The organism is Colwellia sp. C1TZA3 (assembly GCF_007954265.1).
Classification (GTDB): Bacteria; Pseudomonadota; Gammaproteobacteria; order Enterobacterales; family Alteromonadaceae; genus Cognaticolwellia.
The window spans coordinates 1-57,671 of record NZ_VOLS01000024.1 but is presented as its reverse complement, the minus strand read 5'-3'; the positions used below and the strand labels follow the sequence as shown (position 1 = coordinate 57,671).

Sequence of the window (57,671 nt, the reverse complement as noted above, 5' to 3'; positions counted from 1 at the left end):
TTCACCGGCAAAGTCAGTGATGACTTTAGCATCACGTCAAGTACCGATGGTGAAATTTTGCAGCCACAGCCTGCGCCGTGTGAGTATTGAGTTAAGCGAATTTTTGTCATGATGTCTTCGTATAAAAGAGTAAGCAGGTGGCTAATTTACAGCAATAACGTCCCTGTTACACCTGGCGATTAATATTAATCTCCCGCTTTAATTGCTGGCATACTTTGTTTCACTAATAGTGCCGCGATTTCATGTTGCGCATAAACAAACGAGTTAATGTTAATACCTGCCAATGCACTTTTTTCTTCTAGGGTGTTAACTTTCACTATTAAGTTGGCATTAGCATAGTAATCAAGTACAGCTTCACAAATAATTTGTTTATTTTTTAAAGTATTAACCGTAATAATAACACTACTGCTTTGTTCAACTTTTAATGACTCTAATACCGGTTGTTTGTCTAAGTGACCAAAATAAGCGTTATAACCGCGTTTTCTTGCCAGTAATACGTGTTGTAAGTTATCGGAAATAATTAAAAAATTAACGCCTTTATGGCTCAGTTCTTTCGCAACAATTCGGCCTAAAATAGCAAAGCCACAAACAATAGTATGGTTGCTAACGTCTACTCTTGTTATTTTATCAGCTTCAAAAAATTCAACGACAAAAATGGCGGCTAACTTATAAATATTACTGACCATAAAAGGCGTTAATATCATCGATAATACGGTGATCAGTATCAGGAAGCTGCCTAGGTTTGCTGTGAGAATATTTTGACTTATCGCCAGGGCAAAAATCGCAAAAGAAAACTCTCCCACTTGACACAAGGCAATAGCCGATTTTATCGATTCACTTTTATTTGCTTTTGCTCTCATTAGAAAATAAACGATAATGGCTTTTATTATCATCACTAACGCCAATATACCCAGCACCCAATGTAAGTTACTAATAAAAAATAAAACATCGATTTTTGTACCGATAGAAAAGAAAAACGCCCCTAGTAATAAGTCTTTATATGAGGATATATCTGACTCTACTTTTATGTGGAATTTAGTTTCTGCAATGATCATACCCGCAATAAATGCGCCTAAAGAATAGGTAAAACCCATTTCATGAGCAATAAGTGAGGTGCCCAAAACGATGGTAAATACCGAACTTAAAAACAGCTCTTCCATGCGCGCATTTGCTGAAAAATGTAGTAACCAAGTAATGATTTTTTTGCCAATAGTAAACATGAAAATAATAATCACGCTGGCATACAACAATGTTTTTAATAAAATATCAGCCAGCGATAATTCATTATTGGATAAGAAGCCCATTAATAATAAAATAGGGATCACCGCCAAGTCTTGAAAAACTAGAATAGCAACTGACTTTTTACCGTAAGGGGTAACAATATCTTTTGATTTTTTCAGATAAGGTAATACGATGGCTGTTGAGGATAAGCTAAATGAAAGTGCAATAATTAATGACGATATAGGTTCAACATTAAAGCCATAAAATGCCACGATAAAAATAACCACAGAGCTGAAAGCAACCTGGATAAAACCATTAAAAAATATCAGTTCTTTCATTTTACCCAGCTTAGAAAAAGACATTTCCAAACCGATAGTAAACATGAGAAAAACAATACCAAATTCTCCAATCAGCTCGAGAGAATGCGGCGTAGTGCTGCCATTAAAATCAAAAAAATTACTCACGATAGTGCCAGTAATAATATAACCAATAATATGCGAAATAGAGAATTTGGTTAATACAATATTTATAACACTGGCAAGCGCTAACGATACAGCAATAATAACAAGTATAGAGTCCATTTAAGCCCTTAAATCAATCTGAATATTTATATCAGCAATTAAAAATTCATCTGATAAATTATATGCACATTACAGACCACTAAAGAAATAAAAGCAATACACTGAGTGATGTACTAAGCGATACAAATAATTAATTTAATTCAATAAGTTAAAAGTAAAATAACAATAAGTCTATTCATTAAGCTTTTACTTGATGCTTACTCTTAATGCACACGCACCATTGTAGTGCAACAATGGATTGAATAAGTAATAAATCTACTGGCTATTTTTACTTAGTTTACTGGTTAAATCACTGGTTAAGTTTGTCTTCAGTCATAATCATAAATAATACCAATTTGATTAATTAAGTGATCACCTTTTTCATGAGGAAAAAGGGATAAATACAAGGCATAAAATTTAGTCAGTAGTTATTCTACTTATAAATTTTATAACGCTGTAGTTATTCATTTTAACCATTAAAAATGAGCAGGTAATTAATCAACTTGGTATCACTATACTCTTAGTGTGTTTTGATAAAAAATCGGGGGATAGTGTGTTTTGACAAAAAATTAGGGACTTAATGACTAACAGTTAGGAGGACAGAAGCTATAAGGATATAAAATAAAAAACCGTATGGCCAAATACTGACCTGAGTATTCATCGCTGACCAGATCTAGAAATAGCTTTTTTTATGGCACATTTTTTAAGATATAAACGAAGAGGCCTATAGCGATTAAACACTAATATTATGAGCAGTTAATCAAGAGTTACTAAAATAACATTACTCACAGCTTGATTATCTAAATCTAAGCTTGATTTTTGAAGCAATTAAGTGCTAAAAACTTTGCTCACATTCCATTGCAAAAATAAGGCGCTACTAGCACGTGACCATGGTTTTACACTACATATTATACCAATCCCATTAAGTTATTGCTCACTTGTACTCGTTAAAATAGCTCAATGCTGTGTTGCTCTCACTCCCAATAGCCAGCTATTGCTCAATCGAGCGCCTTACCTTGAGTTATTTTTCCTGCGCACAACAAGATCACAAACTTAATGGAACTGGTATTACTAACACTTTAAAAGCTATTTTAATCGCATGCCATACCAGAACATAAGCTTATTTATTGCTAAGGCTCCTATTAGCGGGGCTAAAAATAGCTATTGAGATTAATATAAAGCTTGCAATCATTTGGGTATTGCGGCTGATATGCAGAGAAAACAATAATCAACCCTCAGCAAAAAAAAGTACTTACCAACGATAGGTTCAGTAAGTAACTTCCCCCCTATGACCAGCCATTAGTACTTAACAAACACCGCACTTGATAATGGCGGTACTGTAAAGCCTTTTACATCCACTTTACTGTGCTTTATCGCGTTATCCGCACTATTTTTTTGGATGGGATGAAGTTGATAATCGTTAGCTTGAGGGTAAGCGAATGTTTGTGCTTTAGTACTGGTATTAAACATCACCAGTAAACTTTTAACATTTTCATCAACGCTTTGACCAAGCGTGTCATCTATTTTCATCACCAACAAACCCAACGGTTGATTAGCCACCGAATGCTGACTTAAGTTAAGAAAACTCACCTTGGTTATAATGTCATCAGCGGTTGTTAATCTAAATAATGGCGAGCTCATGCGCAAAGCGATCATCTCTTTAAATATCTCAGCACTAAACTCAATGTCTTGAGCACTAACATGATCTCGCCCTTGATGACCTTTACGTACTTCGTTAATTAACGGCCAGTTCTCTTGGTCTTTATCACTGGGCGGCAAACCAACATCGTAGTAATTTTTACGCTTAGAAAAATCAACACGATTAAACCAATCGCCATAGTCATAACTGTCTCTTAGAAAAGATTTTGAGCGCATAAATTCACTGCCCATATGCAAAAATGGAATGCCTTGAGAATAGAGAACAAACGACAAGCTTTGTAAATGCATTCTAACGCGATCAGCGGTTGAAACATCAAAAGGCAAACGGTATTGGCTGTTATCCCACAATGTTTGATTGTCGTGCTTTGACACATAATTAATAGTATCAGCCGGGTCTAAGGCGTAACCTGTTGGCTGATCGCCATAAGGAATATCTTCGCCTAGTATCGGTTTACCCTTAACAAGATAAAGTGGAAAACTTGATAAATTACCGGTTAAACCAATACGTAACTGATCCATACGCAGATGGTATGCTTGAAAATTATTTTTTTGTGATGATAGGCTTTGTCCCTGACGTTCGTTCGGCTGCATTAGTAAACCATTACCTAGCCCTTGTGAATCACGGGTATTATTGCCTCCACCACGCACTGCATCACGTAATCTGTCGCTATAAGTACCAATTTCACTACCACCTAGTTCTAGTTGACTCGCTTGAATGAAGCGACTGTTATTCGCGACCTCACCAAAGTTCCAACCTTCGCCATAAAAATAAGTATCTGCGTCCACTGCTCGCACCGCTTCGCGCGCTGCAAGCATGGCACTTTTGGTTTGATGGCCCATTAAGTCAAAACGAAAACCATCTATTTTATAATCACGCGCCCAAGTCACCAATGAATCTGACATTAACTTTGCCATCATCACCCGCTCGGTCGCAGTATTTCCACAGGTGTAACACGTTGACTGCTCGACTTCACCGGTGATGATATTAAGCCGGTGATAATAATTGGGCACAATTTTATCAAGCACCGATTTTTCTTTTAAGCCAAATTGGTAAGTATGATTATAAACAACATCCATAATGACGCGAAAACCTAAGCGGTGAATACTTTGCACCATTTCACGAAACTCAACTAAACGGTTTTTCCCCTTTGGACTAAGCGCATAACTCCCCTCGGGTACCGTGTAATGAAAAGGGTCATAACCCCAGTTAAAATTATCAAATTGTCGTAGTTCACTAACGATTTTTTGCGCTTGAGCACTGCTAACATCAACATTAGCGAGTAGTGATTTCAAGCTTTGCTCTGCACTGAAATCACTTAAATGAGTCAAGTCAGAAAAATCAGTCGTACAAATATGGCTAGTTGGCGCCATATCACATACTTTTGCCTTTACTTGAGCAACCGTATCATTGATATCTACCGACTGACGGTCGTCTTCATTAATAGTGGCCAAATCGTAAGTAGGCAGTAAGTGAATATTGTTCAACCCCGCTCTTTTCAGTGCCTTTAAATGGGTTATCCCACTAGAGCTTTGCTCACTAAACGCTTTGTATTTCCCTCGAAATTTATTGTTAGACAGCGCATTATCATCAGCACTAAAGTCTCTAATGTGAGTTTCGTAAAATATATTATCTTCAACATTTTCAACCCTAGGCACCGTCTGGCTTTGCCAGTTAAGCGGTTGCGTAGTAGCATCATTTAAATCAACTACCTGTGAATATTGACTATTAACAGACAAGCTTAGTGAATATGGGTCCGTGGTGATAAGTGTTTCTATTTTCTTTGATTGAGGATGATAAACGCGCACTTGGTATTGATAGTAAGCACCGTTGAGTGAGCTATCGCCAACAACAGACCAAATACCAGATTTTGTATCTTCAACCATTGTTAGGCTAGCGGTTGATGAAGAAGATAAATCGTCATTAAAAAGTAATAATTTTACCTTTTGCGCTGTCGGCGCCCATAACTTAAAGCTCACGCCATTTTCAGTGATCGTTGCCCCTAAATTATTTTCTTCATTCGCATCATTTTCACCTTGTGTATAAAGTGCATCTAGCACCGCGCCCGTTTGTACAAAGTGCACATCTTGGGTTTGCTTACTTTGATCCAGCCCAATAATCACTAAGGGCTGCTTTAACCATGCTTTAACTTGCGAGGGTAGCAAAGCTACTTTATAGGCCTTAAAATCAGCAAGGTGTGGAAATTTATTCGCTAAATAATCAGGTAAATTGACGGCTAATAAATCAAGGCCAGCAACATCTGCTTTTGCCGTATTAAATAACTGATAAAGCACCTGCTTGTTAGATTTAGGCATAACCAATAAATTTGGTGTTAACCAGTGAACTGAACTATCACTCGCTTGGGCAACTAACTTATGGATAATAATAGCATTTTTTTCAGCTACTACTGAAGACGAGTATTGCTTTTTCGACTGTTCACTGCAAGCAGTTAACAACATCGCAGCAAACCATGATACGTAGATAAAAAGTGCTCTGTGGTGCTTTTTCATTGTGACCAATCTAGTAAATTTTCCTTGCTATTAACTTACTTGTTAAGCGCATATAAAAAAACTAATTTTACCATTTTGCATACGTATTCAGTTTAATATTACCCTGTAGTATTTCTACTTATACCAGTTCCATTAAGTTTGTGATCTTGTTGTGCGCAGGAAAAACAACTCAAGGTAAGGCGCTCGATTGAGCAATAGCTGGCTATTGGGAGTGAGAGCAACACAGCCTTGAGCTATTTTAACTAGTACAAGTGAGCAATAACTTAATGGGATTGGTATTAGAGTTGTGTTAATTAAATCAGGGGATTCCCTGTTGCTTTGACGCCACAATAAAATGGTTTGTCTTGAGCACGTATTTGATCGAATTAAAGTAATCTATACATCGTTATTTATTTTCTCATCAACATAGGCACTGACTTATTTTTAATAACTGTGAATGCATACGTATTCAATCAATTTTTTGGCTGAATACATCGTGTGAATACGTATGCATACGCTATTCATCTGCCAGTGTCCCCTTTATATTAAAGTTGTTCACAATTCATCGTCCTTTTAACTTTATTTAACAAGATGGCGTGACAAGACTAATAAAACATATAATTATTAAGCTAGTAGGAAAATGGCTTATAAAAATTAATTAAGCATCAGCCAGGGGAACCTTTAAATGTTAAATTTTAGACCAAGTAAAATGACGTTAGCGTTAATTTCAAGTGGCCTTATCGCCTTAAGTACACCAACGTTTGCAGCTGAAGAACAAGTCTCTGCAAAAGAAGTTGCAGCAGCAAAAAAAAATGCCGAACAAGAAATTGAAGTCATTCAAGTTAGTGGCTTTCGTAAAAGTATTGTTGAATCTATCAATCTTAAGCGTTATTCATCAAACGTCGTTGAAGCCATTTCAGCAGAAGATATAGGTAAATTGCCCGATTCTTCAATTGCTGAATCAATTGCTCGTTTACCCGGCCTAGCTGCGCAACGTATTGATGGCCGTGCCAGTAAAGTAAGTATTCGTGGTTTTGGCGAAAATGAAAGTGGTACAACCTTAAATGGTCGTGAGCAAGTATCTATTGGTGATAATCGTGGCGTTGAATTTGACCTGTACCCCTCTGAAATTATGAGCGGCGTTACAGTTTATAAAACACCCAATGCTAGCCTTGAAGGTGAAGGTATTGCCGGTGTAATCGATTTACAAACCATTAAACCGTTAGACCAAGACGGCCGTGTTATTCAATTTAATGGTACTTATGAGAAAACAAGTTTTGATAAATTAAACCCTGATGGTGATGATGACGGTTTAAAAGGCACGTTCTTTTACATGGATCAATTTGCCGATGATACCTTAGGTGTCGCTTTTGCCTACACCACCATGACATCACCAAACCAGGAAAAGCGTTGGGAGTCTTGGGGTTACCCAACATTTACTGATGAAAATGGCTCTGAAGGCTCAATTTTAGGTGGTGCTAAACCATTTGTTCGTTCTTCTACCTTAGAGCGAGACTCAGCTATGTTAGTGATTGAAGCTACGCCAACTGATGACATAAAAATGACCTTTGATGCACTTTATGTTGACTTTTTAGATACCAAAATTTTACGTGGTATTGAAGTCCCTTTCGCATGGGGTCAAGGTTCTATCTCTCCTGATACAGCCGTCATTGACTCTGCAACAGGTTTTGTTACCAGTGCCATCACCCAAGATCAACGCGTTGTAGTACGTAATGACTATGAAGAACGTGATGCAGAGTTAATGTCGTTGGGTTTTAATACTAACTGGATAGCTAGTGATAACTGGACTTTAGATTTTGATGTTAGCTATTCAAAAGTTGAACGTGATGTTTACAGTGTTGAAAGTTATTCTGGTACCGGCCGTGGTGATAGTCGAGGTGCTGGTGATGACTTAGGTTACACTTTTAACTCAGGCAATACCGGTGCTACCTTCTCTCACAACTTAGATTATAGCGATTACAACCTAATTCAACTGGGCGGTCCATTAAGTTGGGGTTGGAGTGGCGCATTAAATGACCAGTATGGCGTTACCGGTACTGAGTACGAAAACCAATTACAAGATGGCTTTATCAATACCCCAAGCATTGATGATGAGCTAATGTCATTAAAATTTGCCGCTAGCCAAGAGATAGATTCAAACTTCATCACTGAAATCACTTACGGCGTTGCTTATCGCGAACGTGAAAAAACCAAGCAGTCTGAAGGTTATTTTATGACGTTAAGTGATTTTTCTCTTGATAATCCAGGCATGAAAGTTGTACCAGAAGAATACCGTGAAGGTACCGCTAATTTAGACTTTATTGGTATGGGCAATATGATCGCTTATGACACCATGGGCTTAATCAACGATGGTTATTATAACCTCATGCAAGAAAGCTTAACTAACGCCACCCACGCAACTAAGTCTTGGACGGTCAATGAAAAAGTGATGTCTGCTTTCGTACAAGCTGAAATTTCTGCTGAAATTGCTGGCATGCCACTAACGGGTAACGTTGGTGTTCGTTATGTTTATACCGACCAATCTTCACAAGGTAATGCGTTTAATATGGTTGATGGTTTAGTGGTTACTCAACCTACTGACGTGAGCCATGATTATAACCATTTCTTACCTAGTATTAACTTGTCAATGCAAATTGATGATACTCAAACGTTACGCTTTGGTGCTGCAAAAACTATTTCTCGTGCTCGTTTAGATGAAATGAATGCCTCATTTAACGCCTCATATAATCAACAACCCGATGCCGAAGGTAACTACTGGAGTGTATCAGGTGGTAACCCTTCACTTGAGCCAAAAGAAGCCATTGGACTTGATTTATCTTATGAAAATTACTTCAGTGCTGAGGGTTACTTTTCCGTAGCACTTTTCCATAAAGACTTACAAAACTGGATCTTTGATGGTAGTTACGCCGTGGATATGACTGGAGTAGCAAACCCAGCGACAGGCGAGTTACCCGCAACAACATCAGGTACTGGTAATGGTAAAGTCAATGGTGGTGAAGGCACGCTTTGGGGTTATGAGTTATCGGCAACCTTACCCCTTAACATGCTAACAGAACACCTTGATGGTTTCGGACTTATTGCTAGTTATACTGGCATTAAATCTGATATGAAAGATCAAAATGATAATGACTACGAGTTACCTGGTTTATCTGAAAGTATTACCAGTACAACCTTTTATTATGACAAAAATGGTTTCTCTGCCCGTGCCAGTATGCGCAAACGTGACGCCTTTAAGGGTGATGTTTACGGCCTAGGTTTCAATACAGTACAAGTTGATATTATGGGTGAAACCATCTTTGATGCACAAATTGGTTATGACTTTGCCGAAGGTGGTTTTGAAAGCTTAGAAGGTTTATCTATCTTTTTACAAGGTTATAACTTAACCGAAGAGCCATTCACCTCATTACAAGGTGACAATGCACTACAAGTACGTGATTACCAAGACTACGGTAGCTCTTATTTATTAGGCTTTAGCTACAAAATGTAATTTTAGTCTAATCCAATAAAATAAAGCCTTTGTGATAATCTCTTGCAAGGGCTTTTTTATTTAACCTAAACTGCTATCACACTTGAGAAATATTATGCCTAAAAGTAAGATAAAAAATGTTGTTATTGTTGGCGGTGGTACTGCTGGCTGGATGACAGCTTCACTACTAGCAAAAGTGCTAGGTAAAACGCTCAATATTACTTTAGTTGAATCAGATGACATTGGCATTGTTGGTGTTGGTGAAGCAACCATTCCTCCAATAGTTAACTTCAACCGCGCTATTGGTATTGATGAAAAAGAGTTTATTAACGTCACTAAAGGCACAATAAAACTGGGTATAGAATTTAATCACTGGCATAAAGACGGTGAACGCTATATGCATGCTTTTGGCAGCATAGGAAAAAAGTTTCCTTTTTGTGATTTTCATCACTTCTGGCAAAAACATCAACAATTACAAAACGGTAGTGACCATATTGATGGTAGCAGTTTCTGGGATTATTCCTTAAATTACCAAGCAGCTAAGCAAGGTAAGTTTGTGCCAATTAGCCACATTCCAAAGACTAACTTACCTGGGTTAGCCTACGCTTATCACTTTGATGCCGGCTTATACGCTAAATTTTTACGTAAACACGCAGAGAGCTTAGGGGTAAAGCGTATTGAAGGAACTATTACAGACATAGCGCAAGATCATCAATCAGGCGATATCAAAAACTTAACACTTGAAGATGGTACAACCATTACTGGAGATTTATTTATCGACTGTACCGGGCTAGCGGCTATCTTAATAGAGAAAACACTCAGTACTGGTTATGACGACTATTCTCATTGGTTGCCCTGTAATCGTGCCATAGCAGTACCTTGTGAAAAAACTGATACTATTGAACCTTACACACGTTCAACTGCCCATAAAGTTGGCTGGCAATGGCGTATTCCATTACAACATAGAACGGGAAATGGTTTAGTTTATTCCAGTAAACACATGAGTGATGAAGAGGCTAAAACGTTATTATTAAAAAATATTGACGGTAAACCGCTAGCAGATCCAAAAATCATTTCATTTCAAACCGGTCGCCGCCGTAAACAATGGAATAAAAATGTTATTGCCATTGGTTTATCTAGTGGCTTCTTTGAGCCCTTAGAAGCAACGAATATTCACTTAATTCAAACAGCGGCTACACGCTTAGTTAAATTTTTTCCTCACCACGGTATTAACCTTGAAGAAGTTAACGAATTCAATCGTCAATCAAAAACGGAGTCTGAAGGTATTCGCGATTTCATTATTTTACATTACAAACTCAATAACCGTGGCGATAGTGAATTTTGGCGGGCTTGTCAGCGCATGGATGTACCTAAATCATTAATAAATAAAATTCAATTATTCAAAAAAACAGGCAAAGTATTTTGTCATCCTAACGATTTATTTACTGAAATAGCGTGGCAACAAGTCATGATAGGTCAAGGCAATGTGCCAGAAGATCATCACCCATTAGTTGATACATTATCAAAAGCACAGTTGGATGATTTAATGAAAGACTTAAAAACTTTAATTAACCGCACAGTAGAAAAAATGCCTAGTCATAATGAGTTTTTACACTCACTATAAATCTGCTTAATGAAAATGAAGTGAGTGATAAAGGCTTATCGCAAACAGCTTAAGCCTGTCCTCATCTTTGTTAACTATTTTATTATATACCCGTTCCACTTCAAGATGCAGTTTCAGCATTAAGCTAGGAAATCAGATCAAGGCGCGATACGAAGATAATGGTTATTCTCGGTAACTGCTCCTGCGTTACCCTAATGTCCTACATCCATGTAGGAACCTTATCAAGTAGTGCACAGGTTTTTTGTTCCAGACAAAACCTAAGTACATACATCCATGTATGCACGCTGGACTGGTTTTCTAGCTTAGCTCCCTAAGGGCAAGTCGATAAAGGGTCATCTGTGGCGTTATGGATTTCGACAACAGAATAACTATTCTCTTCAATTCATGCCTGGTACCTAACCCTTTCTCGACTTGCACAAACCTGCACCTTGAAGTGGAGCGGGTATAATATTGACTTACTTCAGGTTATAAATAACAAAGCTCAATGGCTCGATGATGCTGTTGTCATCAACATTACTGTCAATATTACTGTCAACATTGTCAACAGCTGTTGACAATGTTGATTTATAAAGTAACTTTATCGCGCTCTTGTCAGTAATCATATCAAGATTTTTTGCTTGCTTAGCGGTATTAAATACTATGACTAATTTTTGTGTTTTCCCTTGCCAGCTGTAAACTCTTTGAATAGCAAAAACACCTGGCTTGTCTTGTGAGTAAAGCGTTGTTTGTTGGCCAAATCTCAATGCTGGATATTGTTGGTAAAGCTGTGCGTACTTTGCAAAAGTTTGATAAAAAACATGACTCATATCGAAATTATCCACTGCCGTGCTTTTATCTGTGGCCAATAAATCATCATCATTATAACTAACTACTTTAGATGGCATCATGTCTTGGCGTGAAGCTTGATCACCACCATCGCCAACAAAGCCTTGCTCATCACCATAATAAATAACCGGCACACCTCGACTAAAATACAATAGTGCGTGAGCTAATAAATTTCGTTGAATTTGCTCTGATTCGCTGTAGTTATGTTGGCTTTCTTTTAAGGCATAAGCAAAGCGCCCCATGTCGTGATTACCCGTAAAGTTAACCAGTTGGTTGGCATTAGTATTTTCAATATCGTGATGCGACGTTTGGTATAAATAATCTTGAGCAAATAACTTAGCGAGCACATCAGTACCTTTTTGCTCAACCAAGGTTTGTTGAAGCGCCCCTTGTAGCGCAAAATCTAAAACGGATTGTAGCTTTCCCTCTACAGTAAAAGGGCTTAGAAGCTTAGGCTCAAAGCTATAGACTTCGCCATACATAAAGAAGTTATCAATACCCTGTGTTTTAGCATGCGCTATCAACGCAGGTGAAAAGCTTTGCCAAAACGCCATATTAACGTGTTTTACCGTATCAATACGAAAGCCGTCAGGTTTAAACTCATCAATAATGGCTTTGTAAATATCAATCATGCCTTTAACCACTTGCTCACTATTGGTATCAACATCATCAAGACCAGCAAAGTCACCGCGAATTGCGCTTTCACCTACCCAATTAGAGTCACCTTGGTTATGATAAACATCAACACTATTTAACCATGCCGGTGTTTTAAGGTTTTCACTACCTTTGGGAATAAACGGTATATAGGTATCGCCTTGTGCAAGTTGTGCTAGTGACTTAAACGGGCAGTTTTTACCTTCAAGCAACCAAGTTAAGCCATCACTGCTATGACATTCTTTATATTTAATAACATCAGCTGTGTGGTTGGTAATAATATCGAAAAATACTTTAATATTGCGCTTGTGGGCTTTATCAATAAGGTTTTTTAATGCCGCATTCGTCCCTAAATGTGGGTCAATCTCACTAAAGTCTACAATCCAATAGCCGTGATAACCTGAGCTACCATTTTGCACCGCCTGGTTACGTAATACCGGCGTTAACCAAATAGCGGTTATGCCCATATTATCAAGGTAAGGTAATTTTTCTGTAAGCCCGGCTAAATCACCACCGTGATACATACCTTTATTGGTTTTATCAAAGCCACCGCGTGATAAAGCACGCTTTGTATCGTTTGCTGCTGCGCCTAAATCATTACTTTTATCGCCATTGTAAAATCGGTCAGGTAAGACAAAGTAAAAAATTTCATCCTGAAAGTCTCGTTGCTGGTAAGGCGACAATTTAACCGCTTTTGCCGTAAAAACGTCACTTACTTCGCTAGCATATACTTCTACATTTACCACCAAGGTTAGGGCTAATAAACGGCAAAGACTTAACAATATTCTCATTATATATTCTCTATATCAGGTTATAACGAAGCATAAAAACAGCCAAAAGCGGGTAAGTTTATCTTTTTATCAATAGCTTTGATGTTAACAGTTTTACCGTCAACAGTTTTGTCATTAATAACCTTAGCCGTTGTTAAATTATGATCGGTTAACACTAAGTGCTCATCGCTGAATAAATCAAGTGAGAACTCTTGGGGTTGATGACTAAAATTAAAACACACCAAGAGTTTTTCAACGCTATCTTGTCGGATAAAAGCAAGTATTGGCTCTGGCGAATCAACAAAAACAATATCACCATAAAGCAATGCACTGTGTTGTTTGCGCCACTGGGTAAAGTGACGATAACTATTTAGCACTGAGTCCGCTGCACCGTCTTGTAAATTCACCGATTTTTCTTGATGTTCAACCGCCACAGGTAACCAAGGCTTTGCTTGACTGAAACCGGCATTAATTTCATCATGTTGCCATGGATGCGGCGTACGACAACCATCGCGGCCCTTAAATTGCGGCCAAAAAGTAATGCCGTAAGGGTCTTGAATATCTTCAAAAGCAATGTCAGCTTCAGTTAAGCCAAGCTCTTCCCCTTGAAAACTACACACACTACCGCGTAAAGAGGAAATCATGGCGAATAGCATTTTAGCTAAATCAGTATTTTGCGCTGCATTTTGGCTCTTTCCCCAACGACTGATCACCCGTTGCACGTCGTGATTTGAAATGGCCCAACAAGGCCAACCATCAGACACGCGTTCTTCAAGCGTTTGTACAACTTGCTTAATGTAAGTAGCAGAAAATTCATCGGTGAGTAAGTCAAAACTGTAGCCCATATGTAATCTATGATCACCTTGGGTGTATTCTGCCATGGTTTTTAGCGAATCTTCTGAGGATATTTCACCTAAGGTGACGGTGCCAGGGTATTGATCTAATAACGTTCGAATAGATTCGATAAAAACTAAGTTTTCATCTTGGGTGTTATTAAAATAATGATACTGATAAGCATAAGGATTTTTTTCATCAAAGCCGATACTTTGTCTTAGTGCTTTTGGTTTGGCCGGGTTGTCACGCAGTTGAGCATCATGAAAACAGAAATTTATCGCATCTAATCTAAAACCATCAACGCCGCGCTTTAACCAAAATTCAACATTATCAAGTACCGCTTTTCGCACTTTTGGGTGATGAAAATTAAGATCCGGTTGGCTAGATAAAAAGTTATGCAAATAATATTGCTGACGACGGGGCTCCCATGTCCAACCAGTACCACCAAAAATAGATAACCAATTATTAGGCGCGGTACCGTCTTCTTTAGCATCAGCCCAAACATACCAGTCAGATTTATCATTGCTTTGATCTTCACGGCTATCAATAAACCATTGATGCTGATCAGATGTATGGCTCAACACTTGATCTATCATGATCTTAATATTGCGCTCATGTGCTTTAGCAATTAATTCGTCAAAATCAGCTAAAGTACCAAAAATAGCATCAACATCACGATAATCACTAATATCATAGCCAAAGTCTTTCATGGGTGATTTAAAAAATGGCGAGATCCAAATAGCATCAACGCCTAAACTAGCAATATAATCTAACTTATTGATTATGCCAGGTAAATCACCGATACCATCTTGATTACTATCATAGAAGCTTCGCGGATAAATTTGATAAATTACTGCACCACGCCACCACATTTGTTCACTCATTATAAAACTCCACGCTGTATTTTGAATTCATTTAAGGCACTAACACTACGGTTATTACTTTCTCTTGAATTCTCTCTTCATCATCACAGCTTAAGAATACGCAATTCATTTGGTGGGGAATAGCCCTTGCATACGTATGCATGGGTTTTCCTTAATTTTGCATACGTATGTAGTAGCACGCAGGAGAAGTATTTACCCATAACTTATACCCGACCCGCTCGACATAGTGTTATCGGCTAATACTTACCAGCTAGAACTTACCAGCTGAAAATATAAGCCCGGCATAAAACCATGTGCTGCCTATTAGCCTCATTCTTATCTATTGGCCTCGTTTTTGCTGATAACATAATGTAGCTAAACACAACCTTGCATACGTATTCAAAGTGCTGTGTTAGCTTGAGTCAGGTTATTATCTTTGTTATTACATAAAAGATTCAATAAAGGGCTTTATCTTGCGTTCACTCTTACTGATAAAAAGTACTTGTCTGTTTGTACTGTTATTTGCGGTTCAAACCATTGCAAGCGAAAAAAATAGCTACCTAAGCCATCAACTAAAAGATCAAAGCTTAGTGATCACCACAACACTAGGACCATTGACCTTAAGTGCCTATAGCGACTATGCGATTGAAGCACATTATCAATATAAAAATAAACGCAATAATGCCGCATTTTTACCTTCGTTTGCCATTAAAGAACAGGCCTTAAAGCAAAAATTTTCGGTCAGCGAAAATCCACAGCAACTTATTCTGTCTGCTGGAAAACTTAACGCGGTAATTAATAAATCCCCTTTTAGCATTAGCTATTATCAAGGCGAAAAATTGTTAGTGTCAGAAGAAGCCGGATTTTTTCTAAGTACGGCAGCAGAAAATGACCAGCAGTATAATGTACAAGGCTTTCGTTTTAAGTTAAGTGAAAACGAAAAGCTCTTGGGTGGTGGGGAACGAGTATTAGGTATGGACAGGCGTGGTCATCGTATGCCGCTATATAATCGTGCACATTACGGTTATCAAACCCAATCAAACCAAATGAATTTCAGTTTACCTGCGGTATTCTCGAGTAATAAATACATTTTGCTATTTGATAACTCAGCAAAAGGTTGGATGGATTTAGGAAAATCAGAGCAAAACATTATGCAATTTGAAGCGGTATCAGGTCGCATGTCTTATCTGGTTTTTGCTGGTAACACTTACCCTGAACTTATCAATAACTATGTTGATGTTACCGGTAAGCAACCGATGCCACCACGCTGGGCGTTAGGTAACTACGCTTCTCGTTTTGGTTATCGTTCTGAGCAAGAAGTACGAGATACAGTTAATAAATTTATCGACTTAGACTTTCCACTTGATGCCTTAATACTTGATTTATACTGGTTTGGTAAAGACATTAAAGGCCACATGGGTAACTTAGCGTGGGATAAAACAGCCTTTCCCACCCCAACAAAAATGATCAGTGACATTAAAGCGCAAGGAGTGAACACCGTATTAATCACCGAGCCGTTTGTCCTGACAAGTTCGAAAAAATGGGCTGATGCCGAACAAAATCAAGCTTTAGCAAAAAACGCAGACGGTAAAGCCAAACGTTTTGACTTTTACTTTGGCAATACCGGCTTAGTGGATGTGTTCAGCGATAAAGGAAAAAACTGGTTCAATGGCATATATAAAACCCTATATCAGCAAGGCGTAACGGGATGGTGGGGTGATTTAGGCGAGCCAGAGGTTCACCCTAGTGATACTTTACATACCTTAAGCGACGGTAGCGTGGTAAATGGCAATGCTATTCATAATGTTTATGGTCATCAGTGGGCTAAAATGGTTTTTGAAAATCAGCTAAACTTAGCACCCAACGAACGGCCATTTATTTTGATGCGCTCAGGTTTTGCCGGTTCACAACGCTATGGCATGATCCCCTGGACTGGTGATGTCAGTCGTTCTTGGGGTGGATTAAAACCCCAAGTAGAGCTTAGCTTACAAATGGGTGTGTTAGGCATGGGCTATACCCATTCAGATTTGGGCGGTTTTGCCGGTGGTGAAACCTTTAATAAAGAACTCTATATCCGCTGGTTACAATACGGTGTATTTCAACCTATTTACCGTCCTCACGCGCAAGATAATATTGCCCCTGAAGTAGTGTTTCATGATAAAGAAACCCAAGATATCTTACGAAAATTTATCAAACTTAGATATAATTTACTGCCTTACAATTACACTTTAGCATATAAAAATAGTACTACAGGCATGCCGTTAATGCGTCCGCTTTTCTTTGGTAATGAACTTGATCAAACCACTGTATATGCGCTTGATAATGAGCTTAGTAATGAGCCTAAGAAAAAGCTTAAAGGTAATACCGACCTAAGTCTTAACGTAATGGAAAACGCAACAAGTTATTTTTGGGGCGATGCTTTTTTAGTCACGCCAGTAGTAACTGCGGGCGTAAAGTCAGTATCAATACCCTTACCCAAAGGCGTGTGGTTTGATTACTTCACAGATAAAAAGTATCAAGGCGAGCAAACTATTACTTTAGCCACTAACCTAGACACACTGCCTGTATTGGTTCGCGCAGGTGCATTTATTCCGATGATTGACGATATTCAATCAACCCAAGATTACGATAGCAGCCAGCTAACGCTACATTATTACGCCGATGATTCAGTTAAGCGTAGTGCTGGAAAAATGTATGAAGATGATGGTAAAAGCTTCCAAGCATTATTAAAAAAACAATATGAAATATTACACTTTAGCGCCGAGAGAGATAACCTAAACCAGTATGACTCAGGAGAAAAAAACCTAGTATTTTCCTTTAATCAAACCGGTGAAGGTTACCCCAGTATGCCAGAAAATAGGCAAATTTCATTAGTGATTCATCACTGGCATGATATCCCCAAAAACATCACGCTTGCAGGTAAAGCGATGCCAATAGGCCCTAATACTTCGGAGTCTAAGATTTATTGGAATAAAATAGAAAAAACACTAACAGTGAAGTTTAATTGGCAACACCAAGCATTAACGCTCAGCATAGAGAATTAAGTAAAATATACCTAAATTGTAAAGTTAAGACAAAAAGTAGGTCTTCATTCTACGGCTGAATACGTATGTAAGAGATAGCTGTTCAACGTTATTATGAGTATATTTAGATGAGTAAACTAGCTAAAATCATTAATTATAAGAGTCCGCTACATGACCACAACTGATGCCGATACTAATAAAAGTATCAATGAAAGTATAAATAAAAACACCACTACAGCTCATCAAAAACCCCGCCTTAATTTTTGGCAAATATGGAACGTAAGTTTTGGTTTTTTAGGCGTGCAGTTTGGCTTTGCTTTACAAAATGCCAATGCCAGCCGCATACTTTCAGACTTAGGGGCTGATTTACACTCATTGTCGTTATTTTGGTTAGTCGCTCCCATTATGGGCTTGCTTATTCAACCCATCGTTGGCTCAGCATCAGATAAAACCTGGAATCGTTTAGGTCGACGTAACCCCTACATTTTAGCCGGCGGATTTGCTGCTGCTATTGGCATGCTATTAATGCCGAATTCAGCAACCTTAGCAAGCTTTATTACCCCCTTATTTTTTGGCGCCATGATGCTAGCCTTAATGGACGCGTCTTTCAATTTAGCCTTTCAACCGTTCCGCGCTTTAGTCTCTGACATGGTGCCCGCTGAGCAGCGTAATGTTGGCTATTCAATCCAATCTTTTTTAATTAATATTGGTGCAGTTTTTGGCTCTATACTTCCTTTCGTACTGACCAATGTTATTGGCCTAGAAAACACCGCTAGCGCAGGATCAGTTGCCCCTTCCGTTATCTGGGCTTTTTATATTGGTGCCTCAGTGATGCTAGGCTCGGTATTGTGGACAGTATTTAGAACCAAAGAATATGCCCCAGGCACCAATGGTTTAGCACCACTGGAACAAAACGATATAGAGCAAACTATTAGCGATAAATTAGCTGAATTTTTTGGCTTAATGAAAACCATGCCAAGTACAATGAAGCAATTAGCCCTAGTACAGTTTTTCTCTTGGTTTGCATTATTTATTATGTGGGTTTATACCATGCCAGCTATTGCTCAGCATATTTGGGGGATTGATGCTAAATGGTTTGACCCTCATTATTTAGAGTCTATTGGTACCATACCTGCACATATTGCTAAAGCAAAAGGCAGTGCAGGAGATTGGGTTGGCATCATTTTCGCTGCTTATTCTTTTTTTGCCGCAATAGCCTCGTTATGTATGGCTAAGGTGGCCAGTAAAGTGGGTCGAAAGCTAACTTACTCTGTTTCGTTGCTTGCCGGTGGTATCGGTTATTTAAGTATTATACTGATGCAAAACCCTGAGTTAATCATGGTCAACTTGGGTATTACTCAAATTGAAGTGCCGCAAGGCGCAGTAGATTTATTCTTACCTATGGTCGGTATTGGTATTGCTTGGGCGGCAATCTTAGCAATGCCATACGCTATTTTAGCCGGCTCATTACCGGTAAAACAAACCGGCGTTTATATGGGAATATTTAACTTCACCATTGCTGCACCTCAAATTGTTTCAGGTATTTTTGCTGGTTGGATATTAACCGCTGTTTTTAATAATCAAGCGGTCTACATTATTATGATGGCAGGTGTCTCAATGATATTGGCGGCTCTGTCTGTGTACTTTGTCAAAGATGGTACAGAGGATAAAATAACAACCTGTAATGATAACTAACAGTTTAAGCGCAAATTAAGTCCAGCGTTGTGGCTATTAACTGGTGAGCTTTATAACTAATAGTTAATAGCCACACGATTTCCTAATCACTAATTCTGGCGTTATTAAAGTGGTTGCAATTTCTTTACCATGAATGGATTCAAGTAAGGTATTCACTAATAACTCGCCGGCCAATTGCGTGTCTTGCTTAACGGTTGTTAAAGGCGGAAAAGTAAGGCTAGCAATAGCAATGTCATCAAAGCCCACCACAACAACTTGCTCTGGAATTGCAAGTTTATACTCTTGTAATGCTCGCATAGCACCAATGGCGATTAAATCACATGCCGCGCAAATAGCATCGAATTCCTCACCACTGTTTATCAATTCACAAGCCGCTTTATAACCCGCTTCTTCAGTGTAAAAGGCATTAAACTGCATTTTACTATTCACCACTAAGTTATTATCTTTTAGGGCTTGGCAATGACCTTTATAGCGATCAAAAAATTCAGGCGCATGGCCAGAAGCACTACCTAAAAAAGCAAAGTGTTTTCGCCCTTGCTTAATCACGTGCTCAGTAATTTCTTTGCCGCCCAGAAAGTTATCACAACCTATAGATACGACAGGTAAATTTTTTACTTCTGCACCCCAGCGTACAAAATGTGTTCCTTGTTCGCTCAACTTAATTAACTTTTCTTCATAATCAACATAATCGCCATAGCCTAATAATATTAGGCCATCAGCTTTATTACTGTCTTCAAAATCTGCGTGCCAATCATTACTCGCTTGTTGAAAAGAAACTAAAAGATCATAACCTTTGTGTGCACAAGCTCTAGTTATGCTACCTAACATAGAAAGAAAAAAGGGATTGATCGCTGAATTATCATTGGTGGGGTCTTCAAATAATAACAACGCAATAGTGTCACAATGCTGTGAGCGTAAGTTGCTGGCATTTTTATCTACTTTGTAATTTAATGCTTTAGCAATAGCCTGAATTTTTTGTCGAGTTTCTGCATTAACTAAAGGACTATTGCGTAGTGCTCTAGAAACTGTTGACTGAGAAACACCGGCTTGGTGGGCGATATCAAAAGAAGTAGCTTTTTCTTTCACTTGGATAATCTCTAAAAAATATGTTTAAAAAACAATGTCTTTAAAGCTGTATTTAAAAACGAAGATAACAAGAATATACCTGAGCAAGCAAGAGAAGTATATAGTGCTAGAGTCGCGGTAAGATCATTATACATTGCCACTTTCCAAAAGGTAATAATCTCTTGAAAGTATCCCATAACTTGGCTACTCAATGATGAGTGCTACTTTTTTGATACCTTTGATATTGGATGACTAGCGCACGTATTTAACAGTAATTTAGATATGAACACTTATTCAACTGGGTAATAGACTAGCAGTTAATACTACTTTATAAGTAGAAGGGGCATTGTTAAATAATACGCGCCCTGTTTGTGCTGGTCTATAAACCCCTTACACATTTTATTAATTAACGAGCTATGAACTACCTTAAGCTATAAGAATCACCTTGTTATTTTTTATTACTTACTGCTAATGTTGTAGCATAACCTCAGTTAACCAGTAACCTGAGTTAATTTTGGCCAGTTTATTTTTGAGCCATCAATACCATGTTTACAACTCATGGGATCATTACCTTTATAGTTTCTACAGCCCCAAAACTGGCCATTTTTACTTACACGTAACACCATCTCTGCATTACATTTTTCACAAGTCGGTATTATGCTTTGGCATGAGTCATTTAAACAAAGTTTAAAGCCTGGATGGCGTTTTCGGGTCATGGGGCTTGCACAGTTAACACATGATTGTTCTTTATGCTCACAGCGCGGAAAGTGTGAGCAAGAATAAAAAGCGCCATACTTGCCAGCGCGTTTTTTTAATCTACCCGTTTCACACACCAAACAGTTTAAATCGTCAATAAATTGCTGGCTGGCTACACTGCCAAATTCATCCAGTTCAAGGTCATCGCTATGTTCGTCGATAAGCTCTTTAACAAAGCAGCTGGCATTGCTCATATCGGCAATAATATAAACTCTGTCTTTAGCTCTAGTAAGCGCCACATAAAATAATCGCCGCTCTTCAGCATAAGCAAAAGCTTCTTTTTTAGCGAGCAGTGCATCAAGCAGTGCCGGCGTTGTTTTTTCAGAAGGAAAACCATGTGCGCCCTTCTTCAATCCAATAATAACTACGTAATCAGCCTCTTTACCTTTTGCCGCATGAAAAGATTGTGCTTCAATATTTAAGAGCGAGTATTGATGATTAAGCTGACTAATCGCAGCTTTACTGGGTAACTGAAACCAAAAACGCGCCAGTAAATAAACACTCACTGGCGTAGACACTTTAGCTGCAATAGCGGATAAAACATCATCAATAGCGCCATTTGCCACCTCATCAATCATATTTTTGTTTGATGAATTAAAAGCAGCATTCTCTCGTTTAAGCAATGAAACCGCGGGGGCTTGAACGTGTTTAAAAGCGTTAATGGTTTTATCAATTTGTGCTGGGTTTTTACTAATGAAATCGCTGGCAACTTTGCCAATTTTATTATTAAAGCGAAAAGTTTTATCTAATACTGATTGCGTGGTGGCGCCAAAATAATCAGCAAAACCTGTAGTTAACCTCATGTCTGCGCCACTAAAGCGGTAAATAGCTTGCCAGTCGTCACCGACTGCAAAAATTGAACAAGCTTTATTATTATCACGTAATGCTTTAACTAATCGTGCCCGTGGCTCTGATATATCTTGAAACTCATCCACCATAATATAACACCACGGCGATTGAAATTGACCCGTTTGAACATAACCTAACGCTTTATTGATCATATCTTCAAAATCAATTTCCACACGCTGTTTTAACTGGGCCTCATAAGCGGTTAAAATCGGCTTAAGTAACACTAATGCTTTGGCTGTTTGCTGTGGATCAGCAGAATTGGCAATAACGTTATCTTTTACGCTATGGTCTAACGTGCCTGCTAAGGTAGAGTCTAAATCAGCCGCCTTATAAAGCCCAACTAACTGACAAAATAAACTAGCGAGTACCGTTATTCGCCCACTTTCTTTTAAACTGGCCAGTATCGCTTCATCAGGGAGTAATTCAACAGTAATTTCTTGGCGAGTAAAAAACGCGGCTAAAGTACTAATTAACCGCCCTTGTTTATGCTGCGCGTAGCTCAATTCAAGACAAGTTGTTTGATAATGCTGATGGGTATTTCGCTTCCATATTATCGCCTCATGGTATGCCGTTTTGTCAATATAAGGCGCCGTATTACCTTGCTCATCTATGCCGTAGTATTCAATGTAAATATTTAACTCAGGCAGAAAAAAGTCAGGTTGATATTGCCTACGCGCTATGGTTTTTAAGTTGTGTGCATAGCTAGCCTCATATTCGTACTCTATACCGTGGTTAAATAACCAATTGGCAATATAGAGCTCACCAAAACTTTTAACTTTATCGCCTTTTAAACTACGAATATCGTTGTCGGTTAAATATTGATAGTATTCACCCAAGCTATTAAAATCAAAATCGTTTCGCTCAACGTAATAGTACTGACTAAAATATTCAATGATCAAGTATTGATACTGCGCATGCTGATTAATTAAGCGTTCAAAACAGCGTTGGACCCATGTAGTCTTAGCTTTTTCATCTGTGGCTAATACCGACAAGCTAGGTTTCCCCCCTTCCACCTGAGCAATAATATTTAGGCCTAAACGATGAAAAGTTGCCGCGCTTATTTTAGTAGTAGCAAGTTTGTCTTTTATTCTCTCATCCATTTCATCAGCAGCTTTACGGCCATAAGCCAGTAATAATATTTCACTATGCTGCGCTTGTTGGCTATTAAGTAAATAACCTGCCCGCCCCACCATAACGCTAGTTTTGCCAGTACCAGCGCCTGCTAACAACAAATTATTATCATTGTCGATAATACAAGCTCGGCGCTGATGCTGTGTTAAAGGATTAGACTCAACATCATCAAAAAAATGTTGATGAACTTCTAGCTGTCGCTTGATATAGCGTTCACGACAATGGGCTATATCCTGCGCTTGCCAGTGTTGGTAATGCGTAAGCCATTGTAGTTTTTCAGTCACCATTGCTTGTGCTTTACTAGTATTTATCCAAGGAAACCAACGCTGAAATTCTTGATTAACCGCTAATTGCACGCGTTTAATACTCGATTGTCGTAAGTATTGCTTATGGGTAGTTTTTTTTATCGCACTTAATAATGTCTCAAGTCGTTGCAGGTTAGCAGCGACCCAAAATTGCTGACAATGGCCCTGCTGCACAAGCCTTGAACTATAAGCTAGCATAGTAAAAACATAGTTTTTATCAGCCGTTTTTAAGGTAACAATTTGCCCAAAAAAACTCATACAAAACATTGGGGGGACTATAAGATCTTGCCATTTAATTTCAATTAAGCTGTTTTCAAGATTAAAAGATAAGCCAATTTCATTGATAGTAATGCTGGTGTTTTTACCGATAAAACGGCCAAAAATACTTGAGGGGATATATTTCATTTACAACAAAAACCTAACACTAGAGAAAGAAAAAAGCGGGAAAGCGCTTATTCTAACATTAGTCATGTCAACAGGTAGAAATAAAAAGCGCTAGACCCTTTGTAAATTGGATTTTAATCCATCAAGTTAACTGCCCAATAAACAGTTGACGGACTGAAGTCCGACCTACAAAAAAAAGTCACCAAACTTGATGTTGCCACCCGTAGGCCCGATGTAGGTTGGACTTTAGTCCATCAAGTTAAATGAAATTTAACCGTGTTCTTATACCTACAGAGCGATAAAAAATACATCGCGGCAGTTTTTTGCTGGCTCATCGCATTAATCACTCGCTTAACCCTTGACGGACTGAAGTCCGACCTACAAAAATCACAAAATCAAAAAACAACCCAACCAATAAAAAACACCCGCAACAGCTATCCGCTAACCCATCACATTAACTGCCCACTAAACCCTTGACGGACTGAAATTCGACCTACAAAAAAGCAATATTAAGTGCTTGTTAATCTGGCTAATTAACGACAGTTGCCAAAATTATTACTCTTGATTACTTATTATGTAAACCTAATAGTGCAAATTAGGTACCGCAATAGGTGTGATAAGATTCATCGCCATCAACCGGCGCATCTTGGTAGTGTTTAGTATCAGTGACTTCTGTATAAGGTTGTTGCAATACGGCTAAAAACTTATGTAACCCGCTTAAATCACCGGTTGCTTGGCAAGACGCTAACAGCGCTTCAACATGGTGATTTCTTGGAATAACAACAGGATTAGTGCTGACCATTAAGGTGTGTGCCGCCGCTTTAAATGGTTCAATTCGAGCATGCCAACGCGGCAACCACTCGTTAAGCACATCATTTAACGGCGCTTCAATTTGACCATTATTCAGTGTGTTCGTTAAAGCCGTGAAAGTGTGCGTATAATCTAACTTTTGCTTTTGCATAATGGCCAGTAAATCATTAAGCAACTCAGCATCACCTTGTTCTGGTGTATTAATGCCAACTTTAGCCGCCATCATCGTCAAGTAACCTTGCTGAAGATCTTGATGAAATTGTGTTAATAAAGGCTCTATTTTAGCTACTGCATCATCTTCATCGCTAGCCACTAACGGTAATAACGTTTCAGCTAGTCGGGTCATATTCCACTGCATAATGCCTATTTGTTTACCAAAAGCATAACGACCATCACGATCAATTGAGCTAAAAACTGTGTCTGAATCATAAATGTTCATCATGGCACAAGGGCCATAATCTATGGTTTCGCCTGAAATAGTTGTATTGTCGGTATTCAGCACACCATGAATAAAACCCACCCTTAACCATGAAAGTACTAAAGGTATTTGCTTTGACAACACAGCAGAGAAAAATTTAAGCACTTGTTCGCTGCTTATGTCATCAGCTATTGCTTTATCGTCAGGGTTTGGGGTTTTAGCTGCTTGTGCTTCAACCAGCAATTCTGGAAAATGGCGATTAATGGCATAATTGGTCAACTTTTTAAGCGAGTCAGTATCGTTACGCGCCGCAAAATATTGAAAAGTACCCACTCTAATATGGCTTGTAGCGACACGGGTAACCACAGCGCCATCAAAAGGTCGCTCGCGATATACATTTTCACCGGTAGTAACCACCGCTAAACAACGCGTAGTAGGCACACCCAGCGCAAACATCGCTTCACTCATTACATATTCGCGCAGCGCTGGGCCAAGCGCACAACGACCATCACCTTGGCGTGAAAAAGAACTAACGCCTGAGCCTTTTAGCTGAATGTCCCAACGTTGTCCCTCGGTATCAGCTATGTCACCTAATAAGTGCGCACGGCCATCACCAAGATGCGGGTTAAAGTTGCCAAACTGATGGCCAGAATAAGCTTGTGCAACCGGCTTGCTGCCCTCAATTAATTGATTACCTGAGAAGTATTGTGTGATCAGTTCAGCATCATCTTTTTGACTAAAAGGAATAGTTAAGGTTTTTGCTAAACTTTCGTTCCACAATAATAATGAAGGCGCAGCCACCGGTGCAGGAAATGTTTGCTCTGAAAAGTTGTCGCCAAGTGCTTGGTAGTTATTAGACAGGTTTATAGTCATTTATCTCTCTTGCTAAAATTTTTATTCAAGGCGCTAATAATGATTAACGCTGCTAATTCACGGTCAAATTAACTGTAAATTCACTATGCCACCCATAATAACGATAAGCAATAATGGCGTGTAGATTGAAGGAGTTTCTAGCTGATTAAAATAGCTATTTATTGAATGAATGGCTTATAGGTAGTTTGATTGCCCGCTATATGGCCTAAACTATTGAGTTTTAGCCCACTGAAATCCTCACACTGCGAACTAAAACACTGTGAACTAAAACACAGATAATATGCAGCAAGCGCACACCATAACCTAACGCTCGATAAAAAAGTTTCCTAAGACTTTGGCTTAACGTTAATCCATGGTTTGGGCCAACAGCTAAATACGGTAATATCCAGTTTAGTTTTGAGCAATGTATTCTGCTTTATTTACGTGTAGGCAACTGTTGTTAACTTAATTAATTTAACATGCTCTTTCGAGCTAAGCTTTCAAGTTAGTCAGTAAACCCTTAAACATATAATTTTTTAGGCGACCAAAGAAGCCAAAATTGTTGCCAGCTCTGGCTTAAATAACCTACTTTTTGGGCGGGTGTAAGCTGGCTATTCTGGTTGTTTCACTTAATTTGTGATTAATTTTTAGTTGATTTCTAGTTAAATTTATCATTATCTTTTAAACTTGTTCTTCGGAGCTTATTGGAAATTAATAAGGTCAAAAATTTGTTTCATTAAAATGAGTTAAGGTCAGAGATTGAAAGTTATCATAAAACGCACATTTTATATTTTATTTTCCTTAACCGTTTTAATTATCGCGTTAATATCACTCGCATTACAATCATCGCCACATATAAAAGCGCTTCACCAAATTGATGCTAATTTTGCCGCTGAAAATAAAAAAACATTACAGCGCATAGTGAAAACGATTAAATCAGTACAAACAACCCAATCAAAAAAGCAGCCGGTATTATTAAGCGTTACTCAAGATGAAATCGATGGTCTCAGTGCTTTAGGCCACCGTGCTATTCCACAGCTTATTTCAAATATTGTCCTGATAAAAGACCAAGGTTTTTTCCGGTTTTCCCTTGAATTACCTTTGCCTAAGCTTATTCGTTTTTTAAATATTAATCTTACGTTAAACGCTTCTCAAACCGGGTTAGACCTCGACACAGCTTATATAGGCAGTATTCCAATACCCGGCCGTTGGTTAATTACGCTAGGAGAATTAGTCGGCAATCACTATATTGAAGAAGAGTTTGGTAGCTCTTTATTAAACACTATTGCTAACCTTGAGATTTCCCCTTCAAGTTTACAGCTTAGTATTGAAATTCCCGACCGTATGCATAACCAAAATAAAAGCACTATAGCGTCTTTATTTGCTTTGCGTGACAAATTAGCATTATTTGGCAATGTTGACGATATTCGTTTTTACCACCAAGCATTACTCAACTTTGTTGCCCGCAACGACAATAAAAAATCGCTCGCCCCTTATATTACTCATATATTTTCAGTGGCTAAAAAGCGTAGTCGTCTTTTAGGTGCACAAGCGGCTGAAGAAAATAAAGCCGCATTAACCGCATTAGTGCTGTATTTTGGTACAGATAAGTTTGAATTGTTTATTGGTGACGTGTCGTATTACTCATCAAAACAAGCAACACAGCGACTAACGTTACAAAGAAGTGTTAGCTTAAGAAATCGTGTCGATATTCAAAAGCACTTTATTTATTCTATTGCTTTACAGTTATTTGGTAATAGCAATACCAGTGATGCTATTGGTGAACTAAAAGAATTTTTAGACTCAAATCAAGGCGGTAGTGGCTTTAGCTTTGCTGATTTAATGGCTGATCGCGCTGGAACGAGATTCGCCATGATATCAACCCAGTCAAATAAAAGTGCTTTATTGGTGCAAGCAATTTTAGCGCAAACCAATAGTGAGTCGGCTATTATTCCAGCATTAGCCGAGTTACCTGAAGGGATAACACAACAAGCATTTAAAAAATACTACCAAGATATACAGTCTACAAATTATATTGCTATGTTAAACCATATCGACGCGCAACTGTTACAAACCCCTTTATATCGAATTCAATAACTTACAAGAATACCCTAAAGCTAACATCAAAGGAGCAGAGTTAATGATTTTAAATTATCAATGACACTACCCCTTTAATGCTAAAAAAAATATAAATCCCGAATGGTTTGGTAAAATTAACGGTGGGTGTCCTTGTTAATTTTCACAGTTATAGCGGAGGATTAACACCGATTGAGTCAGGAAAAAGATACTAGCTTGAATACAAATCTGTGGCCAAAATTAGTTGACCACTACAGGCTGCTCTTCTAATTATAAGTTTATTCAGATTAAAGGAGCTACAAAGCGCATAACTAGGATCTTTTATAAAATAATTTTATATTTTTCATGCTATTATCTATTATCAGTTACCAAGTAAACCAGTCATAATTTTTTGCTTACCTACAAAATTTGAGTTTAACATCTCAATTAGAAATTTTATATCTACACAAGGAAGAATAAATGCTTAATAAATTAATTTCATTATTTATACGTTGCTTAATCACTTTTGGAGTTGGCTGGGGAGTTGGTGCGGGGTTTTATGAATATTCTATTTATAACGATTTTGATAGTAGAGAGATAACTAAGATAGCTCAATTGGCAATGTTTATAATATGGGGATTAGGATGTGTCTATTCATTATTGAAATTTCATCATTTTTTCAAAATGTTGGAAGTGAAATGACTAGGGCACCCACTGTAAATGAACTATTTATAATCCACAAAAAACAGCAATCCAAAATAGTTTGAAAAAATTAACGGTAGATGTCCTTATTAATTGTCCTAGATAACGATGTCTGCCCGAGCTATTCATTAATAACTTGAATGGAAAGTGTATTTTTGAATAATTGACGATAAGCCAATGCTCGCTCATTACGGGCACTTTTTAAACTGATGTACCAATAGCGAGGTGTAATCATTAATACATATAAAATACTGCTGCACCTGAGACATTAATCAGCAAATTAATAACTAAAAAAGTTAATTAAACGTGGTCTGTTCCCTATTTAACTCTATCTAACTCTATTTACTTTCTAAATAGGTGCTGGCAAAAATAATAATTAAGCTTAATGCCGTTTTTGCTGTTTCCAAGTTCCTCCGTATTGGTACAGTGGCTGGCTTTTCACCTTTGATTGGCAGTAAGAGCAAACAAATACCCAAGGTGCTGGCTGCTCTAATCGGACCCTGTATAACACTGACTTAGGTTTAGCACAGTGGTCGCAATCTCTTGGTTGCCGGTTCCTTAGTGACTTCCCCACAGGTTTCCCTTATAGTAATTTAGCGACAATAACCGCACAATGTGAGCCGCTACCAACCAATTTACCCCACATACGCATAATTAAATTTGGTTTACCTGTCATGGCATTTAATGCTTCATCCCTATGGGCTTGCTCGTCTGCATTACAAACTTTCATCATAGATATAATTTCAGCTTTATCGAGAAAATCAAGTTTAGATAAATCACTTATTTGCTGCTGGTAATGTACATCAACAAATGATTCAACTTTGTAAATAGTATAATAAACCCAATTTTTCCCCAACACCGCCGACAATGCACCCATTGTAAACCCAGCAAGTATCCAGATGAAAAGAAGTGCGCTAACTCTAAACCGATCAATAAGATTTTCAAATTGGCTTAGATGTTCTTTTTCAGTCGCTAAATGATGCTTCGCAAACGTTTCAATATCTGAGTCACGCTTGAAACGGTTAACCAGTAATATACCTTTGTATATCCATACGGCGCCAGTTTCACCTGCATGGCTGGCCCGAAGCTCAGCGCAAATAGCAGGGGCAGTTACTGTCGCTTTTTTTGTAAATTGCATTATATTTCCTTTTCAACATTTGAAATGTGAAAGACTAACTCTGATTGCTTTTCTACTATTTAACAACTAGCCATGCCAGCCATGATAGCTACAAGCAATAATACTACACTGATGGGACTCTTTCTCGCTTATTACAATACCCATTTATTGAATAAAGAAGTTCTCGATAGCTATTTTCATCCAAACTTGCCACACCATTGAATTTTAGCTGAGTTTAGCTCGCCATACTAAGATAAAACACGTTAACCGGTGATCAATAAAGCGTGTTATGCGCTATTCAATTCATATGCACCGGTGCTCAAAACTAACACTCGCTTTTTTATCAACTGCACTTAAAAAATATTTTTGTACCGTACGACTGCAAATATGATAAAACGCATATCTGCTAAGCTAATTTGTTGTGAACGAGGCTTCGGCATAACAATCACTACTCTTAATCAAGGTAAATCAAATCTAGTTTAGTGAGGTAAATATGCACAATTTATTATGGGTGGCCTGATGATTTTTTTCTTTGTTTAATTTATTATGGGTGGCCTAATAATTTTTTTCTTTGTTTAACAAAAAAGTGCTATTAAGAGGATGTTAATCTGCCTAAATGATGATGAGAATCCGAGTTGTTTTTTCGAGTTTTTTATGCCAAAACAGTTGAATTTGATTTAACCTGAAGGTCTGAAATTCTAGATAAGCCACCTACATTAAAAACTTTTTACAAATCATCCAAGGTATTAGCATAATTTGAAATTTTTTTTTGCATTATTAGATTAAGGATAGGGACAGTTGTTTTAGTGAAAGGATAACTAGCAAAGACAATACTTTCAAGTTAAAAACCTGAGTACTTATTGTTCCTGAAGTTATCAATACAATGTTTTTTTATGTAATATCTATCTTCTAACATTTTTATATCCGCTAGCTATGACAAAAATATTATTTACTTCACAAGAGTTTAAAGAGCTATTAGATGTTTCAGACTGTGAACTGATGCACATGCGATCCTCAGGTAAACTAGCATTTGTAAAAAAAGGAAATGCTTTTTTATATCAACTCCATGATAAAAAATTATTACTAAATCACCCTATAGCAAATAATTTGTTAAATTGGTATCGAGAAAAACATCAAATCACCATAGATAACTCCCCAAAAGAAATAGAATCAATAAACTCTATTTTAATTCTTATCACATCAATTTTACTGCCTGTTAGTAGAAAATTTGGCAATGTTAGAATTACATATGGTTTTGTCTCACCTAAGTTAAACAGATATATACAAAAAAACAGTTCATCAGGGACATTTCCTCCAATTGACCAACATGCTGCATCTGAGTTAACTCAATACAATAAACTCATATGCAAAAGGAACGGTTTAGCTTGTGATTTTGTTGTTAATGGTTATGAAAAAAAAATGGATCAAGTGATGCTATTTATAGTGAAAAATTTAAACTTTGATAAGATTTATTATTATGGAAATGATAAACCATTACATGTAAGTATAGGAAATAAGTCAGAAAGACACTTACAAGCTATGAATCTAAGTGACAAAGGTAGACGTATTCCTGGAAGAAAAGCCTACGGTGATGAAGCTAAAATACTTGCGGAAGAATTAATCAAATGAATGCAGAGCAATTTAAAGAATTAGTTAACTCTCTTGATGTTGGCAAGAAACTACCCGACTCAGTTTATTTTCATAAGGATACATTTTCAGATATACCAGCAGTGCTATCTACATTCATTAAAATTGTCGCCAAAGCATTGAAAATAGATGACGATAATTGGAATTTAATTAAAGTTTTTAGAAAAGATTTTCGCTTATCCCTGTTAAATTACCCATTATTTTTTGAAGACTCATATCCGGCTTTAGAACAGAGTGTCAATGTCGATTTAAAAAAATTATCTCATCGAGTTACAAGCTATTCAGAACAAGAAAACCCTCCAATTCTTCACCGAAAAGAAACAATGGTTTCAAAAGGTCATGAATCATATAATCACTTTTGTATACTCACTCAAGAAGGTGAAGCCGCTGGTCTCTATGAAAATAGTCGCATGATTGGTTTTAAAAATTCATGGGAAAGATTAATTGTAAAGCATGGCTATGAGCTAGTTGATGGCCGATTATTTCGAAGCTCAGCAGTAATTAGTAATATTGAAAGTGAGAAAGAAATAGATAGACATAAAACAGCAATTGTAAGACATGAACTATCAGCCCCGATGAAAACACTCGCCAAAAATGGATTTTTATCTGGTGAGTATTCTATTTTTGATTATGGTTGTGGTAGGGGTGATGATCTTAGAGAGTTAGAAGCTCATGGGCTAGATGCCCTTGGTTGGGATCCTAAATTTTGTCCTGATTCAGAAATTATTAACTCTGATTTAGTTAATATTGGTTTTGTCATTAATGTTATTGAAGATCAAGACGAACGAATAGATGCCATATTAGGTGCGTGGGAAGCAACAGGGAAACTACTAATTATTTCCGCAATGTTAGCCAATGAAAGCTACTTAGCTCAATTCATTCCGTATAAAGATGGCGTGATTACATCACGTAATACATTCCAAAAGTATTTCTCACAAGCTGAATTAAAGTTATATATAGAACGAACGCTTGATGAAGAGCCTATAGCTATATCCCCAGGTATATTTTATGTATTTAAAGATAAAAATCTTGAACAACATTTCCTCCAAAATAGGCATAAGCGAAGTTATCAATGGCAACAGAAAACTGCCCCTAGACCTGTTAGTGAAGATCAAGAAAGGTTACTTTTCACACAGCATCATGAGCTACTAGAATCATTTTGGCTAAGTTGTTTAGCTTATGGTCGAGTTCCCGCTAATGATGAGTTCAGCAAGAGTGACGAAATTAAAGAAATAATTGGCTCAAACAAAAAAGCGCTAAAATTAGTCACTGACTGGTTTGGCCAAGAAGAATTAGCATTAGCTGAAAATATGCGAAAAGAAGATCTACTTATCTACTTTGCCTTAGCTATGTTCGAAGGAAGAAAGTCATACACCCACTTACCAGATGATCTGAAAAGAGATATTAAAGCTCTTTTCGATACCCATAAAATTGCCTTACATCAAGCAAAAGAACTTTTATTCGACATTGCTAATATTGAAAGAATTACTGCAGAATGTATAAAGGCAAAAGAAATATTACCTGCATCTAAACTTACTTTAGAAAGTGGAAAACCACATTCACTGACACTACATAAAAAATTTATTGATGAGTTATCCCCTCTACTTCGGGTATATGTATACTCTGCTTTGCAGCTCTATGGGGAACTAGATGACATTCAGCTAGTTAAGATTCATATTACCTCAGGAAAAGTATCGTTATTAGGTTATGAAGGCTTTGAGGATTCACCTTTACCGCAATTAAAAGAGCGAGTAAAAATAAAAATGGCAGATCAAGATGTTGATTTCTTTGATTATATAAAAGAAGAAAAGCGACCTGTTTTATTGAATAAAATTGAATATATAGATGAAAGTTTTGATGATTTTAAAAAGCAAAAGGCGTTTAATAAACGCCTTAATAAAGAATTGAAGGGTTTAAGTAAAAATAATAAACCCATGACTAAGTTAAATATAGGTAGCCTATTATTGCCTAAGCATAAGGTAAGAGGCTATCAACTTTATAAGCTTAAACCTTAAATTTAGACTCTTAAACTCTTATAAAAATCCCACAAAACAAGTTGAGCAATATTTTTTGATCTAAGAACAATAAAATCAGGGTCCCATTCATATTGTGAATTAGATGGTAAAATGCCTGCTTCTATATCGGTTTGCCATGCTCTCAACCTTTTTACAACTGCGATTAAGTGAGGTTGTAATTTTGCTGTAGAGGAATTGTGTGTAACTACTGGTTGTATTTTATGTAAACTCCCTGGATTAAGATAGTTTTCATATCCTTGTAGTTTATCAATAACTTTTTCACCGATAGAAGAATTTGAACTTTGACTCAACAACGTTAAATTACCTATATCATCTATTTTTGTTGATGATATAAAACCAGTACACCAATGATCTATAATTTTTTTAGAAGCATCTTGAGGACATATGTGTTCGATTGATGCCAAATTTTCATCAAGCCAAGTTTTAGGTGTTAGAATTTCAGAACCTACTATATTGCTATCTTGAAGACCTGTAACACTGCCATTTATTTTAAAATTAGAGTTATTAATTAGAATAAATCGTATTATGTGATTGCTAAACTTTCCATATCTTGAGTTAATAGCAAATTGTTCTATAAATTTATTAAATACTTTTTTAGACTTATGTACCTCTTTCACATGTAAATAGAAGTTTTTTCTTAAAATATAAAGTGTTTGTATTGCAGTTAATTTATTAGCTGCAATTATAGAAAAGCTTTTTTCATAAATTTTTTTGTAAAATGAATCTGGGTGCTTATTAAATCCTACTCTAAACATGGTAAATATTGAGGCGCATGCATTAACTACTGTCTCAAATTCACATTGAGCATTATTTGCTTCTTTTAATGTAGAGGTAATTCTGTATTGATGATAAAAGCGTATTAATAAAGGGTGGAGTAATTCATGATTAGCATCACTAAGGTACATTAAGCATGTAATACATGTATCTGACAGTTGATTATCACCAAATTTAGGATGTGATAGCTTATAGTTTTGATAAACTCCTTTAGTATGATTATTCATTACCTGTTTACTCTTCATTAGGAATGAAGATAAATACTCTTTGGTACTATACATGTACTCTATATATTCAGAACTTTTATCTGTATTTACTTGTGTATTTGTGAAGTTAGAGTACGTTTTTTGCACCCAAGAACGTTGTAAACTTAATGATGTAGGAGCATCATCACCAGAAAATAGCATACAAAATTTTAGAAAAAATTGTTTTAATTTACGTTCTCTACTTCGTCCATCAGCATTAAACCAATTATTTATATCATTAATTTCAATGCTTGTTTCTGAGTTTGAAAAGCTAACATGATGCTGTCTAAAGTCGCTGGATAGGTTAGGCTTGAGCATCTGAAGCGCTGTAAGCTGTACTCCTGATGAATTCAATGATTGAAACATATCGAGAGCAGCACTTTCTGTCGGAGATGATATAACAGTAAATGCACAATAATTTAGAAGATAATGTAATACCGATAAGTTATTAATTATTGGAGTCATGACTTCATTTCTATCTAGATTTTGAGATAGGTAAGTATCAAAATCTATATTTGCGTCTTCATATTCATCTTCAAATTCTATACCGAACAAATCTTCTAAAGTGTAAGATTTATTTAATGCAGAAAAACCTGTTTTTTCAAAAATAGTGTTAATTTCAAGATCAATAGCTTTAATAACCTCAATTGTATTCGAGTCTAAACTCGATACTTCATTTAATACTTTCGTATTTTTTTCATCTTTTATTGCATTAATTGTATCAAAAAGATACTTGCTGATTGGCGATATATACTTAGCATGATTTTTATTAACATACCAAATATCAGTTTCTTGCCTGATTAATGCAGGACGATATTCCTTTGAATTCTTCGGAGGAACATTTATAGCAAAATTATTAAACAACCATGATTTAAGTACTATTTTCTTTATAAATGCTGAAATTATTTTTTCTTCACTATTATTCTTTAATTGTTTTCTTTGCTTATCAAAGTAATAATAATAACGTACAAATATAAGTAATAATGAGGATGTCCTTTGTTGTCCATCGATTATCTCTCTTATGTTTGTAACATGTTTATTCGAATGAGGATAATAATCTTTATTTTCCTCAGCCTCCCTTAGCCACTGTATTATGCAGCCTAAAAACTTCGATTTTTCACTTTTTTTCACTGAATCAGTATCACTAGATTTAATTCTGATTACACCATTAGCTAAATCTAAAAACAGCTGAGATATATTATCTTTTTCCCACGAAAATTCTCTTTGATATTCAGGAATAATAAAATCATAACCTTGAGGTTGGAAGTAATCCCCAATATATTTTGCCTCGCCACTGTATACATCCATTCATGTGTTCCTATCTATAAATTGAAATTATTGTTTAATATATTTTAAAACCTGACTTCTTCTACCAGGTACGTAAACCTCTACTTCATCAAATGCATAAAGTGTCAAATATTCATATAGATTAGATTGAATACCTTTTATATCTCGTCGATAAGGTGCTGGATCATCACATAAAGCATCATGCAATAAACTCGATACTTGTCCGAACCCTAAATCCCTATCACCTGTATGTTCAATCAATATTTTTTTTAGCCAACAATACGCTTTAGAGCTTTTAAAAAGTGTTTGGTCATAAGTAAAGTTAGATGTATTAGCTTCAATAACTGCAAATTCTAAAGAAGGGTTAACTTCATACAATTCATGATTATTACCTGGCTTAGATAAAGGAAAATCAGATACAAAAATATCCTTAATTTTAGGCATGATATCCTCAGGCCAAGTATCTGGTACTTTTACGGAATCAACTTTTTCAAATTCATCTATAATTTTTTGCATTTTGTTTAGCATCGCTACAGTTATATTCAGAGAGACATTTATAATACGTTGAATAAAAGCCTTAGTGTTATCAGACGGAGTGACTTTAGTGCATGCCTCAAGATTACCGTCATTAACAAGAGCAAGTCCTTTACCTGTCATATTCGCAGAGCCTGTAAAAATAAGCTCATCATCTATTTGGTATATTTTTGCATGTAAGTTTGGTAAACACTTAACTACATAGCCAGATAACAGACATTTTCTAACGGCATCAATACTACTAGCACCATCAATAAAGTCTTTAGGAGAGAAGCGTCCAACAATGCATACTGAAGTATTATCAACAAGTTTTTCTAGCCATATAACCGCTGGCTTTGATACAAAAGCAGAAATGATATTTAATTTTTGGCAAATAGGTATTTCAACTTCTAAACTTGCTGTTAATTCATTACTAGTCATCAAATGATTCATTCTAATCCTCTAGGAGATATTCTTCTAAATACTCACTCCATCTGGAAAACAACTTTTTATCTTGTTGTTTAACTGTTTCAGAAATATTTAGGTGGGATAAATGACATAATGAGGAAATCATCATATCGATAACACGCTTACTCTCTTCACTAGAATCACGATAAAGCTTACTATAAAAGGGATGATTGCTATTTATAATAACAACTAACTTGTTGTTCATAGACTCAAAATCAAAAGCATCAAAAGACTGTAAAGCTTGGACTTTTATTCCAATTTCATTTTTTTTATTATATTTAATGAAATTACAGTCTTGATCCGTAACTAAGTTATGTAGCGCACTATCATTTTCCAATTCATCTACAGTATTATTTGAGCCAACAACCTCTTCAATTACTGAAACACCAACTAATTCCTCAAGTATCGAAGTATCAACAATGACCTCGACTAGTGAATCATCGGATGCTTTTCTTTCGGTTGGTTTGATTTTAAAAATCGAAGATAACTTTGTAAGAAAGTTCTTTTCAGATTTGTTTTTATTGTAAACAGCACTGATATTTAATTCTTTTACTTTTTTATTTACATGAGTAGGTACTATCGCAACCGTGCTTTCATTTTGCTCATTAATGATTTGAGTTACAACCGTTGATTCCTTGACTCCATTAGCAGGGATATTTTCTACTTCAGAAAGTAAGTACAGATATTGTTGTTTATAATCACCCGAAAATAATTTTTTGGCTGATAGTTTTAACTTTTCAACCTCATTATCATTACCAACTATAGAAAGATCTTTAATATCATAGAGGCTGTTAATTTGAAGCCTCAAATAGGCTAACTGGGCAATTGGATCGTTTGGATACTTTTTAGCCACTATAACTAAAGTATTTTCCCAATCCCAAGTTCTAACGTCATTAGGCTTTGAAACCTCTATTTCTTTTTTGGCCTGAGCCTTAGATTTTTCAAGTTCTACAAAAACTAACTCCGCCTTAATATACTTTAGCTGCTCATTATAATTCCCAGGTAAAGCCTCTCTAGCTTTCTGTTTTATATCCCTTAATTCATCAAAGATTTCTGGTGACGAAATAGATTCAATACTAAAGTAACTTGCAATGTGCAGTTTTATTTCCCTTAACTGCCCTAGAAAATCACCCGTATACTTCGCTTCAGTATAATCATAAACAGAGTCCAAAGCCCATTTAACCATTCCGTCAGGAATGGTAGTTTGTAATTCTAGGTAAGCATCTGTTTGCTCTTGAACAAAGAGATTATACATTTCTTTATCATCAAAATAGCCCTCAAAAGCCCACTCTTTAATTTGGTTTAAAATCTCATAAGGGATACTTTTCGAATTATCTGCTGATGCACTATCAATATCGGCAGAAGATATCTCTAAGTTATTGAAAGTATTTAGTACGCCTTCCAAATAAGTTTTTAACTTTAAGAAGTCAGAATAATATTTTGATGTCGTAGACACGTCATAAAACCTTAAAAACCAAGAGTTATCCAAATTTAAAAGGTCATACACTGTCATCGAAGTTCTTTTTTCTTTGTTCAGTCGTGTAACTATGTTGTTAAAATGTTCAGTCAACACAATATTTTCTAATTTACTTTTTAGAGAAATACTTTTATTTTTAAAAGTATTTTGTTTAGGTTTTACAAAATTATCGTAAGTATCATCATCAGAGTAATTTTTTTTGGCTGGTTTAGAACTTTTTAACAAGGTTACATTGGTACTGAAGCCTGAGACTGTATATCCTAACACCTCCTTAAAGATCTTAAAGCTCTTAATCATTTCAGGAGTGATACCTTGTAACCACTCAAATTTATATTCCTCTACTTTTAAAATTTTATCGACATTTAAAGGAGGTGCAGTAAATTTTTTTATTCTCTCAACAATTTTTGTACAATCTTTGGGTACAAGAATGTCATCAATTAGTGTAAGCATGGTCAATTTTTTATACTGTGATTCTGTAACTTGGTTGTTAGAAGTTTTTAGCTTATTCTCATTTAAAAAATTTGACTTGAGAGACCTTTCATATTCATCTATATCTTCAAAGCCATATAACAAGCAAACTAAGGAATAATCAAAATATGTAATATTATTTAAAGCATAGTCGCCCCTGATTCCCTTTAAATTACCTTCTAAACTCTCAAGTTTCTTGTTTATCAACCGATCCATTAATGATTTTTTCTGTTTTATCTCTTCTAGTTTTTTCCTTGGTTCAAGAATGCTAACTAGCTTATAACTTTTATTTTTTTCGTTAATCAGTTGAAGCTCTTGAGAACTAAGATAGGAGTCATTCAAAATCAAATCTACAAAGAAATCTGGCCTAATACTTTTACAGGATATTTCGATAATAGAATGGTTACCCATAAGATTGAAAAGATCATTTGGTAATTCTTCAAAAAAACTTTTAATTAGCCTCGGGGTGTCTTCTATTTCGGTAGATATTGCTTCTGATGTCATCCTTACAGAGAAATTTAAACGGCTTGTGACCCAAGACGTAATTGACTCTACGACAAGTGAACTTGCAGTAGAATCAATGTTACCAGCTATAATAGAGCTGTATATTTCATTGAAAGCCGGTTGATTTAATTCATTTTTATTACTAAACAGATAGAATTTGCCACTAAACTGATTTTTATCAAAGAGAATAGAAATACTTGCATCTAAGCCTGCATTTTTATAACAATCTAATACATTACTTAATAAAAACATTAAGAATCTTCAGTAGAGCTCAAATCTAACTCTTCAAACATTTCTTCAATAACTTCGCCCCATTCATTTCTAGCTCTCTCTAACTGTCTCTTTTTCGAGTCTGTAGACGAAGAATCTTCCATCAATGCCCAGGCACCTAAAATAACTTTAAAAATCATTTTGTCTTTATCTGACATCTTGCTTAAGAAATTCACATAAAGTTCATGCTCAGGGTTAATAATTAAGACAGCAATACCTTGTAAATTTTCCACCTCAAAAAAAGAACTATTGGAAGTTTTACTATATTGAACACTTATACGACTTTTAAGCGCTTCCATTTTTTCAGCTGCTTGAGTTGCAGCACTTTCTTCATACCCAAAATCCTTTACTAATGTCTGTTTTAATCCTTCGTAGTCTGCTTCAACAGCTAGAGTTTTTCCTGGATTAATTTCATCCCGTTTGTTTAAAACAGAATTAACTACGATACTAACCTTATCATCTTCATTAATTTCAGGGGTGTTACCACTAACTTTCGTCGTGGGTAGTTTCTTTGCATCCTTTCTAGCATTACCTATCACTTTTATTAACTTAACAGATATATCATACAATATAGCAGTTTCTTCATCGCCATTATCACGTAGAAATTTAATAACTGTAGCATTATCAGTAACTTCAACTCCGTCTAAATCAATCTTTTCAACATTCAGTTCTTTAAGATTGTGTGCATGTTGCTTATTATTTGTAACGCCAAGAACTTCATCTAACGATGGTGGGATATCTATTTCTACTCCCATATATCGAGCTTTATAAGCATCATCTTTTAAGAAGAACTCATTTGATATTAACTCTATCTCACGATTTGCTCTCATTACTGACAAGCCAAAATTCTTCAAACAATCTTTACCATATTCAGTTTTACCTGCTTGATTATGATCACTATTATTTAGTATTCGTTTTATTACTTCAGGCCTAGCGACTGAGCTTCTTATACCAATTGAATGTTGCTTACCCTGGTATTCAACATTAAATCTAAAACTTTCCTTTTCGACAAAAAATGTCGGTGATTCATCAATATGTAAGCCTGGTAGTTCAGGCAGAGAAGAATTTTCTGTCAGGTATAATGGATCATTTGCCTTAATAAAACCAGTGTCTGTTAATTTTGCTAAAGCATCTTTTTTAGGATTTCCTAAAGTGTCAAAAACTTTGAACTTAACACTACACTGACCATTAGATATAAAGTGGCGATACATTCGTCCTATTTCAAACTGTGATTTTTCAAATAATGTTTTCGCTCTTTTCCACTTTAATTTATCAAGAACTGACCATAATACAATCGTACCTGATGGAGGGATAACGCCATCAAATATAGCATCTAAATATTTTTCAGGTAACGCTTTATTTGATGGCACTGGTAGTTCAGTATATTTACCGTCAATAATTTCTTGAACATCTAAATAACTATAATTTCTATCTTTACCTTCTTGCCAACTCCAAACTTCAATCCTTTTACATTGAGAAACTGAGGCATTGGGAAGTCCCATACCAAATTTCCCCATGCCTTTTGTATCATCGTTAAGTAAATGACCTTCTTTATCTTTGTCTCTACCTGACTCACCAAAACCTAGAGCAGAAGCTAACAGCTCCTTACTCATTCCTTTACCATTATCAATAATAGCTATTTGGTCAATACTTCTATTCTTATTTTCAAAAATAAGTATCTCTACTTTATCTGCACCTGCTTGAATAGAGTTATCTGCAAGTTCTGCAATTGCATACGCTGTATCTTTATAGCCATTTGAACGTGCTGAAATAATATATTGCTTCGGGTTTACCAATGACATAAATGAATCCTTTACTTATTAGTTGGTTCTAACTCTGTCCACATTTCGTTCCAATGTTTAAAAGCTAAATTAACATTATTAAAATCTGATATTTCGTCTAATACCGTATAAATATTAGCACTTTTAGGTGATTGATCTGTATTGCCTCTTAATGCTCGTCCAATCATTTGTAAATACAAAACAAGTGATTGTGTAGGCCTTGCAATAATTGCTACATTAGTTTCAGGTGCATCAAAGCCAGTTGTTAGCATCTCACAATTAACTAAAACACTTAAATCACCATATTTGTATTGATGAATGATGCTCTCTTTTTCTTGTTGAGATGTATATTTACTATCAACAGAGGCAGCTTTGATTCCTAAACAACAAAGTGAAAAAGCTATATTTCTTGCATGCTCTATATCACATGCAAAAACAATAATTTTAGCTTTATTTTTTTTAGTCTCGTTTAGTATTGTTTGAATTATTATTGAGTTACGGTTTTTTGAAACGCCTAAGCGCGACATTAACTCTGTTTCTGTTACATCATTTGCCGAAAGGTTTTCATAAAGATCTGAATCATCATATTTGAGTTCAATAAAATGAGGTTTAGCAAGATAATGATTATCAATTAGGTAGTCCATAGGTTGTAATGGGCTAACATCCATTGTTATTTTATTATTACCAAACATTTGCGCTAAAGCTTTATTTGCCGGTTCTAATTCAGGTTTATCATCTTTATATATTCGACCTGGGGTTGCTGTTAAGCCGATTAACTTAGCTTGAGGAGAAAACTCTAAGAATCTATCAACTAATTCTTTATAAGTACTTGCCAATGCTTTATGAGCTTCGTCAAAAACTACTAAAGTTAATTTTCTATCGAATGATGAGGCTGAGCTATTAGATAATAGAGTGTAACGTGAATGGAGCTTTTGTAGACCACCAACAACAAATCCACTATTTATACTATCTAATGAAAAATCATTTGACTTATAAAAACGTCCTTGTAATATTTCACGGTTACCTAAAAATGACCATGCTTCTTCAAACTCTTCCGCCGCTTGTTCACATAAAATATCCGAATTTGCTAACCACAAAACGAGGGCATTTTTTTGTGTCATTAAATGACGACAAATAATATGCATCGCTGTTCGTGTTTTACCTGCACCTGTAGGAAGATGAATGACTGCACGATTATTACTTCCAGTCTCTAGTGAATAATAAGTTTTTTCTGATATTTCAACTTGATAAGGGTAAAGTCCATATTTAGGTTTAATCGACTTAAATGCAATATACTCACTTCTAGCACTATCTTGTATTAGGTCGCTATTTGAATAATTAAGAGGTAAGTCACTACCTTGACAATTAATTGAATCTAAAAATATGGATAAATTACGGTTGTTATTGCAGAATTCTTTTATCGCATTGTAGTGTTCAGAATTAATAATTTCTGACCTTTTACCATTGATCTTCTCAATAACATAAGAAATATCATTTTTATGCATTCTATCTATAAAGTAATTTCTAGATACTGTATTTAAAAAAATAGTAATAGGGTTAGAGTTTAAAATGGCCTGAATTAATAATGTAATTTGACTATTAGATTCATAATAATCTGGACTTATATTTAAGGTCTCTTCAAAAAACTTTAAGGAGTCAGAACCCGCAAGTACTTTTAATGAATTTAAACTGAAATTATTGAGAATTTTTTCTAGCATAGCAACTCCTTGTAAATGCTAATAATTATATAAATTTTAATAATTAATACTCTAGGGTGTTATAAATCGAAGAGCTAATATTGTAACCTCTCCAGACTGATTAAATAATGCCTTAAATCAAAGGATTAATAAATAAATCAATTTGCTTTTCTTTAACTGATTTTTACTGTAAATAAAAACAGTTATAACAATAAATTACTTTAATCTCTTGTAAAATAGTAATACTATATCTTCTGGACAATTTCTCCAGGAGCTATTACCCGTAATGAAAGCAAAATTTTCCGGACACGATACATTCCCTTTAAGATATGGATGGCTTTATAAGGCTGTTAACCATATGAATTCAGGTTACTTTTTGAAAACATCTAAGAGTAAAGATGTTGAAAAAGCCGTGATAGAACTCGGCGTTGGTAAAAACATGGTAAATGCCATCCGTTATTGGTCTGACTGTACGGGTGTTATTTACGATAAAGTGAATAAAGCACCTGTAGTAACAGACCTTGGTAACTATATTTTTGGTGACTTTGGTGTGCATCAAGGTAAAGACCCTTATTTAGAACGAAAAGGCTCTATTTGGTTAATTCATTTTTTGCTTAACTTTGATGACGAATATTTAACTTCATACCGTTATTTTTTCAATTTTTCACACGTACAAAGTTTTGAAAAAGAAAAATATTTATTCGACTTTGTCGAAGATGCTCAAAGAATTTGTCAAAACGATGGTATTACAGATAAGAGCTTAAAAAAAGATCTCGATTGTTTTCTACATACCTATTGCCGAAAAAGAAAAGCTAACTCATCTAAAACGATCAAAATAGACGAAGATCATTTCTCATCACCTTTAGCTGAATTAAGTTTAATTAATGATAATGGTAATGGTTTTTATACAAGCACTCTTCGTGAGCAACAAGATTTACCTATTGAAATATTTATTTATGCTGTAGCTAGGTTTATGAGTTTAAATTTTGATTTAAATGATATTAATATAGAAACAGAAGAGTTAACTATCGGTTTTGACTCTTTACTAAGTAACCCATTTTCACCTGGTAGAATATTCCGGTTATCAGAACATGGTCTTGGTCAACAACTTGATGATGCTCAACTTACTACGAATGGTGGATTAACTTGGGTTGACTCTAGAGGCTTAAGACAAATTTCTTGTCCCATTAACTTAATAAAGAACCCTATTCAAATTCTAAATAAATACTATGGTGTTGAATAAAATGTCATCTATGATTGATATCAGCCAAAAATACAAAAGTTCAACTCGTCTAGATAATGACGCTTTTAATTATAAGGACTTCATAGATAGCTTTATCTTACATGGTACCGCTTTAAATGTGCTTGATACTATCAGCAGAGATTTTACTAACAGTGAACAGCGTTGCTTTACAATTACGGGACCTTATGGCACTGGTAAATCAACTATTGCACTTTTTTTAACACAATTATTGTCTGATAAAAAAACTGTACGAAACTATGCAAATAAAAAACTGATAGCTAGCGATGGTGAAAATACCTTTCAATCAAGCTTTAATGTAAAAAAAGGGTGGAAAGTTGTAAAGCATGTTTGTGGTTTAAACGTACCCTCAGCAACTATTACTTGTTCTATTTTGCAAACACTAGAACATGAATTTAATGAACAGGATATTTTTCAATTAAACGATGATGAATGCCTCTCACTAATTGCTTCAACACTTGACAAAGGTGTTAAAGTTGACGGTGTAATTATTTTATTAGATGAAATGGGTAAAGCGTTAGATTACCAATCAAGAGAAAATAAAGACTTATATTTTTTCCAAAACCTTGCTGATGTTATTCAGAAGTCTAAAACTCCTGCAATTTTAATTGGCTTTTTACATCAAGCATTTAGTGAATATTCTAAGGCTATGAACGCTTCAGCTCAAAAGGATTGGGCTAAAGTACAAGGTCGCTATCGCGATATGGGTTACATCCCTTCTATTGATGAATCATTGGTATTAATTGGTGATTCAATAGCTAAGACAAGCGAAGTAGAGAAAAAATTAGTTCAAGATAATGATAACTTAATTTCTTCAGTACTTAGTTTTTTTCCATCTCAAACAGACCGTAAAGCGCCTCTGTTAAACTCTTTACCATTAGATCCAATAGTAAGTTTGCTATTAGGCCCAATATCAAAAAGAAGCTTTTCTCAAAATGAACGAAGTTTATTTGGCTTTTTAGCATCCAACGAAAAAATGGGTTTTAAACAGTTTATTGAACAACATTATCCATCAGAATTGAATATTGAAAGCAAGAAGCTTGACTTGTTTCACCCTGAGTTATTCTGGGATTACCTACAATACAACTTAAACCATATTATTCTGGCAAGTTCAGACAGTAAGGTTTGGTTGGAAGGCCAAGATGCAATTTACAGAGCTGAACAAAAAGGTTCTGACTTGCACTGTCTGATAACTAAGACTATTGCATTGTTAACTCTGTTTGGATTTCAACACCAACTATTTGCAAAAAGAAAGTTCTTAATTAGCTACTTTAGCTCGCGTGGGTTTTCAGCAACAGATGTAACTCTAGCCATAAAAGAATTAGAAGAATGGACAGTTATTATCTATCGTCAAAAGCACGATGCATTGTTCGTTTTCCAAGGTAGTGATATCGATATTAATCAATTAATCTCGGTTACAATAGAAGAGATTAAAGATGGTGTAGATTGGACGTCTCAAATTGCACAAGCAAATAATATATTAGCAACTGCTCATTACCATAAAACAGGTACTATGCGTTGGGCACAAACAAAAACTATTGGTAAGCACAATTTCACCGAACTAGAAAGCTTAGATACAAACCCCATTAGCGGAGAGACTTTTTTGTGGTTTGTGTTACCCGTAGAGGAATCGTTATTTGAAAGAGCCCAAGCTATTGCTAATACTAATGAACATATTATATTAGGCCATCAATCTCATTTTTCTATGTTAAAAACACAAGCGATTGAATTAATTGCTTTGAATAAAGTATTAAGAGAGCATAAAGAAATCAGTCATGATTTTATTGCTAAAAATGAAATAAACCATCGCATAGAGATTGCTAAACAATCTATTTTTGAAGCGACTGATAAAGCATTTAAAACAGCACAATGGGAATATGATTCACTTTCTCTTAATAATAAAACCTTAACTTCAATCACATCAGAAATTGCCGATCATATTTTTAATAAAGCTCCGGTGATTAAAAATGAACTAGTAAACCGTTCTAAACCATCAGGTAGTGCTAATTCAGCAATTAAGAAATTGCTTATAGCAATGTCTGAAAATTTTGAAGAAGAAAACCTAAATTTACCTGATGGTAGCTTTCCAGCTGAAAAAGGTTTGTATTTTTCATGCTTGAAAAATCAAGGTCTTCATGCTGAAACTGAAGGTAAGTTTGAGTTCAATCAACCAAAAGATATTAATCTTAAAGCATTGTTTGATTCTGCAAACCTGCTTATTAAAGCGCGTGGTGATATTGTTTGGTTAAATGAGATTGATAACCTTTGGTCGCAAAAACCTTTTGGTGTTCCTAAAGGGATAAGAACCATCTGGATACTTGCCTTTGTAATGACACACCTTAAAGACTTTGCATTTTTTGATAAAAATGATGCGACAAACGAGCATATGTTTATTACAGCGCCCGATGAAGAGTTTGTAATTAAATTAATGCTGAAATCGTCATTTGTTGGCGTTCAACTTGTGCAAGTTGATCAAGAAAAAACGGCGTATTTAAATGAGCTGGCTTTGGCCCTACCAAATTTTACTGGTAATCCGACTCCTTTGGCAATTGCTCAAGAATATGTAACTTTATTTGCTAGTCTTTCAACTTGGACACGTAATACTAAATCAGTATCAAAAGCAGCTAAAGATTTTATATTGTATTCGAAAACAGCATCTGATCCTCATGACTATTTGTTTGAAAAATTAACGTCTATTTTTACAAAAAAAACTATAATTGACATAAGATCAAATGATATAAAAAACATATTGAACGAAGTTATTAATGCTCATATGGAAATGGTTAAAGCATTTAAGACTGAAATCACAATTTATCTTCCTATTGACGCACACTTATTAAAGCAATGTACCAATGTAACGGTGTTTACATCCGATGCTAAACTGCAAACATTTGCTCAGCGTTTAGGAGAGTTTGCAAGTAATAATAATTGGGTTTCCAATATAATTTCGTTACTGTCTGGGAAAGCTGAACGCAATTGGGATGATAATGCCATTAATAAAGCTAAAACTGAACTGATAGGGATAATTGAACGTTTTAAGTTAGCTAATTATCAAGCTTCATTTAAAGCTTTAGAATACAAATCTATTAGGAAGGATTATAACAGTCAAATTATTAGCGTCGAAAAATCACTTTCAACGTTAGAAGAGCACGAAAGAAGAGCTGTTTTAATGGCTCTATTAGATGAGATGACAAAAGGAGTTTAACATGCCTAAAACACTTCACGTATTAGGATTATCGGGTGGTAAAGATAGTGCCGCACTTGCTATGTATATGCGCGATAATTATCCAGAGCTTGATATTCAATATTACTTTACCGATACAGGTAAAGAGCTCCCTGAGGTAATTGATTTTGTTAATCGTTTGGAAGGCTACTTAGGTAAACCGATCATAGACCCTTATGATGAAGTTTTTTCTTCTAATCGTACGAAAAAAGATTTTGATTATCACTTAGAAAAACATCAAAACTATCTACCATCCCCCCAAGCACGATGGTGTACTATTCAAATGAAGTTAGTTCCATTTGAAATGTGGATTAATAAGAAGATGATGGATGAAGGTTATGATAAGGTCATTTCTTATGTAGGTATTCGTGCCGATGAACCGGCACGAAGTGGTTTTCTAACTAACTCGAATAACGAAGCATACCTAAAAATTGAAATGCCCTTTCGAGATGATGGTTTAAATAAAAAAGACATTTTTGACATTTTACAAGGTGCAGATCTTCTCTCGGATACAGAAGAAGTTATAAATTATCGTAAGTTGTTTATAGACAAAAATACAAATATGCCAACTACGCCAACAGAAGAAGACTTCATTAAGCATTTTGAAAATGAAATAATAGAAACTACAAACTCAACATATAAAGATTCGAACCTAACTGTAGATCTTTATAGAAAAATCGTCGAAGCTATGGATGTTGGGAAACCAGGCTATTACGGCTGGCGTTCAAGAAGTGGTTGTACTTTTTGTTTTTATCAACAAAAGATTGAATGGGTTAGATTAAAACAGATATATCCTGCTGCTTTTGAAGAGGCTAAAAGCTATGAAAAAACAGCTGAAGAAAAACGACCTGATGGTACTTTTTATTGGCTTGGAAAAGATACACCACTCTCTACCTTAGAAGATAAAGACAGGATTAAACAAATTGAAGACAACCACGCAAAAAAAATGGAACGGTTTGCTAAAAAAGCCCTAAGACGCCAAAACCAATTACAAATCAATATTGTGAATGTTGATACCGATGTCATGGATGAAATCTATGATGAAGTAGAAGGTGGTGGAGCTTGTGTTACTTGCTATAAGTAATATATTTTGTTCTAAATTAAGCGACTTTTAAGTCGCTTTTTTATGACCTCAACTAACTTATCAACCTCTGATAATAGAAAGTCTAATGAAAATAGAATTAAAAAGTTGTAGTAAACCTTAACCCAGTAATAAAAAGAGACGTTAAATATTCCTATTGGTTTATCACAGAAGCATACATCGAAATGAGAACTAGAAACTTTTAATTATCAAGACATTAAGTAAATAATTAAATTTTATTGGTTGTTGCTTCAGATATTTCGGCAATAAAAAAATCTAGTTCATTGGTTGATATATCTAAAGAAAAGCTGACCCTAAATGTATGATCAGCTAATTCTCGATCTAGACCTAATGCAATTAAAACATGTGAAGGTTCTATCTCCTTTGAAGAACAAGCTGAACCTTGAGCTAAACATAATTCATTTTCATTTTTTCTCACCAACACTTCGATATTAGTATTAGGCAAGGTTAATGACACACAACTTTCTAGAGCTAATTCAGAACCATTAATTTGATATTTAATTTCATTAAGATTCAATTGTTCTAATAAATAGGATCTTATTTGGAGTAATTTAAATTTTTCATAGTAGTTCGAAAAAATTTCAATTGCTTTACCAAAGCCAATAATCAAAGGTGCTGCAACAGTACCACCACGTAAACCATCTTCTTGACCAGCACCGTGAATTACAGGTATCAAATGCTTTTTACGTAAATCACGGATATAGATGGCTCCAATTCCTTTAGGACCACCAATTTTATGAGCAGAGAAAGACATTATATCCACATTTAAATCGTCTACATCTATATCAATCTTTTTGAAACTTTGAGCCGCATCACTATGAAATAAGACGCCAGCATTGAAACAAACTTTACCTATTTCAGCAATTGGATTAATTGTACCCAACTCATTATTTACGTGCATTACAGAAACTAAAGCGGTATCTAGCCTTATGGCATTCACTATAGAATCAACGTCAATAGTCCCACATTTATTTGGCTTTACATAAGTAATTTCGTAACCCAAGGATTTTAAGTAATCACAAATAGAAAAAATACATTTATGCTCAATCTCTGTAGTTACGATATGTTTTTTATCTGTTGGTATTTCTGCACCTAAAAGGAAGCTTTTAAAGGCAATATTATTAGATTCTGTAGCACCGCTAGTAAATATAATTTCACTTGGATATGCACCAATTTCATCAGCTAATTGCTCTCTAACTACATTAATTTCATGAGAGACTTTCTCTCCCAAAAAGTGGTTAGAGGCTGAATTTGCATACATTGACTCAAAAGCTTCTGATAATGCTAATCTCACTTCAGATAAAATAGGATAAGATGCTGCGGTATCTAAATAAATCATTTGTTTTTTCGTTGTATTAATAACATATCTGTCGATTACTTAGAATCAGTAGATAAACTTTAGGATATAGAATAACACGATTTTCACCTTATAAAATTTTGGCATCGATTACAACATCCTATATACATGCTAATACATGCAACTTCATCCATGCTGCGCTTGTCTGTAAAAAAGATTAATGACAAAGCAGGGTTAAACTCTAGCTAACTAAATGTAAATTATAAATATTAATATTAATATTAATTAAGTTGGCTCTTTAGGCATGATGCCGCATTTATATTTTAATATCTGTAATTATTTGTACAGACCTATTATATAGCCTGGTCAATGTTAAATATTTATATTCCAATAATAACGACGTCCAAAATTTTCGAAATCTCTTATAAGATTAGTCTCTACTTGTTTTTCTGGCTTAAGCTGTTTTTGCAAAACATGCTAATTCTACTAACAACTCTTGTTGACCTTGAGTTAGCACATCGGCTGAAAAGTAATTTAATATGCTGATTTATTATTCCTTATTTTGTTAGTTTATAACAAACAAAATGTATAAAAAAATACTTTTATAATTTAGTCTCAGCGAAAAAGAAGCCAGTATCACTTAAGCGACCTACAACCTAATGACCTTAAGGCGCATGTTTTATTATCTAAAATCCAATAATAAATATTATAAAATTTCGACTAAATAAAATGTTAATTAACTAAAAATGAATTAACGTGATACTTTAATTAAATGGTTGAAATAAATACTTAATTTAAGTCGAATTTAGTTAATTGCAGTATCATACAATAAAAAAGGAATAAGTATGAAAAATTACACGAAAGCACTAATCGCAACACTTATCAGTACAGCGCTTACAGCTTGTGGTGGTGGCGGTGGAGATGGAAGCAGCTCTAGCGCTGAGTCGGCATCAACCCCAACAACCTCACCACCTATGTCAATCACAGGTAAAGTCATAGATGGGTATATTGCTGGAGCCACTGTTTACTTAGATATTAACTTTAGTGGTGAGTTAGATACTGACGAACCTTCAACGACTACGGATTCAGAAGGTGGCTATATTTTAGATATTACGACTGAATACCAGCAGTGTGCGAAGTATGTGCCTGTTATTACACACGTACCCGTAGGTGCTATCGACTTGGATTATCCTGACACACCTATAACAGAAGCGTATGACATGGTGTCTGCTCCTCAGTTCACGTTAACTACTGATGAAGATATTATAAACTTAACACCGCTGACTTCTATTGTTTGGAAATCAGTTGAGCAAGAACTAACTGCTGTAAGTGCTGAACTTAGTTGTGATAAAATTTTAGCTAATCAGGATTTGCGTGAGAATATTGTTGATCGCCTAACTGAGCAGGAAATACGAGTAGCTCGTCGTTACAATATTACTGTGGAGGTGCTTTATAGTGATTATGTAGCCGAGGGTAATGATTCACTTCATGGTTTAGCACAAGCACTTGTTCCCGGTTTGCAAGCCTCGTACTCTGATACTCTAGAGTTGGAGGCAGCTAACTCGACCGCTGATTTTAAATATGTTGAATTCTATTTACAGCTTATTGATGAAACAGTAGCTATTTATGACGAACAAAATGCGTATTGGTTACGTAAGGAGTTCATCCAGCCACGTAACGGTAACTTTTCATACGTAACCAATCTTATGTCGTATGACTTAACTACTCGTGAAGCAACTTATGAGAGGGTTAGCCAGAAGACCACCAATCAACAAGGGATTGAACTTGAGCGTATGGTGCAGTTATCTCCAGTCGATAATTGGGCTCCTAACAATCAAGTAATGACCTGTAGTGTAAATGATAGGTATGCAGCTGTGGTTAATTACAGAGAATATGCCGTTAGTAATAACGTTTACTCATCTTACAGTTCAAGTGACTGGAATTGGGGTGATTGTAATAGCATAAAACATGCAGAACATAACGTTTCACAAACATTTATTGTTGCTGACTTATTTACTGATGGTTCTAATACACCAGAAAACAAAGTGTCGCTTTCATTCTACGAAGGCAATATCAACAACATTTCTGAAATAGCGGGTATTGGTGGTGATTTATCAACTATAAGCGCTGAGTGGCTGGTGAACTCTCTCTCGTTTATTAGCCCTGACTACTCTTCGGAAGAAAGTTATGGTTCTGATTACTGGTCTCGTTTAAATAACTCATTTGTGGGCGCTGAACAAACGGTTAAGGTGCATGATATCGATGATAACTACACAGTTACTACATACTATGCTGACGGTACAAATAGTAAGCTTTGTGGTACATGGACGGCTGGTGAATCGAGCTTAGTTGATTGCACGGAATAAAGAAAAAGCAGCAGCTGAAAGCCTCTTAAGAGGGGCTGTATTTTTTATGTTAAGTAAAATGCACCTGTAACAGATTTTGTTACAGGTGCATTTTTTCAGACCTACATTATTGACATGTTTTATAACAGCCACCGCTTGCATTCTTATCTGGGTTACCAAAGCCCAAATGCATACGAAATTGAAATAATGAAACTGAAAAAAGCCGCTTAACTGGGGGGGCTGAATTTAGTTGACCAGGTCAGAATTCATGATTAGCAACATTGCTCAATTTACCGATGGTATAAAAGGCGTCTTTAACATTGTCAGCAAGTTTAAGGGGGGATTTTAAATCATTCAGCAAATTAATTTGCTTTACATGTTTACCGTATTCCACACCAACACGTGCTGCAATATTTTGCGCCAGCGCTTCACCTAAATGGTGCATTTTGATTAAAGACGTATTGGGATTTGAGGCAAACAACGTTCAGCAGTTTCAGCTAAACGAAATAACAACTCGTCATGATGCTTTAAGAACTCAAAATTACCAGTAAATTCCTGCATTTATATCCCTATACCTCTTACCTTATTCCATACACTTAATATACTGTGCCACTACATTATGAGTAAAGTTAAGTATATGTTGGTGCATAAATTTTTTTAAGTTCAGTAATAGGTTATTTCCATCATTTATCAGCCTGCGTAATTGTGAGATATTATCTATTGCCTGTGCTAAAGTCAGATTTGAAAAGTGACCTAGTATTAATTGCTTAGGAACAGCTTTACTATTATAAAATTGCTTATAAAAGCAATATTAAACAGCTCCTAAGAATTAAATATAAAAACACACTAAAGTGATCAATCATAACTCAACAAGTTGTTTTACATGGATAAAATGAAACATAACTCTTCATCTAAAAACCCCACAGAGCAAGCATCAATCCTTTGGCACGATTATGAGACTTGGGGTGTATCACCAAAATTTGACAAACCATCTCAGTTTGCCGGTATTCGCACAGATCTAGATTTGAATATTATTGGTGAGCCTGAAATGTTTTATTGCTCGCCGCCGCCCGATTATCTGCCGCAGCCTGAAGCCTGTTTAGTTACCGGTATTACCCCGCAAAAAGCTTTGCGAGAAGGCTTAAGTGAAGCTGAGTTTGCTGACCGTATTCATGGGCTATTTTCACAACCTAATACTTGTGTAGCCGGCTATAACAGTATTCGCTTTGACGACGAGGTAACTCGCTACTTACTCTATCGTAACTTTTACGACCCTTACGCACGTGAGTGGCAAAATGGTAATAGCCGCTGGGACATTATCGATATGGTGCGCGCTTGCTATGCATTGCGCCCTGAAGGTATTGAATGGCCAACGGTTGAACGCGATGGTGAACAAGTGGTCAGTTTTCGTTTAGAGCTGCTAACAAAAGCTAACGGTATTGACCATGAAGGCGCGCATGATGCGATGAGTGACGTATATGCCACTATCGCTATGGCAAAGCTGATTAAAGAAAAGCAGCCAAAGTTATATGACTTTATCTTTAATTTGAAGCACAAAAAGCAAGTGGCTGAGCTAATCGATGTTTACCACATGACGCCTATTGTTCATACCTCAAGTAAGGTTTCATCTGTGCATGGTTGCACTAGCTGGTTTGCACCGATTTGCTATCACCCTATTAATAAAAATGCGGTAATAACGGTAGATTTAGCGCGCGATCCGTCGCCGTTATTTGAGCTTTCTAGTGCCGAGATAAAAGCACGTTTATATACCCGTTATGACGAATTAGCAGAAGATGAATTACCGATCCCCATTAAGTTAATTCACTTAAATAAATGCCCTATCGTGGCGCCAGCCAAAACCTTGTTACCTGAAAATGCTGAACGTTTAGGTATCCCTCGCGAACTTTGCTTAGAGAACCTAAAAAGGCTTAAGCAATATACTGAGCTTAGAGATAAATTAACTGATGTTTTTGCCAGTAATGACTTTGATGATGAACCGGTAGAAGCTGAGTTTGCCTTATATGGTGGAAAGTTTTTCTCGCATAGCGATAAAGCGCAAATGGACATATTGCACCAACTAGCGCCAGAGCAATTGGGCACACACCCTTTTCAATTTCAAGATGAGCGACTAAATACCCTGTTGTTTAGTTATCGGGCGCGTAACTTCCCTTATACCTTGGACGACGGCGAACAACAAAAGTGGCAGGCACATTGTCAAGATCGTCTTCAGCATGGCATGAAAGGTTTATTAAGCGCTGATGAGTATATGATGAAGTTAGAAAACTTGGCCTTTGAATATGAAAACAACACCGAAAAAATGCAGTTATTAAAAGCCTTATTTGAATATATCAACAAATAATATTTGTTGAATTGATTATACCTGCTTAATTCATTAGCTGGCCTAGTTTAGGCCCAGGAAAAACAGCCAAATTCAAGGCGTTTATTTTAATAACGCCTTGTGCTGATGATTAGATAAATAACCCAGTAGTGGCTTGTTTTAACCAAGTGAGGTGCTCATAAAATTAGTGTGCTTGGTATTAATTCATAAAAATAATTTAATGCTTATATAAACGCTTTACTGCTTATTATTTACTCGGTATTCATTACTAAAGTTGCAATGAATGCTTTTAAAAAAGCAACTTACTTTTACTGATATTTAATGTGTTTAAAGCTAGCCAAAATTTTGGTTAGCTTAATAACAACTCACGGCTATTGGCTGAAGCTAATCACTTTATATCGGCTATAAACGTTAACAAATTTAATTTTAATAGGTTGAAAAGCATGAAAAAAGTTTCTTTTATTGGTTTAGGTGTTATGGGTTTTCCTATGGCGGGCCATTTGCAAAAAGCGGGTTATGACGTAACCGTTTATAATCGTACCACACAAAAATCTCAAGACTGGGTAGAACAATATGGCGGAGCTATGGCTAGCGCACCGTTTATAGCCGTAATGGATAGCGATATTGTGTTCGTTTGTGTGGGTAATGATGATGACCTACGCCAAGTGATTTTAGGGCCACAGGGCGTATTTGCAGGCATGAAAGCCAAAGCAATTCTTGTTGACCATACCACAGCGTCGGCCACTGTTGCCCGTGAACTCGCTCAACAAGCAGCGAAGCTTAAATTAGGGTTTCTAGACGCACCGGTATCAGGTGGTGAGGCTGGCGCTATTAATGGCCAATTATCAATTATGGTCGGCGGCGAACAAAAAAAATATGCTGCTGTTGAAACTGCTATGCAATCCTATGCCAAATTTAGTAAATTACTTGGGCCTGTCGGCAGCGGGCAGTTGGCAAAAATGATGAACCAAATTTGTATCGCTGGGGTTATACAAGGATTAGCTGAAGCTTTGCATTTTGGTCAAAATGCAGGGCTAGATTGTGCGCAGGTTGTTGAAGTGATAAGTCAAGGCGCTGCTGGCTCTTGGCAAATGGATAACCGCCATAAAAGCATGTTAAAAGGCGAATATGATTTTGGTTTTGCTGTTGATTGGATGAGAAAAGATCTGGATATTGCACTGACTGAAGCAAAAAATAATGGTTCTACCCTGCCATTAACCGCGCTAGTCGATAAATTTTATGCTGATGTACAACAAAATGGCGGTAATCGCTGGGACACCTCAAGCTTATTGACCCGTTTGTAATAACTTATCAAGCGATATTTTAACGCTCAGGCGAAATTTTACGTGTGGCTTTAAGCGTAAGTTTCGTCTTTTTTTAAATTTTATAAGCTATTTAATACCAATTTCATCAATTAGGTAGTCTACTTTATACGCAGGAAAAACGACCCAATATAAGGCATTTATTTTAATCACTCGTTGTTCATGACAATAGGCGCCTGCATTGTTTAATAAGCTGCATCCATGCAGCGATAATGATTAAATAAATAACGCCGTAGTTGGTCGTTTTAACCAGGTGAATGATCAGATAATTAATGAGATTGGTATAATACCAATCCCATTAAGTTATTACTCACTTTTACTAGTTAAAATAGCTCAAGGCTGTGTTGCTCTCACTCCCAATAGCCAGCTATTGCTCAATCGAGCGTCTTACCTTGAGTTATTTTTCCTGCGCACAACAAGATCACAAACTTAATGGAACGGGTATAATACAAGCTCGGAAAAACTCTAAACATCAGCAGTGTTCTAGATACTGTTGCCTACTACAAATCATTATCCACTAAATATATTATCCATTAAACATTGTTGCTTGCTAGATGAGAGTGCTGACGCGTGAATCTTGTTAATTTCACGTATATACCTTATTCTGTTTTTACATTGAGCCAACCAGTTAAGTATTATGACTAACGCTATTTACACCTTTGGTGCCAACAATTATAAAAATGAAGCCGTTGATTTTACTAAATATCAAGGCAAAACTCTATTGATCGTTAACACGGCTAGTGCTTGTGGTTTTACGCCACAATACGCAGGTTTAGAAGCACTCTATCAACAATACAAAGACAAAGGTTTAGAAATACTGGCTTTTCCTTGTAACCAATTTGGCAAACAAGAAAAAGCTGAAAATAGTGAAATTAAAAAGTTTTGTGATCTTAACTTTAACATTTCCTTTGAACTGTTCAGTAAAATAGAGGTTAATGGTGATAGCGCTCATCCGCTATTTCAGCACCTAAAAAATGCAGCGCCAGGCATTTTGGGCAGTAAAAGCATCAAATGGAATTTCACAAAATTCTTGGTTAATAATCAAGGTAAAGTGATAAAGCGTTATAGCTCGGCTACTAAGCCCGCCGATATTGCTAGTGATATCACTGCAATACTTTAGATTTAAATCATAAGTGCATAGTTTGCAAAGGGCCTACAGCTGATAATTTTTGTTGGCTGATAATCTCACGTTGACAGTTTTTTTGTAGGTCGGACTTTAGTCTGAGGAATCCCCACAAGTTACTCAATATAAACTATCTTGAATAAGTGTCTTCATGGCACTTAGTATCATTCTATCCGATAGATAATATCGTTTATGTTGCAGTACCCTTAACGCTAAATAACCATAAGATAACACCCGCTTCGTTTTTACAGAGTTTGCTTGAAATTGCAGATGATACCCTGCTGTTTCTGCCGCCTTACCCACACAATAGAGGTAAAATTGAACCATCATACTCAAGAGTAAAATAA

At 35.9% G+C, this 57,671-nt stretch carries 31 protein-coding genes and 1 pseudogene (1 of these 32 running past the window's edge); 15 read left to right on the top strand and 17 right to left on the bottom strand.

Features of this window, described 5'->3' with window-relative positions:
• From selD to pulA, 3 genes are all read right to left on the bottom strand, one after another.
• A protein-coding gene (gene selD / locus ESZ39_RS09020) for a selenide, water dikinase SelD (RefSeq protein ID WP_146879586.1) crosses the window boundary here: on the bottom strand, positions 1–113 show its start. Its footprint begins 922 nt before the window's first position; the window shows 113 of its 1,035 coding nt (coding positions 1–113); its start codon is at positions 111–113; its stop codon lies beyond the left edge, outside the window.
• A 72-nt stretch (positions 114–185) separates the two neighbouring features.
• The gene (locus ESZ39_RS09015) at positions 186–1,802 is read right to left on the bottom strand and encodes a cation:proton antiporter (protein WP_146879585.1); all 1,617 of its coding nucleotides are present in this window, start codon (positions 1,800–1,802) and stop codon (positions 186–188) included.
• 1,278 nt (positions 1,803–3,080) lie between these two features.
• Positions 3,081–5,948 carry a pullulanase-type alpha-1,6-glucosidase gene (pulA, locus tag ESZ39_RS09010; protein ID WP_146879584.1) on the bottom strand — a complete coding sequence of 956 codons (2,868 nt, stop codon included), beginning with the start codon at positions 5,946–5,948 and terminating at the stop codon, positions 3,081–3,083.
• 664 nt (positions 5,949–6,612) lie between these two features.
• Between pulA and ESZ39_RS09005 the strand changes: the two genes are divergently transcribed.
• On the top strand, positions 6,613–9,435 hold the full coding sequence (locus ESZ39_RS09005; protein WP_146879583.1) for a TonB-dependent receptor: 2,823 nt from the start codon (positions 6,613–6,615) through the stop codon (positions 9,433–9,435).
• Positions 9,436–9,529: 94 nt separating this feature from the next.
• Positions 9,530–11,038, top strand: coding sequence for a tryptophan halogenase family protein (locus ESZ39_RS09000; protein ID WP_146879582.1), 1,509 nt, complete (start codon positions 9,530–9,532; stop codon positions 11,036–11,038).
• Positions 11,039–11,493: 455 nt separating this feature from the next.
• Here the strand turns inward: ESZ39_RS09000 and ESZ39_RS08995 are convergent, their stop codons facing one another.
• Both ESZ39_RS08995 and ESZ39_RS08990 read right to left on the bottom strand, forming a co-directional pair.
• Positions 11,494–13,308: an alpha-amylase family glycosyl hydrolase gene (locus ESZ39_RS08995; RefSeq protein WP_146879581.1), complete on the bottom strand. Its 1,815-nt coding sequence runs from the start codon at positions 13,306–13,308 to the stop codon at positions 11,494–11,496.
• Between the two features lie 20 nt (positions 13,309–13,328).
• Complete coding sequence (locus tag ESZ39_RS08990; protein WP_146879580.1) at positions 13,329–15,005, bottom strand: alpha-glucosidase family protein; 1,677 nt, start codon at positions 15,003–15,005, stop codon at positions 13,329–13,331.
• Positions 15,006–15,457: 452 nt separating this feature from the next.
• On the opposite strand from ESZ39_RS08990, the gene ESZ39_RS08985 reads away from it, so the two are divergent.
• Both ESZ39_RS08985 and ESZ39_RS08980 read left to right on the top strand, forming a co-directional pair.
• On the top strand, positions 15,458–18,028 hold the full coding sequence (locus ESZ39_RS08985) for a TIM-barrel domain-containing protein (protein WP_223270308.1): 2,571 nt from the start codon (positions 15,458–15,460) through the stop codon (positions 18,026–18,028).
• Positions 18,029–18,178: 150 nt separating this feature from the next.
• Positions 18,179–19,702, top strand: a complete 1,524-nt coding sequence (locus ESZ39_RS08980) for an MFS transporter (RefSeq protein ID WP_146879578.1) — start codon at positions 18,179–18,181, stop codon at positions 19,700–19,702.
• Positions 19,703–19,765: 63 nt separating this feature from the next.
• Here the strand turns inward: ESZ39_RS08980 and ESZ39_RS08975 are convergent, their stop codons facing one another.
• The 3 genes from ESZ39_RS08975 to ESZ39_RS08965 form a co-directional block, all read right to left on the bottom strand.
• Complete coding sequence (locus ESZ39_RS08975; RefSeq protein WP_146879577.1) at positions 19,766–20,788, bottom strand: LacI family DNA-binding transcriptional regulator; 1,023 nt, start codon at positions 20,786–20,788, stop codon at positions 19,766–19,768.
• A gap of 470 nt (positions 20,789–21,258) precedes the next feature.
• Positions 21,259–24,213 carry a UvrD-helicase domain-containing protein gene (locus tag ESZ39_RS08970; protein WP_146879576.1) on the bottom strand — a complete coding sequence of 985 codons (2,955 nt, stop codon included), beginning with the start codon at positions 24,211–24,213 and terminating at the stop codon, positions 21,259–21,261.
• Positions 24,214–24,787: 574 nt separating this feature from the next.
• Entirely contained in the window at positions 24,788–26,293 is a 1,506-nt protein-coding gene (locus ESZ39_RS08965; RefSeq protein WP_146879575.1) for a protein adenylyltransferase SelO, read from the bottom strand.
• A 738-nt stretch (positions 26,294–27,031) separates the two neighbouring features.
• Here ESZ39_RS08965 and ESZ39_RS08960 point away from each other — a divergent pair.
• Both ESZ39_RS08960 and ESZ39_RS08955 read left to right on the top strand, forming a co-directional pair.
• Positions 27,032–28,369, top strand: a complete 1,338-nt coding sequence (locus tag ESZ39_RS08960) for a hypothetical protein (RefSeq protein ID WP_146879574.1) — start codon at positions 27,032–27,034, stop codon at positions 28,367–28,369.
• Positions 28,370–28,807: 438 nt separating this feature from the next.
• Positions 28,808–29,029 carry a hypothetical protein gene (locus tag ESZ39_RS08955; protein ID WP_146879573.1) on the top strand — a complete coding sequence of 74 codons (222 nt, stop codon included), beginning with the start codon at positions 28,808–28,810 and terminating at the stop codon, positions 29,027–29,029.
• Positions 29,030–29,612: 583 nt separating this feature from the next.
• Here ESZ39_RS08955 and ESZ39_RS08950 read toward each other — a convergent pair.
• Positions 29,613–30,167 carry a demethoxyubiquinone hydroxylase family protein gene (locus ESZ39_RS08950; protein ID WP_146879572.1) on the bottom strand — a complete coding sequence of 185 codons (555 nt, stop codon included), beginning with the start codon at positions 30,165–30,167 and terminating at the stop codon, positions 29,613–29,615.
• 912 nt (positions 30,168–31,079) lie between these two features.
• On the opposite strand from ESZ39_RS08950, the gene ESZ39_RS08945 reads away from it, so the two are divergent.
• Both ESZ39_RS08945 and ESZ39_RS08940 read left to right on the top strand, forming a co-directional pair.
• A complete protein-coding gene (locus tag ESZ39_RS08945; RefSeq protein WP_146879571.1) occupies positions 31,080–31,775 on the top strand; it encodes a hypothetical protein in 696 nt (231 codons plus the stop codon).
• Positions 31,772–33,808 (top strand): DNA phosphorothioation-associated putative methyltransferase, encoded by a 2,037-nt coding sequence (locus tag ESZ39_RS08940; RefSeq protein ID WP_146879570.1) that lies wholly within the window; start codon positions 31,772–31,774, stop codon positions 33,806–33,808. Before ESZ39_RS08945 ends, ESZ39_RS08940 begins: the two co-directional genes overlap by 4 nt.
• Positions 33,809–33,810: 2 nt before the next feature.
• Here ESZ39_RS08940 and ESZ39_RS08935 read toward each other — a convergent pair whose 3' ends face one another.
• The 5 genes from ESZ39_RS08935 to ESZ39_RS08915 are packed head-to-tail and all read right to left on the bottom strand — an operon-like array spanning position 33,811 to position 43,334.
• The gene (locus ESZ39_RS08935; RefSeq protein WP_146879569.1) at positions 33,811–36,156 is read right to left on the bottom strand and encodes a DUF262 domain-containing protein; all 2,346 of its coding nucleotides are present in this window, start codon (positions 36,154–36,156) and stop codon (positions 33,811–33,813) included.
• Positions 36,157–36,183: 27 nt separating this feature from the next.
• Complete coding sequence (locus ESZ39_RS08930; RefSeq protein ID WP_191321738.1) at positions 36,184–37,089, bottom strand: phospholipase D-like domain-containing protein; 906 nt, start codon at positions 37,087–37,089, stop codon at positions 36,184–36,186.
• A gap of 13 nt (positions 37,090–37,102) precedes the next feature.
• Positions 37,103–39,817 carry a hypothetical protein gene (locus ESZ39_RS08925; protein ID WP_146879567.1) on the bottom strand — a complete coding sequence of 905 codons (2,715 nt, stop codon included), beginning with the start codon at positions 39,815–39,817 and terminating at the stop codon, positions 37,103–37,105.
• Entirely contained in the window at positions 39,817–41,637 is a 1,821-nt protein-coding gene (locus tag ESZ39_RS08920) for an ATP-binding protein (RefSeq protein WP_146879566.1), read from the bottom strand. The genes ESZ39_RS08925 and ESZ39_RS08920 overlap by 1 nt, the downstream gene beginning before the upstream one ends.
• Positions 41,638–41,648: 11 nt before the next feature.
• Complete coding sequence (locus tag ESZ39_RS08915; protein WP_146879565.1) at positions 41,649–43,334, bottom strand: DEAD/DEAH box helicase; 1,686 nt, start codon at positions 43,332–43,334, stop codon at positions 41,649–41,651.
• A gap of 265 nt (positions 43,335–43,599) precedes the next feature.
• Between ESZ39_RS08915 and ESZ39_RS08910 the strand changes: the two genes are divergently transcribed.
• The 3 genes from ESZ39_RS08910 to ESZ39_RS18000 are packed head-to-tail and all read left to right on the top strand — an operon-like array spanning position 43,600 to position 48,881.
• Positions 43,600–44,556 (top strand): DUF4007 family protein, encoded by a 957-nt coding sequence (locus tag ESZ39_RS08910; RefSeq protein ID WP_146879564.1) that lies wholly within the window; start codon positions 43,600–43,602, stop codon positions 44,554–44,556.
• Position 44,557: 1 nt separating this feature from the next.
• A complete protein-coding gene (locus tag ESZ39_RS08905) occupies positions 44,558–47,779 on the top strand; it encodes an AAA family ATPase (RefSeq protein WP_191321737.1) in 3,222 nt (1,073 codons plus the stop codon).
• 1 nt (position 47,780) lies between these two features.
• Positions 47,781–48,881: a phosphoadenosine phosphosulfate reductase family protein gene (locus ESZ39_RS18000; protein ID WP_223270307.1), complete on the top strand. Its 1,101-nt coding sequence runs from the start codon at positions 47,781–47,783 to the stop codon at positions 48,879–48,881.
• A gap of 226 nt (positions 48,882–49,107) precedes the next feature.
• On the opposite strand, the gene ESZ39_RS08895 is transcribed toward ESZ39_RS18000, so the two are convergent.
• A complete protein-coding gene (locus tag ESZ39_RS08895; RefSeq protein WP_146879562.1) occupies positions 49,108–50,238 on the bottom strand; it encodes a cysteine desulfurase family protein in 1,131 nt (376 codons plus the stop codon).
• An 803-nt stretch (positions 50,239–51,041) separates the two neighbouring features.
• Here ESZ39_RS08895 and ESZ39_RS08890 point away from each other — a divergent pair.
• Positions 51,042–52,562 (top strand): hypothetical protein, encoded by a 1,521-nt coding sequence (locus tag ESZ39_RS08890; protein ID WP_146879561.1) that lies wholly within the window; start codon positions 51,042–51,044, stop codon positions 52,560–52,562.
• A 238-nt stretch (positions 52,563–52,800) separates the two neighbouring features.
• On the opposite strand, the gene ESZ39_RS08885 is transcribed toward ESZ39_RS08890, so the two are convergent.
• Positions 52,801–52,986: a hypothetical protein gene (locus ESZ39_RS08885; protein WP_146879560.1), complete on the bottom strand. Its 186-nt coding sequence runs from the start codon at positions 52,984–52,986 to the stop codon at positions 52,801–52,803.
• 438 nt (positions 52,987–53,424) lie between these two features.
• On the opposite strand from ESZ39_RS08885, the gene sbcB reads away from it, so the two are divergent.
• From sbcB to ESZ39_RS08870, 3 genes are all read left to right on the top strand, one after another.
• On the top strand, positions 53,425–54,900 hold the full coding sequence (gene sbcB / locus ESZ39_RS08880; RefSeq protein ID WP_411266869.1) for an exodeoxyribonuclease I: 1,476 nt from the start codon (positions 53,425–53,427) through the stop codon (positions 54,898–54,900).
• A gap of 422 nt (positions 54,901–55,322) precedes the next feature.
• Positions 55,323–56,183 carry an NAD(P)-dependent oxidoreductase gene (locus ESZ39_RS08875; protein ID WP_146879559.1) on the top strand — a complete coding sequence of 287 codons (861 nt, stop codon included), beginning with the start codon at positions 55,323–55,325 and terminating at the stop codon, positions 56,181–56,183.
• Positions 56,184–56,838: 655 nt separating this feature from the next.
• The gene (locus tag ESZ39_RS08870; RefSeq protein WP_146879558.1) at positions 56,839–57,321 is read left to right on the top strand and encodes a glutathione peroxidase; all 483 of its coding nucleotides are present in this window, start codon (positions 56,839–56,841) and stop codon (positions 57,319–57,321) included.
• Between the two features lie 123 nt (positions 57,322–57,444).
• Here ESZ39_RS08870 and ESZ39_RS17995 read toward each other — a convergent pair.
• Positions 57,445–57,671, bottom strand: a pseudogene (locus ESZ39_RS17995) (IS4 family transposase); the annotation flags it as partial.

Coding starts and splice junctions, on each gene's coding strand:
- ESZ39_RS09015 (WP_146879585.1), bottom strand. CDS start 1,802: ATGGACTCTATACTTGTTATTATTGCTGTATCGTTAGCGCTTGCCAGT.
- pulA (WP_146879584.1), bottom strand. CDS start 5,948: ATGAAAAAGCACCACAGAGCACTTTTTATCTACGTATCATGGTTTGCT.
- ESZ39_RS09005 (WP_146879583.1), top strand. CDS start 6,613: ATGTTAAATTTTAGACCAAGTAAAATGACGTTAGCGTTAATTTCAAGT.
- ESZ39_RS09000 (WP_146879582.1), top strand. CDS start 9,530: ATGCCTAAAAGTAAGATAAAAAATGTTGTTATTGTTGGCGGTGGTACT.
- ESZ39_RS08995 (WP_146879581.1), bottom strand. CDS start 13,308: ATGAGAATATTGTTAAGTCTTTGCCGTTTATTAGCCCTAACCTTGGTG.
- ESZ39_RS08990 (WP_146879580.1), bottom strand. CDS start 15,005: ATGAGTGAACAAATGTGGTGGCGTGGTGCAGTAATTTATCAAATTTAT.
- ESZ39_RS08980 (WP_146879578.1), top strand. CDS start 18,179: ATGACCACAACTGATGCCGATACTAATAAAAGTATCAATGAAAGTATA.
- ESZ39_RS08970 (WP_146879576.1), bottom strand. CDS start 24,213: ATGAAATATATCCCCTCAAGTATTTTTGGCCGTTTTATCGGTAAAAAC.
- ESZ39_RS08965 (WP_146879575.1), bottom strand. CDS start 26,293: ATGACTATAAACCTGTCTAATAACTACCAAGCACTTGGCGACAACTTT.
- ESZ39_RS08955 (WP_146879573.1), top strand. CDS start 28,808: ATGCTTAATAAATTAATTTCATTATTTATACGTTGCTTAATCACTTTT.
- ESZ39_RS08950 (WP_146879572.1), bottom strand. CDS start 30,167: ATGCAATTTACAAAAAAAGCGACAGTAACTGCCCCTGCTATTTGCGCT.
- ESZ39_RS08945 (WP_146879571.1), top strand. CDS start 31,080: ATGACAAAAATATTATTTACTTCACAAGAGTTTAAAGAGCTATTAGAT.
- ESZ39_RS08940 (WP_146879570.1), top strand. CDS start 31,772: ATGAATGCAGAGCAATTTAAAGAATTAGTTAACTCTCTTGATGTTGGC.
- ESZ39_RS08935 (WP_146879569.1), bottom strand. CDS start 36,156: ATGGATGTATACAGTGGCGAGGCAAAATATATTGGGGATTACTTCCAA.
- ESZ39_RS08930 (WP_191321738.1), bottom strand. CDS start 37,089: ATGACTAGTAATGAATTAACAGCAAGTTTAGAAGTTGAAATACCTATT.
- ESZ39_RS08925 (WP_146879567.1), bottom strand. CDS start 39,817: ATGTTTTTATTAAGTAATGTATTAGATTGTTATAAAAATGCAGGCTTA.
- ESZ39_RS08920 (WP_146879566.1), bottom strand. CDS start 41,637: ATGTCATTGGTAAACCCGAAGCAATATATTATTTCAGCACGTTCAAAT.
- ESZ39_RS08915 (WP_146879565.1), bottom strand. CDS start 43,334: ATGCTAGAAAAAATTCTCAATAATTTCAGTTTAAATTCATTAAAAGTA.
- ESZ39_RS08910 (WP_146879564.1), top strand. CDS start 43,600: ATGAAAGCAAAATTTTCCGGACACGATACATTCCCTTTAAGATATGGA.
- ESZ39_RS08905 (WP_191321737.1), top strand. CDS start 44,558: ATGTCATCTATGATTGATATCAGCCAAAAATACAAAAGTTCAACTCGT.
- ESZ39_RS18000 (WP_223270307.1), top strand. CDS start 47,781: ATGCCTAAAACACTTCACGTATTAGGATTATCGGGTGGTAAAGATAGT.
- ESZ39_RS08895 (WP_146879562.1), bottom strand. CDS start 50,238: ATGATTTATTTAGATACCGCAGCATCTTATCCTATTTTATCTGAAGTG.
- ESZ39_RS08890 (WP_146879561.1), top strand. CDS start 51,042: ATGAAAAATTACACGAAAGCACTAATCGCAACACTTATCAGTACAGCG.
- ESZ39_RS08885 (WP_146879560.1), bottom strand. CDS start 52,986: ATGCACCATTTAGGTGAAGCGCTGGCGCAAAATATTGCAGCACGTGTT.
- sbcB (WP_411266869.1), top strand. CDS start 53,425: ATGGATAAAATGAAACATAACTCTTCATCTAAAAACCCCACAGAGCAA.
- ESZ39_RS08875 (WP_146879559.1), top strand. CDS start 55,323: ATGAAAAAAGTTTCTTTTATTGGTTTAGGTGTTATGGGTTTTCCTATG.
- ESZ39_RS08870 (WP_146879558.1), top strand. CDS start 56,839: ATGACTAACGCTATTTACACCTTTGGTGCCAACAATTATAAAAATGAA.